The organism is Campylobacter sp. RM16189, from assembly GCF_012978815.1.
Taxonomy (GTDB): domain Bacteria; phylum Campylobacterota; class Campylobacteria; order Campylobacterales; family Campylobacteraceae; genus Campylobacter_A.
Genome location: NZ_LIWR01000003.1, coordinates 1 through 57,671 on the forward strand (window position 1 = coordinate 1; position 57,671 = coordinate 57,671).

Annotated in this window: 55 protein-coding genes and 6 tRNA genes (1 of these 61 running past the window's edge); 41 read left to right on the forward strand and 20 right to left on the reverse strand. The window is 36.6% G+C overall.

The window, feature by feature from the left end:
* Positions 1-26 precede the first annotated feature (26 nt).
* The 10 genes from CDOM16189_RS10005 to CDOM16189_RS02225 form a co-directional block, all read right to left on the reverse strand.
* Positions 27-1,103, reverse strand: a complete 1,077-nt coding sequence (locus tag CDOM16189_RS10005; protein ID WP_169974476.1) for a diguanylate cyclase — start codon at positions 1,101-1,103, stop codon at positions 27-29.
* Positions 1,104-1,271: 168 nt separating this feature from the next.
* The gene (locus CDOM16189_RS02185) at positions 1,272-2,390 is read right to left on the reverse strand and encodes a M20/M25/M40 family metallo-hydrolase (RefSeq protein WP_169974474.1); all 1,119 of its coding nucleotides are present in this window, start codon (positions 2,388-2,390) and stop codon (positions 1,272-1,274) included.
* Positions 2,391-2,401: 11 nt separating this feature from the next.
* Positions 2,402-2,866 carry a YjiG family protein gene (locus CDOM16189_RS02190; RefSeq protein WP_169940683.1) on the reverse strand — a complete coding sequence of 155 codons (465 nt, stop codon included), beginning with the start codon at positions 2,864-2,866 and terminating at the stop codon, positions 2,402-2,404.
* Positions 2,863-3,501: a nucleoside recognition domain-containing protein gene (locus CDOM16189_RS02195; RefSeq protein WP_169974472.1), complete on the reverse strand. Its 639-nt coding sequence runs from the start codon at positions 3,499-3,501 to the stop codon at positions 2,863-2,865. The genes CDOM16189_RS02190 and CDOM16189_RS02195 overlap by 4 nt, the downstream gene beginning before the upstream one ends.
* 246 nt (positions 3,502-3,747) lie before the next feature.
* Complete coding sequence (locus tag CDOM16189_RS02200) at positions 3,748-5,499, reverse strand: gluzincin family metallopeptidase (protein ID WP_170000709.1); 1,752 nt, start codon at positions 5,497-5,499, stop codon at positions 3,748-3,750.
* A gap of 9 nt (positions 5,500-5,508) precedes the next feature.
* Entirely contained in the window at positions 5,509-6,897 is a 1,389-nt protein-coding gene (dcuC, locus tag CDOM16189_RS02205; protein ID WP_169974468.1) for a C4-dicarboxylate transporter DcuC, read from the reverse strand.
* A complete protein-coding gene (locus tag CDOM16189_RS02210; protein ID WP_169974466.1) occupies positions 6,870-7,019 on the reverse strand; it encodes a hypothetical protein in 150 nt (49 codons plus the stop codon). Before CDOM16189_RS02210 ends, dcuC begins: the two co-directional genes overlap by 28 nt.
* Positions 7,020-7,400: 381 nt before the next feature.
* Positions 7,401-7,946, reverse strand: coding sequence for an SCO family protein (locus CDOM16189_RS02215; RefSeq protein ID WP_169974464.1), 546 nt, complete (start codon positions 7,944-7,946; stop codon positions 7,401-7,403).
* A gap of 9 nt (positions 7,947-7,955) precedes the next feature.
* Positions 7,956-8,423 carry a hypothetical protein gene (locus tag CDOM16189_RS02220; RefSeq protein ID WP_169974462.1) on the reverse strand — a complete coding sequence of 156 codons (468 nt, stop codon included), beginning with the start codon at positions 8,421-8,423 and terminating at the stop codon, positions 7,956-7,958.
* A gap of 1 nt (position 8,424) precedes the next feature.
* Positions 8,425-8,874 carry a copper chaperone PCu(A)C gene (locus CDOM16189_RS02225; RefSeq protein ID WP_169974460.1) on the reverse strand — a complete coding sequence of 150 codons (450 nt, stop codon included), beginning with the start codon at positions 8,872-8,874 and terminating at the stop codon, positions 8,425-8,427.
* Positions 8,875-8,995: 121 nt separating this feature from the next.
* Here CDOM16189_RS02225 and CDOM16189_RS02230 point away from each other — a divergent pair, with 121 nt between their 5' ends.
* The 9 genes from CDOM16189_RS02230 (at position 8,996) to CDOM16189_RS02270 (ending at position 18,050) form a co-directional block, all read left to right on the forward strand.
* The gene (locus CDOM16189_RS02230; protein ID WP_249321482.1) at positions 8,996-9,901 is read left to right on the forward strand and encodes a L,D-transpeptidase family protein; all 906 of its coding nucleotides are present in this window, start codon (positions 8,996-8,998) and stop codon (positions 9,899-9,901) included.
* Between the two features lies 1 nt (position 9,902).
* On the forward strand, positions 9,903-10,145 hold the full coding sequence (cmeU, locus tag CDOM16189_RS02235; protein WP_170000710.1) for a CmeU family protein: 243 nt from the start codon (positions 9,903-9,905) through the stop codon (positions 10,143-10,145).
* Positions 10,138-11,148 carry an alanine racemase gene (locus CDOM16189_RS02240; protein ID WP_169974456.1) on the forward strand — a complete coding sequence of 337 codons (1,011 nt, stop codon included), beginning with the start codon at positions 10,138-10,140 and terminating at the stop codon, positions 11,146-11,148. Before cmeU ends, CDOM16189_RS02240 begins: the two co-directional genes overlap by 8 nt.
* 96 nt (positions 11,149-11,244) lie before the next feature.
* Entirely contained in the window at positions 11,245-11,943 is a 699-nt protein-coding gene (locus CDOM16189_RS02245; protein ID WP_169974454.1) for a response regulator transcription factor, read from the forward strand.
* On the forward strand, positions 11,931-13,100 hold the full coding sequence (locus tag CDOM16189_RS02250) for a PAS domain-containing sensor histidine kinase (protein ID WP_169974453.1): 1,170 nt from the start codon (positions 11,931-11,933) through the stop codon (positions 13,098-13,100). Before CDOM16189_RS02245 ends, CDOM16189_RS02250 begins: the two co-directional genes overlap by 13 nt.
* Positions 13,101-13,208: 108 nt before the next feature.
* On the forward strand, positions 13,209-14,594 hold the full coding sequence (locus CDOM16189_RS02255) for a hypothetical protein (RefSeq protein ID WP_169974451.1): 1,386 nt from the start codon (positions 13,209-13,211) through the stop codon (positions 14,592-14,594).
* A gap of 10 nt (positions 14,595-14,604) precedes the next feature.
* Positions 14,605-15,759 carry an MBL fold metallo-hydrolase gene (locus CDOM16189_RS02260; RefSeq protein ID WP_169974449.1) on the forward strand — a complete coding sequence of 385 codons (1,155 nt, stop codon included), beginning with the start codon at positions 14,605-14,607 and terminating at the stop codon, positions 15,757-15,759.
* Positions 15,734-17,524 (forward strand): CobW family GTP-binding protein, encoded by a 1,791-nt coding sequence (locus CDOM16189_RS02265; RefSeq protein ID WP_169974447.1) that lies wholly within the window; start codon positions 15,734-15,736, stop codon positions 17,522-17,524. The genes CDOM16189_RS02260 and CDOM16189_RS02265 overlap by 26 nt, the downstream gene beginning before the upstream one ends.
* 103 nt (positions 17,525-17,627) lie before the next feature.
* Entirely contained in the window at positions 17,628-18,050 is a 423-nt protein-coding gene (locus tag CDOM16189_RS02270) for a hypothetical protein (protein WP_169974445.1), read from the forward strand.
* Positions 18,051-18,075: 25 nt separating this feature from the next.
* Here CDOM16189_RS02270 and htpX read toward each other — a convergent pair whose 3' ends face one another.
* From htpX to ribA, 5 genes are read right to left on the reverse strand one after another with little or no spacing between them, the layout of a single operon-like run.
* Positions 18,076-18,927, reverse strand: coding sequence for a zinc metalloprotease HtpX (htpX, locus tag CDOM16189_RS02275; RefSeq protein ID WP_169974443.1), 852 nt, complete (start codon positions 18,925-18,927; stop codon positions 18,076-18,078).
* Entirely contained in the window at positions 18,914-19,288 is a 375-nt protein-coding gene (locus CDOM16189_RS02280; RefSeq protein WP_169974440.1) for a hypothetical protein, read from the reverse strand. Before CDOM16189_RS02280 ends, htpX begins: the two co-directional genes overlap by 14 nt.
* Positions 19,285-19,494, reverse strand: coding sequence for a PP0621 family protein (locus CDOM16189_RS02285; protein WP_169974438.1), 210 nt, complete (start codon positions 19,492-19,494; stop codon positions 19,285-19,287). Before CDOM16189_RS02285 ends, CDOM16189_RS02280 begins: the two co-directional genes overlap by 4 nt.
* Positions 19,487-20,035 (reverse strand): 16S rRNA (guanine(527)-N(7))-methyltransferase RsmG, encoded by a 549-nt coding sequence (gene rsmG / locus CDOM16189_RS02290; protein ID WP_169974436.1) that lies wholly within the window; start codon positions 20,033-20,035, stop codon positions 19,487-19,489. Before rsmG ends, CDOM16189_RS02285 begins: the two co-directional genes overlap by 8 nt.
* Complete coding sequence (gene ribA, locus CDOM16189_RS02295; protein WP_169974434.1) at positions 20,025-20,597, reverse strand: GTP cyclohydrolase II; 573 nt, start codon at positions 20,595-20,597, stop codon at positions 20,025-20,027. Before ribA ends, rsmG begins: the two co-directional genes overlap by 11 nt.
* A gap of 64 nt (positions 20,598-20,661) precedes the next feature.
* Here ribA and hemB point away from each other — a divergent pair, with 64 nt between their 5' ends.
* The 31 genes from hemB to CDOM16189_RS02450 all read left to right on the forward strand — a co-directional run bounded on the left by hemB (position 20,662) and on the right by CDOM16189_RS02450 (position 52,365).
* Positions 20,662-21,639 (forward strand): porphobilinogen synthase, encoded by a 978-nt coding sequence (gene hemB, locus CDOM16189_RS02300; protein ID WP_169974432.1) that lies wholly within the window; start codon positions 20,662-20,664, stop codon positions 21,637-21,639.
* Positions 21,640-22,560, forward strand: a complete 921-nt coding sequence (gene argF, locus CDOM16189_RS02305; protein WP_169974430.1) for an ornithine carbamoyltransferase — start codon at positions 21,640-21,642, stop codon at positions 22,558-22,560.
* Positions 22,560-23,057, forward strand: coding sequence for a DUF2603 domain-containing protein (locus CDOM16189_RS02310; protein WP_169974428.1), 498 nt, complete (start codon positions 22,560-22,562; stop codon positions 23,055-23,057). The genes argF and CDOM16189_RS02310 overlap by 1 nt, the downstream gene beginning before the upstream one ends.
* The gene (gene hemN / locus CDOM16189_RS02315) at positions 23,050-24,411 is read left to right on the forward strand and encodes an oxygen-independent coproporphyrinogen III oxidase (RefSeq protein ID WP_169974426.1); all 1,362 of its coding nucleotides are present in this window, start codon (positions 23,050-23,052) and stop codon (positions 24,409-24,411) included. Before CDOM16189_RS02310 ends, hemN begins: the two co-directional genes overlap by 8 nt.
* Positions 24,411-25,661: a (Fe-S)-binding protein gene (locus CDOM16189_RS02320; RefSeq protein WP_169974424.1), complete on the forward strand. Its 1,251-nt coding sequence runs from the start codon at positions 24,411-24,413 to the stop codon at positions 25,659-25,661. The genes hemN and CDOM16189_RS02320 overlap by 1 nt, the downstream gene beginning before the upstream one ends.
* 124 nt (positions 25,662-25,785) lie before the next feature.
* On the forward strand, positions 25,786-27,576 hold the full coding sequence (locus CDOM16189_RS02325; RefSeq protein WP_169974422.1) for a TolC family protein: 1,791 nt from the start codon (positions 25,786-25,788) through the stop codon (positions 27,574-27,576).
* Positions 27,577-27,632: 56 nt separating this feature from the next.
* Positions 27,633-28,253, forward strand: a complete 621-nt coding sequence (locus CDOM16189_RS02330) for a transglutaminase-like cysteine peptidase (protein WP_169974497.1) — start codon at positions 27,633-27,635, stop codon at positions 28,251-28,253.
* Positions 28,253-30,184 (forward strand): bifunctional diguanylate cyclase/phosphodiesterase, encoded by a 1,932-nt coding sequence (locus tag CDOM16189_RS02335; RefSeq protein WP_169974419.1) that lies wholly within the window; start codon positions 28,253-28,255, stop codon positions 30,182-30,184. Before CDOM16189_RS02330 ends, CDOM16189_RS02335 begins: the two co-directional genes overlap by 1 nt.
* A gap of 5 nt (positions 30,185-30,189) precedes the next feature.
* Positions 30,190-32,322, forward strand: a complete 2,133-nt coding sequence (locus tag CDOM16189_RS02340) for a type I secretion system permease/ATPase (RefSeq protein ID WP_169974417.1) — start codon at positions 30,190-30,192, stop codon at positions 32,320-32,322.
* Between the two features lie 8 nt (positions 32,323-32,330).
* Entirely contained in the window at positions 32,331-33,749 is a 1,419-nt protein-coding gene (locus tag CDOM16189_RS02345) for an HlyD family type I secretion periplasmic adaptor subunit (protein ID WP_169974415.1), read from the forward strand.
* Positions 33,749-34,405: a DUF5416 family protein gene (locus CDOM16189_RS02350; RefSeq protein ID WP_170000711.1), complete on the forward strand. Its 657-nt coding sequence runs from the start codon at positions 33,749-33,751 to the stop codon at positions 34,403-34,405. The genes CDOM16189_RS02345 and CDOM16189_RS02350 overlap by 1 nt, the downstream gene beginning before the upstream one ends.
* Before the next feature lie 12 nt (positions 34,406-34,417).
* Entirely contained in the window at positions 34,418-35,029 is a 612-nt protein-coding gene (locus tag CDOM16189_RS10010; protein ID WP_169974411.1) for a LuxR C-terminal-related transcriptional regulator, read from the forward strand.
* A gap of 82 nt (positions 35,030-35,111) precedes the next feature.
* Positions 35,112-35,187, forward strand: a tRNA-Thr gene (locus CDOM16189_RS02360).
* A 56-nt stretch (positions 35,188-35,243) separates the two neighbouring features.
* A tRNA-Tyr gene (locus CDOM16189_RS02365) sits at positions 35,244-35,328 on the forward strand.
* Between the two features lie 8 nt (positions 35,329-35,336).
* Positions 35,337-35,413: transfer RNA gene (locus tag CDOM16189_RS02370), tRNA-Gly, on the forward strand.
* A gap of 134 nt (positions 35,414-35,547) precedes the next feature.
* Positions 35,548-35,622: transfer RNA gene (locus CDOM16189_RS02375), tRNA-Thr, on the forward strand.
* A gap of 90 nt (positions 35,623-35,712) precedes the next feature.
* Positions 35,713-36,912, forward strand: a complete 1,200-nt coding sequence (gene tuf, locus CDOM16189_RS02380; protein ID WP_169974409.1) for an elongation factor Tu — start codon at positions 35,713-35,715, stop codon at positions 36,910-36,912.
* 57 nt (positions 36,913-36,969) lie between these two features.
* The gene (gene rpmG / locus CDOM16189_RS02385) at positions 36,970-37,143 is read left to right on the forward strand and encodes a 50S ribosomal protein L33 (RefSeq protein WP_169974407.1); all 174 of its coding nucleotides are present in this window, start codon (positions 36,970-36,972) and stop codon (positions 37,141-37,143) included.
* A gap of 18 nt (positions 37,144-37,161) precedes the next feature.
* Positions 37,162-37,237: transfer RNA gene (locus tag CDOM16189_RS02390), tRNA-Trp, on the forward strand.
* A gap of 13 nt (positions 37,238-37,250) precedes the next feature.
* The gene (gene secE / locus CDOM16189_RS02395; protein WP_169974405.1) at positions 37,251-37,430 is read left to right on the forward strand and encodes a preprotein translocase subunit SecE; all 180 of its coding nucleotides are present in this window, start codon (positions 37,251-37,253) and stop codon (positions 37,428-37,430) included.
* A gap of 15 nt (positions 37,431-37,445) precedes the next feature.
* The gene (nusG, locus tag CDOM16189_RS02400) at positions 37,446-37,976 is read left to right on the forward strand and encodes a transcription termination/antitermination protein NusG (protein ID WP_169974403.1); all 531 of its coding nucleotides are present in this window, start codon (positions 37,446-37,448) and stop codon (positions 37,974-37,976) included.
* 10 nt (positions 37,977-37,986) lie between these two features.
* The gene (rplK, locus tag CDOM16189_RS02405) at positions 37,987-38,412 is read left to right on the forward strand and encodes a 50S ribosomal protein L11 (RefSeq protein WP_169974400.1); all 426 of its coding nucleotides are present in this window, start codon (positions 37,987-37,989) and stop codon (positions 38,410-38,412) included.
* Between the two features lie 61 nt (positions 38,413-38,473).
* Entirely contained in the window at positions 38,474-39,178 is a 705-nt protein-coding gene (rplA, locus tag CDOM16189_RS02410; protein WP_169974399.1) for a 50S ribosomal protein L1, read from the forward strand.
* A 104-nt stretch (positions 39,179-39,282) separates the two neighbouring features.
* Positions 39,283-39,765 carry a 50S ribosomal protein L10 gene (gene rplJ / locus CDOM16189_RS02415; RefSeq protein ID WP_169974397.1) on the forward strand — a complete coding sequence of 161 codons (483 nt, stop codon included), beginning with the start codon at positions 39,283-39,285 and terminating at the stop codon, positions 39,763-39,765.
* 19 nt (positions 39,766-39,784) lie between these two features.
* Positions 39,785-40,159 carry a 50S ribosomal protein L7/L12 gene (gene rplL / locus CDOM16189_RS02420; protein WP_169974395.1) on the forward strand — a complete coding sequence of 125 codons (375 nt, stop codon included), beginning with the start codon at positions 39,785-39,787 and terminating at the stop codon, positions 40,157-40,159.
* A 117-nt stretch (positions 40,160-40,276) separates the two neighbouring features.
* Entirely contained in the window at positions 40,277-44,416 is a 4,140-nt protein-coding gene (gene rpoB, locus CDOM16189_RS02425) for a DNA-directed RNA polymerase subunit beta (RefSeq protein WP_169974394.1), read from the forward strand.
* A complete protein-coding gene (rpoC, locus tag CDOM16189_RS02430; protein WP_169974392.1) occupies positions 44,409-48,917 on the forward strand; it encodes a DNA-directed RNA polymerase subunit beta' in 4,509 nt (1,502 codons plus the stop codon). The genes rpoB and rpoC overlap by 8 nt, the downstream gene beginning before the upstream one ends.
* Positions 48,918-49,115: 198 nt before the next feature.
* Positions 49,116-49,523, forward strand: a complete 408-nt coding sequence (rpsL, locus tag CDOM16189_RS02435; RefSeq protein WP_169974390.1) for a 30S ribosomal protein S12 — start codon at positions 49,116-49,118, stop codon at positions 49,521-49,523.
* Positions 49,524-49,599: 76 nt separating this feature from the next.
* A complete protein-coding gene (rpsG, locus tag CDOM16189_RS02440; RefSeq protein ID WP_169974388.1) occupies positions 49,600-50,070 on the forward strand; it encodes a 30S ribosomal protein S7 in 471 nt (156 codons plus the stop codon).
* A 12-nt stretch (positions 50,071-50,082) separates the two neighbouring features.
* Positions 50,083-52,161 (forward strand): elongation factor G, encoded by a 2,079-nt coding sequence (fusA, locus tag CDOM16189_RS02445; protein ID WP_169974386.1) that lies wholly within the window; start codon positions 50,083-50,085, stop codon positions 52,159-52,161.
* A gap of 127 nt (positions 52,162-52,288) precedes the next feature.
* Positions 52,289-52,365 (forward strand) — tRNA-Arg (locus CDOM16189_RS02450).
* Positions 52,366-52,371: 6 nt separating this feature from the next.
* Here CDOM16189_RS02450 and CDOM16189_RS02455 read toward each other — a convergent pair.
* Genes CDOM16189_RS02455 through CDOM16189_RS02470 form a run of 4 tightly spaced genes read right to left on the reverse strand, consistent with a single transcriptional unit; the run spans position 52,372 to position 56,253 of the window.
* Positions 52,372-52,728, reverse strand: coding sequence for a lipoprotein (locus tag CDOM16189_RS02455; RefSeq protein WP_169974385.1), 357 nt, complete (start codon positions 52,726-52,728; stop codon positions 52,372-52,374).
* A gap of 52 nt (positions 52,729-52,780) precedes the next feature.
* Positions 52,781-53,698 carry an ABC transporter ATP-binding protein gene (locus CDOM16189_RS02460; protein WP_349304321.1) on the reverse strand — a complete coding sequence of 306 codons (918 nt, stop codon included), beginning with the start codon at positions 53,696-53,698 and terminating at the stop codon, positions 52,781-52,783.
* Between the two features lie 5 nt (positions 53,699-53,703).
* Entirely contained in the window at positions 53,704-55,251 is a 1,548-nt protein-coding gene (locus CDOM16189_RS02465) for an ABC transporter permease subunit (RefSeq protein ID WP_169974381.1), read from the reverse strand.
* Positions 55,252-56,253, reverse strand: a complete 1,002-nt coding sequence (locus CDOM16189_RS02470) for a Fe(3+) ABC transporter substrate-binding protein (RefSeq protein WP_169974379.1) — start codon at positions 56,251-56,253, stop codon at positions 55,252-55,254.
* Between the two features lie 186 nt (positions 56,254-56,439).
* On the opposite strand from CDOM16189_RS02470, the gene CDOM16189_RS02475 reads away from it, so the two are divergent.
* Positions 56,440-56,817: a rhodanese-like domain-containing protein gene (locus CDOM16189_RS02475; RefSeq protein ID WP_169974377.1), complete on the forward strand. Its 378-nt coding sequence runs from the start codon at positions 56,440-56,442 to the stop codon at positions 56,815-56,817.
* A gap of 7 nt (positions 56,818-56,824) precedes the next feature.
* On the opposite strand, the gene CDOM16189_RS02480 is transcribed toward CDOM16189_RS02475, so the two are convergent.
* On the reverse strand, positions 56,825-57,671 hold the 3' portion of the coding sequence (locus tag CDOM16189_RS02480) for a CinA family protein (protein ID WP_170000712.1). It continues 248 nt past the right edge of the window; 847 of the gene's 1,095 nt are visible here — the last part of the coding sequence; the start codon falls outside the window, past its right edge; its stop codon occupies positions 56,825-56,827.

Here is a 57,671-nt window from a genome sequence, read left to right on the forward strand (position 1 = left end):
CCTAGTTGCTATTATCAAAGTATTAATTATTTTATTACAACTTGATTTCTTCCGTTTTTCTTACCTATGTACATTTGTTTATCGGCTGCATGGATCATATTTGGTATATTGCTAAAATTAGCAGAGCAAACACCACCAAAAGTAATAGTTACAGAAAATTTTATATCATTATATTCTATAATTTTCTCTTCCACTTTTTTTCGAATACGATTTAAAATTTTTTCGACTTTATTTTTATTTAGTTTCTCACCAACTCTATCACTTTGAAGAAGGATCAAAAATTCTTCTCCTCCCCAGCGAGAAACTATATCGTTGCTTCTGCATTCATTTTTTAATATTGCAGAAATTTCAGCTAAAGCTACATCTCCGCATTTGTGCCCATAAGTATCATTTACGACTTTAAAATGATCAATATCTCCAAAAATCAAGTAAAAATTACCACTGTCCTTTTTAAGCGACATATCTATCTTGTTTAAAATGTCATTCATTTGACGTCTGGTTATAAGTCCAGTCAGTTCGTCTATGTTGGCAATATTTTCCATCTCATGAATTTCTTTTTGCAGGAAAATTACTTCCATCGCCTTTGAAATTTGAAGTACTCGTTCTATAAAAAATATAAGCATAAATGCGACAATTATATTAAATCTTGTTAGAAAATCATCGATTGAATTTATTTGAAATATTGAAATTTTTAGATTAGTTGAAAAATATAGATATATGTATATTATTGATTGAATAATTCCTAAAGCATAAAATATACCGCGTTTTTTAAATGGAACTGTTATAGAAAGAAAGATAAATGGAACAAACCATGCTTGAAAGCCTGCGGACCAGCCAAGATTTATAGTAGCAATTGTTAAAAATATAGTTGCTTCTGTGCAGCAAGCGAGCAGGGCTATCTTCTGATGTTTGTGTAAAAATTTTAAAGCCCCGCCAAAAACAGCTATGCTTATTATATTATAAAACATCATTAGTTTGTTTCCGCTATATATAAAAATAAACTCAAATGTTACATGTATAACAAAACCTGCAAGAATTAACCAGAAATAAAATGAAGCTTTTATATATTGTGATAAATCTTTAATTTCACTGTAACTTTTCACTAAATAGTTCCAAAAATAAATTTAAACTTCTTTTATTTTATATATAGCATATTAAAACATTACTAATTATATTATACATATTGTATTATTAATTATTAATTATTTTTGCAGGATATAAGAAATTTAGTAAAAGAGCGTTTAGTTTTAGCTCTTTTACTAAAAGTTAGATTAGACTATCTTTTTGATGACGTCTAGGATTAGATTGCACTTTGGTACGATTGAGTTTACGACTAGATATTCGCTCTTTGAGTGCATGTTGCCGCCTGTGGGTCCAAGTCCGTCTATAGTAGGACAACCCGCTGAAGATGCGATGTTTCCGTCGCTTAATCCGCCCGCATCGACCCAGCTTACTTTGACTCCGCTTTCTTTTGCAACTTCGTCAAACACTGCTTTGATCTTTGGCAAATTTACCTCATCTATCATAGGACCTTCGTCGTTTGTTAAGGTTATTTTATGCGTTACGCCTTGCACAAAAGGCTTGCTTAGAATTTCATCCAGCTTTTGCTTACAAAACTCAACCGAAGAGGCGAATTTATATCTCATCTCAAAATTTACCGAAGCAAAATCAGGCACTACGTTTTGCGCCGTTCCGCCGTTTGTCATTATGGCGTTAAAGGTGTGTCCCGCGCTAAAGTCGGTTAATTTAGAAAGCTCAACTATGAAATTTGCCGCCTCAACTACCGCCGAGCGACCCCGCTCAGGATGATTTCCTGCGTGCGCCGAGACTCCGTGAAACTCAACCGTGTAGGCAAGCATACCCTTTCTGGTTGCGACCATCGAGCCGTCTTCTCTGGCAGGCTCCATCACAAGGCAGTATTTTGACTTCTTGGCATACTCTCTTATCTGATCTTTCGTGAAATTTGAACCCGTTTCTTCGTGGGAATTTAAAAATACCGCCACATTGAGTTTGCTTAGATCAAGATCCTTTATGACGTATAAAGATAGCAAAGCGCCCGCCTTATCGTCTATCACGCCAAGTGCGTTTATCTTGCCGTCATTTTCTTTAAAAGGTACATCTTTACCCCAGCCAACAGGGAAAACCGTATCCATATGCCCCACAAAAAGTATGTCGAAATTTTGCGCTTCAGGATCGTTTGATATCAGCAAGCAATCGGCTACTTTGTCGCTGTTAAGCTTGATTATCTTATGCTTTAACTCTAGCGAATTTGCTTTATCTATGAACCATTTTGCGACCGAATTTACGCCCTCTATATGCGAAGTAGGGCTTTCTATCTGCGTTAGCTGTTTAAGTTCATCTAAAAATTGAGCCAACTCCTCTTGTTTCATCATGACTCCTTTTAGACGATGATGCTCATTACAAACATCGCAAGATAGGCGTTCAGGATACAAATTCCAAAAAGCACCGCATAGTGTCTGCCCGGAATTCCAAGCACGCCCAAAACTCTACCCATATACTGCACGGTTGAGCCTACAAGCGCCATTCCTGGAAGCAATACGGCTATGTCGCCTGCGGTTAACGTGCCTGCTTGAACCAAGGCTACAAGCACGCCCGCCGAGCCTCCCCAGCTTAAAAATGCAGCCATAAATACGGCTATGGACTCACCAGGAAGCCCAAGCGGCACCATGATGAAGCCAAGATAGTTTCCTATGATTTTAAGTGCGCCTGATACGTTTAGGATGTAGATTATCACAAACGCCATCAAAACGTTTGGGATAGTGTTGTGGATAGCGATATCCCAGCCTTTTCTTGCACCTTCTACGAATACGTCAGTTAGTAGTTTGTTATTTGTTTTATCACTCATACTTCAACCTCGTCATCTTTTACGAATTTTTTGACATAAAGTCTCATTAAATTTGCACCAAAAACTTTAAAAACAAAGATTATACCCAGGCAAAGCGCGATAGAAGCAGGCGCTAAAGCCCCGTTTTTATCCGGTATCACAAGTAACGGCGCAAAAGATGCTAAGAAATTCGTAATCATAGCTCCCGCGCTAAATTGAAACGCCGCAAATATCAAAAGCTCCTTGTGTGTCATCTTGCCCTCTTGACGCAAAAATTTCGCCGTAGAGCTACCGGCATCAGTACTTTGAGTGCTTGCCATAAGCGATATCGAGCAAGCTCCGGGGATCCCTATCATAGGCTTTAAGATAGGAGTAAGCCAAGCCGAAGCCGCATATAAAGCGTAGTATCTTTCAAATATCGCAACAAATCCAAGTGCAAGCATAACGCTAGGAACGAGGCTTAATGCAAATAAAAATCCGCCTTTTGCGCTAGTTCCGCCCGCAGTCTTAAACCACTCGGGGAATTGACCCGTGAGCTTGCTGAAGTCAAAAATTCCGCCTGCAATATCTTTGGTAAAGCCGCCAAAGAAAACTATAGCCGCTATCAAAGCAACGGTGCCGATAATCAGCTTTTTCGTATCTCTTGTCTCTTGCATTAAGCCTCCTTGGTATATAAGTAAATGTAGTAAAAATATACATTTAAAAGACTTAATAAAGAGTTAAAAATGGCTTTAAATAATAAAAATATTTTTTAAATTGATATTTTAAGATTGAATTTAAAAGATTGGTTGGTCGGCTCAAATTTTCAAGCAAATTTGGCTTAAAATTTGTAGAGTTAAAGTGGTAAAGTCAAATTTACCACTTATGATTTCTTATGCTTAATATCTATCCTAAATTTGAGTTTATTTTTTGCTAAGCGCCTTAAATTCCTCTACATAACCAAGCGCGCCATCGATACACTCAATCCAAAATTCATTTTTTTTGATATCTTTTTTAAAGTGCTTTTTGATGATATCATCTACACTCATTGAGCCTGTATCTCTTAAAAACGCTTTGTAAATTTCAAAGAAATTTGGCTCTTTAGCCCTAAATTTTGCTATCAAAAACTGCGATAATAGATATCCTACCGTGTAAGGGTAGTTGTAGATGTATTGATCGATTTTGTAAAAATGCAGCTTAAAGTATGGCAAAAACTCTTCCGTGTCTTGCGTGCTACCGGCATACCATTTTTGCCAAGCGTTTTTCATCATCTCGTTTGTCTCTTTTGGCGTTACTAAGCCGCTGCTTCTAGCCTTGATAAATTCGGTCTCAAAGCTATATCTGACAGGAATGTGAAGCATGAAATTTGCTGCTGATTTAAGCTCTTGCCAAAGGATATTAAAGAGCGAATTTTTATCCGCATTTTTCTTAAGATACTCTCTTAAAACGGCTTCGTTAAAAGTGCTTGCAACCTCGGCTAGGCTCATTGGAAATTCAGTCCGGATGCTTGGCATATCGCGCATTATCCAGTAGTGCCACGCATGCCCCAGCTCGTGAGCTTGCTGTATCATGTGCGCCTCGGTGCCCATGTAGGTAGAAAATACTCTAGCCTGCTTAAGCTCGTTAAATCTCGTATAAAAGGCACCTGCGGCTTTGTTCTCTCTTGTGCTTGCCTCTATCCAGCGGTTTTTAAGCATAAGATCTATAAAGCCGGAAATTTCCTCGCTAACTTCGCTTAGGGCTGATTTTATCGTGGATATCGCTTGATGATACGGAATTTGCGCTTTAGTAGAAAATGGTGAAGGCGCAAGCAGATCGCACGCACTCATGCGCTCTTTACCAAGATATGGCGCTCTTAAAGTTACCGCCTCTCTTATCTTGCTAACTCGCTTTTTAAGTGCCGAGTGCATCGCATTTATCGCTTCATGGCTGATTTTATTTTGCTCAAAACTCGGCAAAAAAATATCGCATTTCGCCTCTTTAAATTTAGCTTGCCTAAAGCCGTGCAGCATATTTAAGGCATCCACATAAATCGGCGCGTGCTTTTCGTAGTGTTTGCTAAGCTCATTAAAGATATTTTTGCGAAGCACGCTATCTGGTGAGCCCTTTAAAATGCCTCCGCACTTTGCAAAGCTATAGTTTTTTACTTCGCCAAAGCTATCTTGTGCCTTGATGTCGATGAGGTTGTTTAAATGCGTAAAAATCGCATATATCGGAGTAAAGCTACTCTGCTCAAGCTCGGCAAAAATTTCTTTATTTTTTAAATTTTTACTCCAGCTGTTTTTTTGCTCTTCGTAGTAAAATTTCCAGTGCGAAAGTCCAAATTTTTCCCACTCTTCATCGCTTAATTTGCTAAATTTAGCTACCATCTCTTGCTTTATCATCTCAAGTTTTGAAATTTCGCTTTGAATTTCTGACTTTATCGCGATAGCTTGTTCGTCTTTGGTGTTTTCGCTCATTTTGCAGCGACAAAACGCCTTTAAAGAAGATAGCTTGTCAAAGCCTTCCTCGTAAAGCCCTGCAAGATCTTTAACTAAAAATTCCTTTGAATAAATCAGGCTCAAAGCCTTGTTTATTATATCCTTTGCGCTTTTTAGCGAGCGAGTAAAATTCTCATGCTCAAAACCGACATAAGCATCATCAAATCTCCATTGCGGCAGGGTTTGCTCCTCCATCATCACTCCTTAAAGCACAAGTAAAAATACAAATATATGATGACTGATAAGTCCCAGTATGGCAGGAACCGAGCAGCGTTTTACCAGACTTAGCGGGTTGCATTTTAGCATTCCTGCTATGGCTACCACCACTCCTGCAACAGGCGATAGCGGACGCGCGATGGTTGAGGCTTGATGCATAGGAAGAACAAGCATCACCGAGCTTACGTTTAGTTTGGTTGCGATCTGCGGTGCAAGCTCGACAAGCGGATAAAAGCTGGCACCGTTTGAGCCCGCGATGATGGCGACCACAGTCGTGATAAGCACAAACACGACCGACATACCAAAGCCTCCCAGTCCAAGCGTATTTGCAAGGCTTACGATACTATCAAGCATGCCTAATGACTTAAAGCCTTGAGCAAAGACTCCTGCTGCTATGATGAGGGCGACCACTCCGCTTAAACTGCGTCCCATGGCTTGCAAAAAGACCTTCAGTCCCTCCGCTAACGGCTCAAATTTGAATCCATGCCTGATCGTCTCAAAGCACATCGCGATGATGACTGAGAGCAGGATGATGGCTGAGATGTTTAGTTTGATTGATTTGAGGCAGTATTCGGAAAAAACAACCACCAAAATCATCGGTAAAAACGGCAAAATCGCATAAATTTTAGGTGCACTCGCAGTAGGAGGCTTTGTAGCTTCGTCAAATTCTATGCTCTCTCCCACGTGCTCGCTGCATACCCAGCCCTCTTTTTTGTCCAAGTATCTATTCCAAAAAACTAGCGCTATGCCGATAACGATAGAGGTTGGAAGCGCGGCTGGAATTTTGTATAAAAAGACATAATCAAGCAGCGAAAGCGAAGTGGCTTTAGCCGAAGCGGCGGTTGAAGCGCCTATGAGCACCATCGAAGCGGCACCTGACATGCAGCAGATAGAGCCTACTGTGAGTTTGTTTAATCCAAGCGAGATAAGGATAGGCCCAAGAAGCGCAAGGCAGAGCACGCCAAGTCCGGCGGCACTCGTGATAACCATGCTTATGAGCTTTGCTATGGCAAATGCGACAAATATCATAAAATAGGGGCTTTTTATCTTTGCAAGCCGTCCTGTGGTAAGCGAGACGAAAGCACTGTTTGCTCCGATATGCGTCATGTAAGTGACAAAACCGACCATAAACATGATAAGAAGCCCAAGATCAGCCATGCGGTCTGAAAACATATAGCGGATGTACTCTACGATGTCTAGGTACTCGTTGCCCGTAGGCGTGGCCTTTTTAGGCATAAATTTGCCTGTTTGAAGAACGATAGAGCAAATAAGCATAAATACACCCGATAAAAACAGCGTAAGCGGTGCGTATTTACCCTTGATAATCGCCCAACCGACGATAAATAGCACTACTGAACCGATGATAACGCCAAGCATTTGATCTCCTTTTTGTGTGAATTTGTTTTAAGTTTTGAATTGTAAAAACAGTGAATATTTTTTAAATTTATGTAGTCGGATAAAGATATGCCTGATATGGCTTTTAGTATCTCAAATCTCATTGTCTTTCTTATTTTTTAATTCTATATATATTATTTAATAGTTATTAATATAGAATTTTTAATATTGAAATTTTATCTTGCTTTTGTTTTAAATTTAATTAAATTTAAAAAGCTAAAATTAATATACTATATAAAAATTCTTTATTATAAGAAATTTGATTGTTCTATACTTTTTAAAATACTTTAAAAAGATAATAAAGGCTAATGGTATTTTTAACGACAATAGTAAATTTATTAGAATTTATAACTTGATTTTGTATAATCATAAGACTAAATATAAAGGATTTGTATTTTGACATCAATTATCTTGGCTACTTTTCTTATCGTTTTGACGATCGGCCTCATCTATGTTATCGCGTATGAAATGCACGATGAGGATTATTAGTTTTTTACCAGCTCTTTGATACTATCTCTTATATTTTCTATCGTTAAATTTGAAACTTCACTTACTAACTTACCTTTTTTATCAAGCAGATATATAGACGAGCTGTGAGCTACGGAGTAGTCCATGGCTGATTTTTCAAGCCTTATCTTTTTGTATTTAGCTCCGTAAGTTGCGGTAACTTTTTTTAGATCATCCACTACAAGACCGTAGGAGTTGGGATAGAAGTATTTGGCGTATTCATCCATCGCTTGTGGCGTGTCGCGCTCGGGATCAAGCGTGATAAAAAGCACTACGATATCATCTCTTTTAAGCTCGCCAAGTACGCTGCTAACAAGCCCAAGCGTAGCAGGACAGACATCGGGACAGGAGCCAAAGCCAAAGTAGATGATTTTATATTTACCGTCAAAGCTTTTTAGAGTTATATCGCCGTTAACGCTCTTGGCACTGAAGTTATAAACTCCTCCGTTTGCGTATTTGATGCCCAAAAATACCCCTGCGGAGATGATCATTATAAACACGACGATCGAAGAAAAAAGCTTCATTTTGGCTCCTTATTGTTTTAAGTCAAAGTCTATATAAAGCCCTGTTTTTTTGCCGCCGTCAAGCACTTCAAACCTATATCTCATCAGGCTTATGACGCAAGCGCTTAGCACTACATCGGCTTTGTATTCGTTATCTCTTTTTTCAAGCTTGGCTTTTATCACGCCCATTTCCATATTTACACCGTGAATTTCTAGGCTTGGCTCTTTGAAATTTAGCTCATTAAGCCCCTCTATCCACATGGAGACAGGCTGCATCACATAAACAGGTCTTGGTGAGAGGCTAAAATTTACGGTTTTGCCTTTAAATTTAACAGGGCATGAAAAATTTGCGTTCATATCGCACTCAAGCGGAGTTAAATTTGTATCAACCTCTGTAAATTCGCTCTCTTGGCTTGATGACTTCTCGCTAAACACATAAAATCCGCCCGCGATAAAGGCTACGGCAAAGATAAGTGCGGCTATGATCTGTTTATTCATCTTAGTGCTTATGCATACTTTCTTTTTTCATGACCGGCTTAGCGACCACGTCTTTAAGCTCGACTTTTGAGCCGTTATCAAACTCAAGCGTTACGTCTATCTTATCGCCTTCTTTAACCGGAGCAAATATATTCATAAACATCACGTGAAGTCCGCCCGGTTTTAGGTTCACTTCGCTTTTAGCGGGAATTTCTATATTATCAACCTGAATCATCTGCATCATGCCCTCTGCGTGCTTATGAGTGTGCAGCTCGGCTGTTTTTGAGATATTTGAGCTGGCTGCTATAAGCTTTACGGCTTTATCGGTATTATTTTTGATATCCATAAATGCAGCGCTATTTTTCACGTGCGGAGGAGTGGCTTTTGCAAAAGCGTTTGAAACCTCAATGTCTGCTGCATTTGCCGCGCAAAAAGCCGCGACTAAAGCCAAGGCTGATAACGTTTTTTTCATGTGTTTCCTTTTCTCAAAAATTTATTAACAAATATGAAATTATATCAGAAAATATATTTTTTCAAATTTAAACTCGCTGTGCTATAATTGGGCTTTTTATTATGACTTGATAGGGTTTTGTTTGAAAAAATTATTTATATATTGCATGTTAGCTGCTTTTGCCTTCGCAAACACTGAAAATTTAAAAGAGATTAGCTACTGGAAGGATAAATTTGTCGGCAAGGACTTGAAATTTGGCTACTATGAAGCAAAAACTACGATAATAACTGTAAATAAATACACCAAAGATATGCGGACATTTTTTTACGAAGATGGCGTTTTGGCTGAAAAATTTACTCAAAATGTAATAACGGGCAAAAAAGGCGATAAGCAAAAAGAGGGCGATTTGAAAACCCCTGTTGGCTTATATGACATAACTAGCCGCTTTACTCCGCCTGATCGCTACTACGGACCGCTTGCATTTGAGCTTTCTTATCCGAATTTGCTTGATAAAATTTCTAAAAAAACGGGCAGTGGCATTTGGATACATGGTTTTCCGATGGATGGTAGGCGCGATAATGAAGTTAGAACCAGAGGCTGCGTAGCGATGGATAACGATAGGCTTTTGAAATTTGGCAAGGTTATAGAAGATAACGGTTTGGTGCTTATAGACGAGATGCATGACACGCTTGCAAATGACGATGATATCGCTTTTGTGATGGCTTTTGTGTTTAAGTGGAAAAGTGCTTGGAGAAAAAACGACATAGATAAGTATCTGAAATTTTATTCTAAGGATTTTGTGCGGTTTGATGGGATGAACTTTGGCGAATTTGTCAAATTTAAAAAGAGAATTTTTGCCAAAAACGAGCAAAAAGAGATAAAATTCTCAAATTTTGCAGTCACCCCATATCCAAATGAGCAAAATTTAAAAATTTATAGAGTCGTTTTTCATGAGGATTACAGCGCTCCTTCGCATAAATTTAGCGGAAAAAAGGAGCTTTATGTAAGGCTTGAAAACGGCAAAGTAAAGATCATAACGGAGAGGTAAAATGCAAGAAAAAAGTGAAATTGTAAAGTCTAAGATAGAAGCGATCTTAAAGGCTCGTGGCGAGTTTTTCGCCGAGCTTGATAAACAGGTGCCAAAGATAGAAGGCACTGACGTATTTGATTTTAGCAAGTGCGAAAATGGCGATTTAAAGGCGATTTATGCGAAATTTTACGCTTATGATTACGGTGTGCGCAAGCTTTTGCCAGATGTATATGAAGCTTACGGCGTGAAATTTAATGTCTGAAATTTTATTAAATCGCGCCGCATATCTAAATAACCTTTCTAAAATTTGCTCCAAAGCCGGCGGCAAAGAGCGCGTTATACTCGTTCTTAAAGACAATGCCTACGGACACGGTGCAAAATTTATAGCAAAAGAGGCTAGTAAATTTGGGATCAAATTTACAGCGGTTAAAGATGAACGCGAAGCTAATGAGTTAGATGGTTTTTTTGATCAAATTTTAATACTTTCTCATTTGCCAAATGGAAATGAGAGCGATAGATTTATTTATGGGGTTAATGAGCTTTCGAATTTGCAAGCGTTTAAAAGTGGCACTAAAATTCATTTGGCTATAGATACTTTGATGCACAGAAATGGCATAATACTTGATGAAATCGAGGTTGCTTGCAGGATAGCTAAGCAAAATTCGCTTAAGATTTTAGGCGCATATACGCATTTTCGTTCTGCAGATGAGCTAAATAGTGATTATTTTGTGCAAAGAGAGAATTTTAAAATTGCAAAAGAAAAAATTCTAAAATATAGCGGACTAAATCAAGATGATCTGATTTTTCATTCGCATAATTCTGCCGGTCTTGAGAGGTTTAAAGAGCTTAAAAACGAGTATGTGAGAATCGGAATAGCTCAATATGGGTATGCTCAGTTTGATGATAGTTTAAATCTTGAGAGAGTAATGGAGCTTTGGGCCAATAGAATTAGCAGAAGGGAGCTCAAAAAGGGTCAATGCGTAGGATATGGAGCTAAATTTTGCGCAGATCGGAATATGGTAGTGGCAACTTATGATTTAGGCTATGCGGACGGACTTTTAAGGTATGATGGAGAAGGAGAGCTAATCTTGCCAAATGGCAAAAAAATGCTTGGCAAGATGTCTATGGATAGCTTTAGCTGTGAAGACTCAGGAGATAAGATTTGTGTATTTGAGGATGCAAGAGAATTTGCCAAGTTTTTTAACACCATAGAGTATGATGTATTGTCCAAACTATCGCCAAATTTAAAAAGAAGATGGGTTTAGATATATAATATAGAATATAATACTACTTTTTATAAAAAACTTTAATATCATAAATTGGTTATAATTGTCGGTTAAAAAGATAATCAAGAGGTTTATATGGATATAGAACATATTAAAACTAAAACCTACCCTATGACAGCCTTGTATGTAGAGGATGACGATGAAGTAAGAACTCAGACTGCTAAAATTTTAAAACTATTTTTTAATAGTGTAGTAGAGTGTAATAATAGCTATGATGGTCTAAAAGAGTTTAAAAAGCATAGTCCTGATATAGTTTTTACCGATATAAATATGTCTGGTATAAACGGTCTTGAGATGCTTGATACTATTAAAAATATCAATCCTGCTACAAAAAGCATCATATTTTCAGCGTATGACGATACTGCATATTTTACTAAGGCCATCGAAATAGGTGTGGATGGGTATATTTTAAAGCCTTTTTTGATATCAGATCTGCTTAATGTTTTAGAAAAGATAATTAATTCCGATGATATGAAGCAAAAAAATTTAATTTGCTTAGACAACGGATTTGTATGGGATAGTGAGGGATTAAATTTGTTAAAAGATAATAGATCGATTAGACTTACCAAAAATGAAATTGAACTTCTTAAAATGCTTTTAAGCTGTAAAGAAAGAGTTGCAGCAAGCGAGGATATAGAAAATAGACTATTTAATGATGATATTTGCGATAATAAGCGTATAAGAAATATCATATCTCGCTTTAATAAAAAAGTGGATTATCAACTGATAGAGAATATATACTCTCAAGGATATAAGATAAGATGCCAATACTAGACATAGAGCAAAATTATGAGAGATTGGATAAGATATTTTTTAATTCTGGGGTTGGAATTTTTATAGTAGATAAGAATAGGAATATCTTAGAGTGCAATGAGACGTTTTGTAGAATTTTTGGATATGAATATAACGAGATAATAGGTAAGTCTGCAAGAGTAGTGCATGTAAGCGAGAAAAAATATCTTCATTTTGCGGAAATCGGTTTTAATAAAGTTAGAAAAAATCAGGCCTTATATCTAAACTATGAATTCAGACATAAGAGCGGAAAGACAATATGGCTTAGAATTTCAGGAGACTCTATAACTAGCAAAAAAGAAGTTTTGTGGATAGTGGTTGATATTACGGAGCAAGTTTTGGTTGAGAAAAAACTAAAAGAGAGTAAATTAAAGATAAAGCGCCTTAATAAGACACTAAATTGCGAAGTTGAAAATCAACTAAGGGTCATTAGGCAGCAAGATGAGCAGCTGCAATATCAATCGAGGTTAGTTCAGATGGGAGAGATGCTAAATATGATAGCTCATCAATGGAGACAGCCACTATCTGCTATTTCCGCGACTACGTCTTTTTTATCCGCGAGTTTGATGCTTGATAGTTTTAAAAAAGATGAGTTTTTGGGCGAGATTGGAAAGATAGAGGAGTATGCCAAGCATCTATCAAATACTATCGATGATTTTAGAAATTTTTTTAAACCTACAAAAGCGAAAGAGACTACTACTCTAGAAGAGCTTTCAAACATGGCAATAAATATGGTAAAAGCTATTTTGTATACGCATAAAATTAAAATCTATACAAATTATAAGTGCGATAAACCGATAATGACGTATAAAAACGAAGTGGCGCAAGTTATTTTAAATCTTATTAAAAATTCTCAAGATGCGCTTCTGGAAAGAAAGATAGAAAACCCTATAATTGAGATTACAACATGCCGAGATAAAGATTTTTTTTGCCTTGGTATAAAGGATAATGCAGGAGGTGTGAACGAAGAGATAATAGATAAAATTTTTGATCTCTATTTTTCTACTAAAAACGATAAAAACGGCACCGGACTTGGCCTATATATGTCAAGAATTATTGTAGAAGATCACTGCAAAGGAAAGCTTGAAGTGCAAAATTTAAAAAATGGAGCACTTTTTACAATAAAACTTCCCAAATAGAAACTCTTTTGAGACAATCTTAAAATTTACATCTACATCATAAGACAAATCCAATACACTCTTTTCCTATAATGCTTTATGTAAAGAAATCACATTAGGAGGTGAGTAATGAGCGATTCTGTAGATAGACTTTACTTGGAAGAGCGTAGGCTTGTTAGAAGATACGGTCCGGTAAAATCCGTGCTTTTAAATAGTTTGTTCATCTTTGTGATCTTTTACGTATCATGGTGGATATTTCAAGATCCAAGAGGACTAATGAGGATGTATACCCCTTATGTAGGGTATATGTGGTGCAGATGGCTACTTGTTGTTATGATATGGGTTGCCTATCTGTTTGATTTTTGGCCTTTTAAAAAGGAGTGGCTATATAAGGCAAATCCTATCAAAAAGGGAATAATTTTTACGATAATCGTATTTTTTACCTTTTTTGTATTTTTAAAAGTATTTTTCGAATTTATTATGGGTGAGCTTGCAATATCCTATTTTAGCCCAAGACGTCTTGCGGAACTTGGTATAACTGATTTTTACGCATTAGAGTATGCGGCTCAAGCGATATTGATGTTTGCCGCTATTGCATCTTGGATTGGACCATCTTGGGTTGTGGCATCGGAAAACTCGCCATGGGAGAGGCTAAAGCAGCCTGTAAAAGGTTTTAGTGTATTTGTTTTGACCTTTTTGATGAGTTTTATAGTATATTTTGTATTTTTCCACTCTCAGATGGGAATTTTATTTGATCCTTGGCAAAAATACACCTCTATTACTCCTCCATGGTGGCACAATTTTGCCGATACGGTGCATGGAAATTTTAATATCGCATGGATTATGTGTTGTACCGTTATGGTGTGGGTATATGAGACTATTTGGGAGAGATATCCTTTTAATCTAATTAGAACTGATTGGATGAGAAGAACGGCGGCTTTTATAGGCATTATCGCTATGGCATTTTGTATAGCTTTTTTCTTTTATTACCTTCAAGAGTTAATTTGGGGCGAGCATATTAGGGGTGACAGAAGGCTTTATGCGCCTGATTGGAGATGGCTACATGTGGGTGAGATAGCGATATTCTGGCTAGTTCCGGTGCTGTTTTTAAAATTTTATTGCAATAATGGAGTTAATCAGTTTTCAAAGCCCGTAAATATCTTATTGAGAACAATGATTACGATAGTTGCGGCAGTGATACTTTATTATGTATACTATCAAATTTCACACTTTCTTTTAGGAACTCAAAAAGGATTTTCGCATCCGCAACAATTCCCGATGATTCCTATGATATGGTTTATTAATGTGATGCTGATAAACTACTGGTTTATGGATGGATGGCCGGGATGGAAGCTTGATGGAAAACGCGAAGAAGAAAAAGAGCATCTTGATGACTTTGGCAATAAAAATGCGCTTCTGGGCATGCTAATAGGCGTAATTATAGGTGCGATAATATACTTTATAGTGGTATTTTTAGCGCCTACTGTGGGCAATATGCTTACTATATTTAAATAAAGGATATTCTATGACAAATGAAGCTAGAAGAGATTTTATAAAAGGCGGTGCAGCAGGTATTGGGCTGGGAGCGCTTGCGTCTATGGGTATATTTTCATACTCTCCGGCAAGAGCTCTTTTTATGCCTGATGAGGTAAGAAAGATGAAGGATTTTGGTGCGATAAAAAGTGTAGAGGTTACAAATATATCTGAAACCAGCTGGTTTGATAACTCCGCTTTGATGGGAGATATAAAGGGTGCCGGAGGGCTTTTAGTAGATCAATATCTCTTTAACTGGCCTCCTTTTGGTAATGGCAAAGGGCTTGCAAAAGGAAGCTATAAAGAGGGAATGGAAAAGATTAAGCATCTATTGCCTGATAAGGTAGATGAGGCTTGGGAGGTTACTAAAGCCCTATCTGTTAATCCTGATAATGCGGGCGGATACGCAGCATTAATCGAGATAGAGCGACTAAATGGCGAAAAGAAAAAATACTTGCTAGATTGTGGCTGGTCATATAAATGGATGCATGAATGTTTTAAAAGAGAGGGTATAGACAAGATGCTCTCATCCGGAGAGATTGATACTCTCATCCTATCTCATGAGCACTTTGACCACTTCTGGGGGTTGCCTGTAGTATTGAAATACAAGCCTGATATTAAAATTATTATCCATGAGGGATTTTATCCAGAAGGCAGACAATATATCAAAGATTCAGGCCACAAGGGCGAACTTGTAGTGTTTAAAAAAGGAAGAAACGAGATAGAGCCTGGAGTTTGTACGTTTTGTTATGATTGTCCTATCATTAGCCGTGTATTTGGTGAGCAGTCAATCTTCGTAAATGTTCAAGATAAAGGCCTTGTAAGTATCACCGGATGTTGCCATCAGGGTATTATTACATTCTCCGATTCTGCGTATAAAGAGCTAAAATATGACAATGATCAGATGTATGGGATTTACGGCGGACTTCATATATCTCCTTTTGACGACTGGGATCCAAAGTATGATGACTTGGTTATCGGACTTAAAAAATGGGATTATCAGGTCATGGCTTGCAACCACTGCACAGGGCTTTTGACTGTTCAGAAATTTGCAAGAGAAGGTTATCCTATAGTAAGAGGAACGGCCAGATTTAGAACCAAGACAACTGATTATCTAGGCAATGGAGACAAGGTTAAATTTGGATAGCGAAATGGACTTAAAGGATATATGCCCGATTAAATTTAATTACGAGTTTGATGATTATAGGATGCTTATGAGAAGCATCCTAATAAAATCTTTGTATGATAGTCAGATTAAAGCGTTAAGCCGTTATAAAGGTATGCATAAAAGCAACTATTTTAACGAGTGCTGGACTATGAAATTTGGCTTTTCTGAAGGGGTTTATGGGCTTATATTATCAGAAGTAAAAAATGGTGAGGCAATTTTTGTGCTCTACTATTTTTCTTCTTGCTCTGAGAATCTTTTAGATAATAACTCTCTTTTTGAGGCTATGGTTGCCTCAAAAGAGGGTTATGCAGAGAAAATTAGAAATTTCTCCTCTTATAAAGAGCTTTTTAATAATTTTATTATCGCTAAAATTTATGTTAAAGTTGAAAATGAGGGAATATTTTTATCTTTAAGGACTAAATTAAAAGATAGAATATACTCAAAAGATGGGGTTGTTATAGACGGCAAACAGGTTATAAAAGAGGGTGAAATAGATAAAAATTTCCCATCTTTTAGGGCCTCTCTTGCTTTCGTAAATTTTATGCATTTAGCAATATCTGGGATATATGAGCCAGATTTTAACTCACTTAAAATATATAAAAAAGATGGCGAGGCTATATGCTATAGTAACTCTTTGGAATTAAATACCAAAAAAGATATATTTTCTAGTGAAATTCATATAAATATGCTTTATGGAAAATCTGATAAAAACTATCTTTTTGATGAGAGCGGATTTAAAATTTTAAAAAATAACTCTTATATGTATAAATTTTTAATAAATTTAAAAAAAGAGAGCAAAAATTTAGCGCTATCGACTCAAAAAGATAGGGCGAATTTTTTTATAATCACCGGCTTTCTTGGCTCTGGAAAGACTAAATTCCTTCAAAATTTCATAGAGCATGAAACGGCTCAAAATAGATTTACCGGAGTTATTCAAAACGAAATTGGCAAGATCGGGCTTGATGGACAACTAGTTGATGCCAATTATGCGACCATTGAGATAGATGAAGGATGCGTGTGCTGCTCTATGGCTGGACAGATAAAGATGGCAGTAGCTAAACTAAATGAAAAAAATCCCGATACCATACTACTTGAAACAACCGGAGTAGCGAATCCTTTTAACCTGTTAAGCGAGTTAAACGAGATAAAAGATATTGTAAATTTATGCTCTATCGTTACAGTAGTGGACGGAGCTAATTTTTTAAGAGAGTATAAGAGGTCAAAGATAGTGCTGGAGCAGGTTAAAGCCGCTGATGTAATATTGCTAAACAAGATAGATCTTATAACTTCTGGCGAAAAAGATAAAATTTTGCAAATTTTAACTAAAAACAATAGATGCGCAGAGATTTTTGAAACTATAAATTCTGAATTAAATCCCAATTTTCTACTCTACAACCAAAGCCAAACATCATATATAGCCTCTTTGATGATTGAAGGTAAAATACACGCCACTCATTTAAATGAGGGCATAGTTTCTTTTAAAAAAGATTTAAGAGAGTATATAGATAAAGAAAGATTTATAAATTATATTAAACAGCTTCCGGAAAATTTTTTAAGAATAAAGGGTGTGGTCTCTTTTGAAAATGATGAGGCTCAATATGTGTTTCAATTTGTAAATGGTAAATTTGACATAACTATTTTTGATAGAGAGAAGAGATGCGATAATTTTTTAGTATTTATTGGAAGAGAGATAGAGGAGGATTTCTATTTTCCTAAAGAATTTTATAAAATTTCTTACTATTAGTCTTTTTAAATTTAAAAAGTATTACAAAATAACAGAAAATTAATTAAATTTTTTAAATTTTAAGGTTAAAATACCATGATTATTTTAACTTAAGGAATTTAAAATGAGAAAATTTTTAGGTTCAGTATTCTGTGCAATCTCTTTAATGGCAATGCCTCAAGATGCCGAGCATACTCCAGAACAGATAGCAAAAAACATAGAGATTGAAATTTCAGCCCATCTACCTAAAAAAATAGATGAGCATATAACATTTAAAAACATTAAAGCATTCGGAAGCAAAATAACATACAGCTACGAGATTCACGATACCGCAAGCGTTAAATTTTCTCAATTTTCATGGCAAAAGATCGATGATATGAAAAAAACATATCACGAAAGAGTGTTGAAATCAGCATGCGAAAAAGAGGATACAAGAGCCATACTAAATACCGGTGTTGTTATGGAGTATAGATACACTCTTGATAGTGGCAAATTCTTCTTTCAATTTAGCCTAAGCAAGGATGAGTGCGAGAAATCAGGTCTGTAAATAAATTTAGTAGAGAATTTCTCTACTAAATTGTATTTTTTAGTTCTTCAAGTCTAGCTATGCGATCCTCTGTTCTTGGATGTGTTCTAAATAATGTATTAATCGTATTTTTCACACTTCCAAATGGATTTATTATAAACATATGAGCGCTTTGAGGATCCGCATTTCTCATCATATAGTTTTTTGCGTAGTTATCAAGCTTTCTTAGTGCACTTGCCAGCCACTCCGGGCGACCTGTAAGTAGTGCCGCGCCTTTATCTGCTTTATACTCCCTTTCTCTTGAAATAGCCATCTGTATTACGGTAGCGGCTATTGGAATAATTACTGCTAGTAGGATCATTAAAACCCCATTTGAGCGGTTTTGACTACTGCTATTTCCGGCAACGGCGCCAAATTTGGCAAAATTTGCAAGTATTGCGATGGCTCCCGCAATTACTGCAGCTATTGAGCCTGTTAGTATATCATAGTGGCGCACATGACAAAGCTCATGGGCCAGCACCCCTTCTATCTCATCTTTATTTAGTAGATTTAAAAGTCCTTCAGTTACGGCAACGGCGGCATTTTTTGGGTTTCTGCCTGTTGCGAAAGCGTTTGGAACTTGCTCTGGTATTATATAAACCTTTGGCATAGGTAGATTGGCTTTTTTTGTTAGACGAGCAACTATTTCAAATAGCCCTTTAGCATCGTTTTCATGCACTTCAATCGCCTTGTAATGTCTTAACACTAACTTGTCGCTAAAAAAATATGAGAAGAAATTCATCCCCAGAGCGATTAAAAAGGCCATAATCATGCCTTCTTGACCGCCAATCATTCCGCCTACGGCTATAAAAAGTAGCATCAACCCTGTCATTAAAAATACGGTTTTAAAAATCTCCATCTTTGATCCCTTGTTTGAAAATCGCCGCATCTACACCCAGTTCACAAAGCTCTTTAATTTCGGCTTGACTCTCTATGATAACGCAAATTTGAGAGTCAAAAAGATAGTTTTGTGCGATTTTAGCGGCCTCTTTGGCAAGCTCTTTTGGAGTGATTATATATTTTGCTCCGCAAGCGTTTGCTATTACGACCTGCACTATATCATCTGTTTTTAAACTAAAATTCGCACCAATTTTAATAGCTTTAGCTATCATGGTCTCTTGATAACTAAATAAATTTTGTCTATTGCCCCTTATATCGCTCTCTTTTTTACAATAAAATAGCGGTTCATACGGCACAAGAGAGTGCCCTATAATTTTCATTTATAATCCCTCACACAATCTTTGCATATATATTTTGTACTACTTAAAATAGCCTCTTTGGCTTCTACGAATGTGCCGCATTTGCTACACTCTACAAAGTTTTCTATCTCTTTTACATCCTTCTTTTTTGTATGTTTTTTTCTACTTTTGAAAAAAACTATATAAATTACAATTAAAACCACTATAAAAACTAAAATTTTAGCCACGATATCCACCTATTAATACGTAATTTCTATTTTTAAAGTTATAAATTTTTGCATCTATGCCCGATATTTCATCTTTTGCTCCGCTGCCTTTGTATAGCAAAATTTGTGTCTTTTCATCATGAAAACCTTTACAAATTTTTAAAAGATCCTTTGTTTTCATGAGAGCTCTAGAGGTAATAAGATCGGCTATAAAAGGCGAAGAGAGTTCAATTTTTTCGCTCTTTACGTTTAAATTTTCTAAATTCATCTCAGCCTTTACATAGCTTAAAAATGATGATTTTTTTAAATTTGGCTCAAATAGAGTCCAGCTGCAATCTTTTAAAATAAAGGCTAAAAATATAGCCGGAAATCCTGCTCCGCTACCTACATCTATCGCAGTTTTTGGATAATATTCTAGAAATTCCAAAGGCCTTATACTATCATCCACTATTTCACTTATGTTTTTATAATTTGTTAGATTATGCACTCTGTTAAATTTTCTTAAAATTTCGCTAAATTTCTCTACTTTTTCATTAAAATCTGAGGGCTTATCAATTTTCATCAAGCATATGTCCCATTTGCTCTTTTTTTATCTTTAGATACTCCTCGTTAAATTTATTCGCGTGTATTATGATAGGTACGCGTGCTACGACTTCCACGCATTTTAAGCCCATTAGCTTTTGAGGATTATTTGTAAGCAAATTTATCTTGGCTATTCCAAAATCTTTTAGGATAAAATCAACTATCTCATAAGTCCTCTCATCAGCCTTAAATCCCAGCTGGTGATTTGCTTCGATAGTATCAAGCCCCTTGTCTTGCAAATTATATGCGTTTACTTTGTTTAAAAGACCAATATTTCGCCCTTCTTGACGTAGATAGATGACCATGCCAGTATGCTCTTCGATATATTTTAAGCTCGCTTCAAGCTGATCGCGACAATCGCATTTCAAGCTTCCTATCGCATCACCAGTTAGACATTCTGAGTGAATTCTTACATTAACTACATCGCCAAAAGGCTTTTTAAATATCACCAAATGCTCTTTTTCACCTTCTTTAAAAGCTTTTATCTCAAACATCCCGAAACGTGACGGCAAATTTGCCACGTTAGATAACTTTATATTCATAAATTTTTAACTCCTAATATGCTACACTTATAAGTTAGCATTGTATCAAAGTAAAAGGAAAAATATGTTTAAACGCTTTAGAAGACTAAGGATAAACCCTTATATTAGGGATTTGGTACGCGAAAATCAGTTGAGTGTAAATGATTTTATCTATCCTCTTTTTGTAGTTGAAGGAAAAGGGATAAAAAAAGACACAAGTTCGATGCCTAGTGTATTTCAGATGAGTTTGGATGAAATTTTAAAAGAGTGTTCGGAAGTTGTAAATTTAGGCATAAAATCGATTATTTTATTTGGAATCCCAAGTGTAAAAGATAGCATAGGAAGTGATGCTTTATCAGATGACGGCATCATTGCAACCTCTCTTAGAGCGATAAAGGATAAATTTCCAAATTTAGTCGTAGTCACTGATCTTTGTTTTTGCGAATATACCGATCACGGACACTGCGGAATTTTAGATCACGTTCATGAAACTATAGATAACGACGCTACACTTGAAATCTCAGCAAAACAAGCGATAATACATGCTAAAAATGGAGCCGATATCATAGCTCCAAGTGGCATGATGGACGGTATCATTACAACTCTTCGCAGTGCGCTTGATGAGAGTGGATTTGAAAATTTGCCTATCATGGCGTACTCGACCAAATTTGCTTCTGCTTATTATGGACCGTTTCGCGATGTAGCCGAGAGCACTCCAAGCTTTGGCGATAGAAGAAGCTATCAAATGGATCCTGCAAATCGTTTGGAAGCTATAAACGAGAGTTTAGAGGATGAGGTGCAGGGTGCTGATATTTTGATGGTAAAACCGGCGCTTGCATATCTTGATATTATAAGAGAGTTAAGAAATTCGACAATGCTTCCTGTATGCGCTTATAACGTTAGTGGCGAGTATGCACTATTAAAAGCAGGTGCTAAAGCCGGAGTGATTGACTATGATCGTGTGATGATGGAAACTCTTGTAGGATTTAAAAGAGCTGGGGCAAATCTTATCATAAGTTACCATGCGAAGGAAGCTGCTGAAATTTTAAGAAAAGAGAGATAAATGAGACATTTTTTGACACTTAATGATTTTAGCAAGGATGAAATTTTAAATATCATTAAGTTGGCTCGCGAGATAAAAAAAGAGGCTAAGCAAAAAGATTATAAGCCATATCTTAAAGAGCAGACACTAGCCATGATATTTGAAAAAAGCTCCACTAGGACTAGGGTAAGCTTTGAAGTAGGGATGCATCAACTTGGAGGCAAGGCTTTGTTTTTAAGCTCAAATGACCTTCAAATAGGAAGAGGTGAGCCTATAAAGGATACTGCAAGGGTCATAAGCAGAATGGTTGATATGGCTATGCTTAGAGTAAATCGTCACGAGACACTGGAGGAATTTGCCAAATTTAGCCTTGTGCCTGTTATAAACGGACTTAGCGATAAATTTCATCCTGTTCAACTAATGGCTGATTATTTGACAATGCTTGAGTTTGCAAGCGGAGATAAGATAGCTTATGTCGGCGATGGAAACAATATGGCTCACTCTTGGCTGATGCTTGCTAGCAAGCTAGGGCTTGAGCTTTGTATAGCCACTCCAAATGGATATGAGGTCGATGGGCAAATTTTAAAGCAAGCGTTTAAAAATGCAGAAATTTCTGGAGCCAAAATTTATATTACAAATGATATTAAAGAAGCCGTGTCAAATGTCGATGTAGTTACGACAGATACGTGGGTTTCAATGGGTCAAGAGGCGGAAAAAGAGAAGCGCTTAAGAGATTTTGATGGATATTGTGTGGATGAGAATTTGATGAAGTTAGCCAAAAAAGATTCGATTTTCCTTCATTGTCTTCCTGCTTATAGGGGGTATGAAATAAGTGAGGCAGTATTTGAAGCGCATGCGGATGAAATTTTTGTTGAAGCCGAAAATAGACTACATGCGCAAAAGGGTGTTATGGTCTGGCTTGACAAAAACAAAGGAAATTAATGAGCGAAAAGAAAAATTTGCAAGATACTTATAAAAAAATAGATGAGATAAGCGATGAGCTCGGTATAAAAGATGACGAAAAGACTATTTTTGAAATAGTTCCCACAAGCGATCCAAATCAGATGAGCCTAAGCCTAAAAAGCGGTTCTTGGGGCGGTGTTGAACCCTGGTTTGGGATAGATGAAAATCAAAATTTACATACGATGGTCTCTATAAAATCACTTTCTGAGCTTATATCGGCTTACCGTAGAGTGCAAAAGGAAAATTTCGAGCTTAAGCTTGAAAAAACCATTTGGCAAAATATACCTGTAGATTTCAGCGATGTATGGGTTGTAGCCATGGATGAAATTCGTAAAATTGCGCTTAGAGAGCATGGCAAGAAAAATATAAATGTAAATTTAGAAAATTTAGTAAAAAATATAAAAAAAGAGCATCCTAATTTGTTTATAGAGATGGAGGATTTAATGGAAAGTAGAGGGCATAAGGCAAATGATTGATTTTGATGCATATGTGAAATATTCACGTCCAGGACCAAGGTATACAAGCTATCCTACTGCGCCTGAATTTAGTGCAAAATTTAGCTATGAAGATTATTTAAATGAGCTTAAAAATCGTGATTTCTCACGCCCGCTTTCGATTTACGTTCACTTGCCGTTTTGTAGAAGTGCCTGTTATTTTTGTGGCTGTAACGTAATTTATACAAGCAAAGAGGATAAAAAAGAGCGATATATCGAGTATCTTAAAAAAGAGCTTGATATTTTGGCATCAAATTTAGATACTAAAGCTGAAGTCTTGCAGATGCATTTTGGAGGTGGAACTCCTACTTTTTATAACGCAGAGCAGCTTGATAGGATAATTTGTGCGATAAAAGCTAAATTTCCAAATTTTTCAAAGTTTGCAGAGGTTAGCTGCGAGATAGATCCTAGATTTTTAACCGAGGAGCAGCTTGATGTGCTAATCTCTCACGGATTTAATCGCATTAGCTACGGTGTACAAGATTTTGATGAAAAAGTGCAGAAAGAAATCCACCGAATTCAGCCTTATGATATCACTCAAGATGCCATAGATATGGCACGCACAAAAGGCATAAATTCTATTAATATGGATTTGATTTACGGACTTCCTTATCAGAGCTTAGAAAGCTTTAAAGAGACTTTAAATAAGGCTTTAACGCTTAGTCCGGACCGTCTCGCGGTATTTAATTATGCGCATGTTCCATGGATTAAAAAATCCATGCGTAAATTTGATGAGGCTACTCTTCCAAGTCCAAAGGTAAAGCTTGAAATTTTAAAATATACGGCTGAATTTTTTGTAAAGAATGGCTATAAAATGATCGGCATGGATCACTTTGCAAAGCCTGATGATGAGCTTTTTGTAGCTCTTGCAAATGGAACTCTTCATAGAAATTTCCAAGGCTATACGACTAAAGGAGGAGCCGATCTGATAGGAATAGGCGTTACAAGCATAGGCGAAGGAAGACGCCACTATGCGCAAAATCATAAGGATATGGATGAGTATGAAAAATCGCTTGATAATGGTATTTTGCCATATTCAAAAGGAATTTATTTAAGTGATGATGATCTACTTAGAAAGGCTGTGATAATGAGCCTTATGAGTAATTTTGCCCTTGATATTAAAGCTATAGAATCGGAATTTAATGTAAATTTCTTTGAATATTTTAAAGATGATTTGGCGGAGCTGAAGGGACTTAGTGAATTTGTATCCGTAACTCCTGAAAAAATAACCGTAAATGAAACAGGAACGCTTATAATTCGTAACATAGCCATGTGTTTTGATGCCTATTTAAAGAAAATTCCTGAAAATTTAAGACGTTTTTCAAAGACTGTATGATGTATAAATTTAGTGAAATCGCAGATAAGTGCGTAAAGTGTGGTAAGTGTATTCAGGTGTGTACTATACACAACGTAAATAGCGATGAGGTTACATCTCCACGCGGATTTTTGGATCTGCTTGGAGCTTATGAAAGAGGCGAGCTTGAGCTTGATAAAAACGCTAAAAATATCTTTGAAAGCTGTTTTTTATGCACTAATTGCGTTGATGTTTGCCCAAATTCGCTTAGGGTTGATACGGCTATAGAAAATGTGCGCAGAAATTTAGCGCAGAAATTTGGCATAGCTTGGTATAAAAAGATGTTTTTCTGGCTACTTAGACATCGCTTTATTATGGATATCTGTGCTAGGCTTGGATATGTATTTCAAAGTTGTGCGTTTAAGATAAAAGAGGGCACAATGACTCCTAGGTTTAGCCTTCCTATAGTAAAAAAAGAGAGATTGTTTCCGACTGCTAAAGGAAAGAGCTTTTTAAACTCTCATCCTGAATTTATAGATAACGGCGGTGAAAAAACAATAGGAATATTTATAGGATGTATGGGAAACTATGCGTATACGAGCATCGGTGAGAGTTTGTTAAAGATAGCAAAAGAGTTAAAGCTTAATGTTCATATGATGAAAAAACAGGCCTGTTGCGGTGCACCGGCTTATTTTACAGGCGATTTTGATACGGTTGATTTTTTAGCTAAAAGAAATATTGAGTATTTTGAGAGTTTAAGCGATAAGCTCGATGCTATAATTATCCCAGAAGCAACTTGTTCTGCGATGGTTAAAGTTGATTACGAACATTTTTTCCATAATGATGAGTATTGGAGAGATAGAGCTAAAAAAATTAGCGAAAAAATTTTTCTAGCTACTGAATATCTTGAAAAATATACGAATTTGGCCGAAATTTTAGCTTTAAAGGGCAAAAAACTAGAGTCAATTACCTATCATGACGCCTGTCACGCAAGAAAAATGCAAGGAGTTTATAAAGAGCCCCGTAAACTTTTGGCGCAAAATTACGATATAGTAGAAATGAGTGATCCAAATGAGTGTTGTGGGTTTGGCGGAGTAACAATGCAGGCTGAAAAATATCACCTGAGTCGTTCGGCCGGGCAGAGGAAGGCCGCAATGGTAGATGCCGTGAATGTAAAATTTGTAAGTGCTGAATGTAGTGCATGCAAGATGCAAATTTCAAATGCACTTCACATACATGGATCAAATGTAAAATTTGAAAATCCTATAGATTTGATAGCGGCAAATTTATGAAATTTACAATCAAATTAAAAATTTAATTGATAGATTATTACGATGATATATTAAATTTTGTTTTTTTGTAGTATAATAATTGGGCTATTGCGAGATTAAAGAATTTATTGAAAGGATGTTTATTATGAAAAACATAGTTGTTATTAGCATGTTAGCTGCTACAAGTATATTATTCGCACAAGATATGTCTTATAGAATATATATGAGTACTGTTAGTGAAGCTATGGGCGAAAAGCAGATAAATAGAGCTTTAAAAAAAGTAAGAAGTGAAATTTCGAGTGACTCTAGACTTGATGCTGATATTTATTTAGACAAAGGATATAGGGTTTTGTATGTAGATACTGCACCGGTTTCTAAAGAAGAGGCCAGTGAGATACTTTCTCAAATTAAGAAAATTCCTGGCTATGAAGGCTCTTTGATGAAGAGAAAAACTGAGCAGAGTGCTAGCTCGTTGGTTGTAAAAAATGTCTCTAAAGATGTTGTATCAAAAGAAGTAAAAATGGATACTTCTGGAGAGAAAGAGAGCATTATCGCTCATAATATTGTTGAGAAAAAAGTTGAGGAGCCAGTTTTTAAAAACGATAATAATTTAAATAGCTTAACGAATGTGGATAAACAAAATGTTGCTATTAATGAAGTTATAACTTTAAGTCAGGCTATAAAAACTATTTTAGAAGAAAATCCTGGATTTAAAGAGACTGAATTTGCATATATGCAAGTAGGCAAGGATTTAAATATTGCAAATAATGCTTACTATCCTACCCTTGATCTGTATGGAACTTATGGATACGCAAAAGAAAAAACTGATGACGGAAGAGTTGTTCAGACAGGTAAGGGCAAAAAGGCTACGGCCGGAGTAACTTTTGTAGAAAATATATATAATGGCGGAGCCGATAGGAATAGGATTATTTCTCAAAGTCATAGACTTGATGCTGCTGCATATAGCGTAGTTCAAAGGGCGGACAGACTGTCCTTGCAACTAGTTAACTCATATCTTGAAGTTATTAAAAATAAAGAATTGCTTAATATTTCAAAAGCTAATGTAAAAACCCATGAAGAAATTTATGCTCAGATAAAAGATAGAACAGATTCCGGATTTGCTAGAGGATCTGAAGAGAGACAAGCCGGTTCTCGTCTAACATTAGCACAAGCTAACTTGGTGGCTCAAGAGAATAACTATTATGATGCTTTAAGCACATTTGAAAAGCTCTATGGAAAAAGAGTTGAGGCTGAAAATTTAACTCTACCTAATTTTGATTTACCGCTTCCAATTGCTGAATATGTGGTATATGAAAAGGCTATGAGATGTAATCCTACCGTTCTTTTAGAAATGTCTAATATCAAGATGAATGAATCTGTGGTAAATGAAAAAAAGGCTCCTTTTAGACCTAGACTTGATTTTGAGGCATCTGCAGCTTATGAGAGAAATGATGTATTTTATGATGATTATAAAAAAGAGCAATATGACGCATTGTTAAGATTAAAATATAACCTTTATAATAAAAATATAGATAAACTTGAAAAAGAAAAAAGCAAGCTGGCTGTTACAGAGTCTATGCATAGCATGGAAAATGTCAAAAGAGATCTATCTGAGAGCTTGAAATTTTCATGGCAAACATATATTTTGAATCAAAAAAAGATGGAGTATCTTGAAAGACACGTTGCGTATTCTAAAGATACTCTTGACTCATATAGAGATGAATTTAGAATAGGCAGAAGAGATCTAATTAATTTACTTGACGCAGAGAGCGAGTATAATAATGCTCTTACAGAGATAATTAATACTAAAAATGCACTTTTATATTCTAAATATAGACTTCTTGATAATATGGGTATGCTTACTGATAGCTTTGAACCAGGATTTTCAAAGAGGTATATTCAAGGCGCTTGCAGTATAGATAGCGACCTTAAATAAGTACTGAAATGATCGCCCGTATAAATACGGACAAAACTATACTTATGGCACTCTTTATGAGTGCCTTTTTTTTATTTTTTCTTTTTGCAGAAAATGAATTTATAAAAGCTTCCACATATGAAAAAATTGCTAAAATTTATGGCGAGAATGCTAAAAAAAGAGTAATAGGATTAAATAAGCTAATGGTGAGTTTGCAAAACTCTAGTGAGCAAGAGAAGCTTTTGAAGGTCAATGACTATTTTAATCTTCTTACCTGGAAGGAAGACCAAGATGTGTGGGGAAAGAAAGACTATTGGGCTACCAGAATGGAATTTTTGGGTAAGGGCGCAGGAGATTGTGAGGATTTCGTAACTGCTAAATATTTTACATTAAAGCAACTTGGCATATCTACCGAAAAGCTCTATTTTACATACGTAAAAGCCGTTGAATACAATCAAGCTCATATGGTTTTATCATATTATGACACTCCAAAATCAATACCGCTTATCTTAGATAATATAAATCCCAAAATAAGAGTTGCTACACAGAGAAAAGATCTTGTTCCTGTCTATAGTTTTAACGGTGATTCCTTGTTTTTGTCTAAGCAGGAGGGTTTGGGGCAAGCAATTCCAGGGGGAAATAAAAAACAAAATCCAAAATGGTTAAATTTGGTGGATAGAATGAAAGAGGATGGATAATGACACTTTTTAAACAGATTATGATTGCAATTATGTCTTTTGGATTGGCTATATTTATAGCTGTTGGTATATTAAATTTCACCACTATAAATAATTACATATCATCACAGCTTAGTGCAAATGCAAGACATACAGCAAATTCGCTTGGTCTTGCGATTAAAACAGTGGCCGATTTAAACGATGTTTCAACTATAGAAGCCATGGTTAATTCAATGTTTGATAGCGGTTATTACTCTATGATAAAACTTGTAGATGTTGATGGCAACTCTCTTGTTGAAAATACTCAAGAGACTGTGGTAGAAGGTGTTCCAAGCTGGTTTGTTAAGAATATAAAATTAAGCGCCCCTATAGAGAGTAGTGAAATTATGGACGGATGGTCGAAATTTGGCACTCTTTATGTTCAAAGCAATACTGGCATAGCATACTATGAGTTATATACTATATTAAAAAATGTATTTTATATACTAACTGTTATATCTATAATAGCTCTTTTTGTAAGTTATTTTGGAATAAAATTTATTTTTATACCTCTTAAGAAAGTTCAGATTCAAGCTGAGGCTATTTTAGGAAACCGATTTATAATTCAGGATAAAATTCCATTTACTGTTGATGTTAGGCGTATAGTTTTGGCAATGAATAGTATGGTAGGTAAGGTTAAAGATATTTTTGAACAGAGTGCGAAAACTCTTAGTAAATACGAGGATTTACTTTATAAAGATGATCAGACGGGACTGTTTAATAGAAGGTATTTTCAGAATAAATTTGATGATTATCTATCAAGCGAAGAGTATTCGAGTGGCTCAGTTATGATGGTGTCTTGTAAGGAATTGGATAAACTTAAAAAAGATTTAGGTTTTGAAAAGTGGAATAATTTAGTCGTCTCTATAGCAAATTCTATCAGTAGTCATACATCTGGCATGCTATGTTCAAGGCTTAATGATAACGATTTTATAGTCATAGCACCGAGTGTTACATCATCAAGATTATTCCATATCGGAGAAAACACTCTCTTGCAGATAAAAGAGATATTTGAAAAAATTGACTTGAAAAACGACGATTGTTTTGTTAATAGTTCCGTAGTAGAGTATTCTTATGATAGTAAGTTAAAAAATATAATGATTATATCCGATATAACCATATTAAGAGCCAAGGAGATTGGAAACTTTAAAATCAAAGTTTACGATGAGGGTTCTGAAATATTACTTGGTAAAGAACAATATAGGCAACTTATAATAGACTCTATTGAAAACAATATGTTTAAATTTGCAGGACAAAAAGTAGTTTCTGTTATAAAAGAGATTGAGCATCATGAGCTATTTTTAAGGCTTGTTGATAAAGACGGTAGGTGGCAGATGGCAAGTTATTTTATGCCTATGGTAAATGAGTTAAATTTTGCAGCAAAGATAGATTTGTATGTTTTAAATAAAGTTGTAAATATGTTTAAAGAAAAAACATTGCCACAAGGTGCCATATCTATAAATTTAGGAAAAGAAGTATTAACATCTACTTATTATTTTTCAGAAATTGAAGCAGCATTTAGACAAATTAGACAAAACGCAACCGGCAAAGTTTATATAGAGATACCAAATAAAGATGAGCTGGATACTTCTATACTTATCAATTTACATAGAAAACTTCTTGAATTCGGCATAGGCCTTGGATTCGACCATTTTGGATTTGATGCTAAAAGTATAGAGAGAATTAGAGAAATTACTCCTGATTATGTTAAAATTCCAGCCAGAGACTTGATAGATTTCTTTGGTGAGAGTAGTTCCGAACAAAAGCACTCTTTTGATACAATGATGAGGAGTAAAGATATTAATATCATAGCCATAAGCGTAGAGAGCAAGAAGCAAAAAGAGAAGCTGGAGTCCCTTGGTATTGTTTCAATGCAAGGAATGTTTATAGAAGAGACAAAAAATATTGGATAATAAAAATGCAAGAAAAAGTTAAAAACGATGAGCTTTTGGATTGTTTAGTAATTTTTACTAAGCTTCACAATAATCCATATACGGCAGATGCTTTAATTACTGGATTGCCCGTAAATGAAAATGAAAGCGTAGAGCTTTTTTCGTTAAACGGTTCAAAATCTCTTTTTACAAGAGCCGCTAAAAGAGCAGGATTTATATCTACTCTTGCCAATAAGGAAATAGACGAAATTTCCCCTCTTGTGCTACCATGCATTTTGATTTTAAGAGGCAAAAAAGCTTGTATTTTAGAGAGTTTTGAAGACAAGAATCATGCTAAAATCATAACTCCAGATATGCCAAACGGCTCGAATATAGTAGAGATAAGCAAGCTTAAAGAAGAGTATCTTGGCTATACTTATCTTCTAAAGCGTGAATTTATACCAGAAGAAAGCAATAATTATCTTATAGATAGTAAGTCTGAACATTGGTTTTGGGGCACTTTAAAGCGTTCTAAAAAAATTTATATAGATGTATTAATCGCCAGTATTGTTGTAAATTTATTTGTTTTAGCAAGTCCGCTTTTTACTATGAATGTATATGATAGAGTTGTTCCAAATAATGCTGTAGAGACTTTATGGGTACTAGCTCTAGGAGTAGGTTTTGTGTATATAGTGGATCTATTCTTAAAATTTACTAGAACTTATTTTCTTGATATTGCTGGTAAAAAGAGCGATATTATTATGAGCTCTTTGCTCTTTGAGAGAGTTATGGATATCAAGCTATCTGTTAAACCAAAATCGGTAGGTTCGTTTGCCAATAATCTTAGAGAATTTGATACTGTTAGAAACTTTTTTACATCCAGTACTTTAGTTGTTTTGGTTGATCTTCCGTTCTCTATTCTGTTTCTTTTGGTTATATATTTCTTGTCTGGAGCAATGGTTCTTGTTCCTATGGTTTTTATAGTACTTATTATAATATATACTTTTTTGATAAAAGATCCTCTTCAAAATAGTATTAAGAGTACTTTTGAGGCAAGCGCAAAGAAAAATGGAATACTTATCGAGACTCTAAATGGACTCGAAACAATTAAGACAATGGGCGCTACCGGTCATGCTCAATGGAATTGGGAAGAGGCTACAGGAGAGATAGCCAATAAGAGTATAAAATCAAAGCTTATATCTGCCTCCATTGGTACTGTAACCTCTTTTTTGGTACAGTTAAATACTGTAGCGGTAGTAGTGCTTGGCGTTTATATGATACAGGATATGAAGCTTACTATGGGTGGCCTTATAGCAGCTGTTATGTTATCATCTCGCGCGATAGCTCCTATGGGGCAAGTGGCTTCGCTATTAGCTAATTTCGAGCAGACCAAAACAGCATATGAAAGTTTAAAAAATATCATGAATTTGCCTGTTGAGCGACCTGATGGCAAAAAATTTATTAGAAGAAATACTTTTGATGGTAAGATTGAGTTTAAAAATGTTAGTTTTTCTTATCCCGAGAGTACAAAAAGTTCTCTTGACAGAGTAAATTTTGTAATTAATCCTGGAGAAAAAGTAGGAATTATAGGTAAAAATGGTTCCGGAAAAACTACTATACAAAAGCTAATTCTTGGGCTTTACTCTCCAACAGACGGCTCCGTGCTTATAGACGGAATTGATATAAATCAGATAGATCCTGCCGATTTGCGCCGAAATATTGGATATGTACCTCAAGATGTAATGCTTTTTAAAGGAACTGTTAGGGCAAATATAGTTTATAAGGCTCCTCATGTCGATGATATGCAGATAATAAAAGCAGCAAAAATAAGTGGAGTCGATGAATATGTGGACTCGCATCCTCTTGGATTTGATATGCCTGTGTTTGAAAGAGGCGAGGGTATTAGTGGTGGTCAACGTCAAGCTATAGCAGTGGCAAGAGCTTTTTTGCTTGATAGCCCGATTATACTTCTCGATGAGCCTACAAATTCTCTTGATAGTAGTGTTGAGGCTAAACTTAAAAATAACCTTAAATACAATACTAAAAATAAAACTATGATACTAATAACACACAAAACATCACTTCTTGATCTTGTCGATAGATTAATAGTAGTGGATGGCGGTAAAATTTTACTTGACGGAACAAAAGAAGATGTGTTGGCAAAGCTTAGCGGGAAGTAGGTAGTATTATGAGCAAAGAGTTAAAAGAAAACTTAAAACGCCAAGAGGATATTGGTAAAAATTTAAATGATTCCGTGGATAATATTAAAAGGATTATCCAATCAAAAGAATATGATGCTTACGATTTAAGGTTTATGTCCAGCTTGTCTGAGGCGGTACTAGCAAAGGCTCCATCAACTTCAAGAAAAATTTTATATATTATTTTTATAACCGTTGCTTTTCTTGTAGGCTGGGCATCATTTGCCGAGATTGATGAGATTACAAGAGGCACTGGCAAGATCATTCCATCGGGCAAAAACCAGATAGTGCAAAATTTAGAAGGCGGTATTATAGAAGAAATTTTTGTCCACATGGGAGATGAGGTTAAGAAAGGTCAAATTTTGATAAAAATAGACAATAAAACCTTTTCGAGTAGCTATGGAGAGTCAAAGTTAAGACTTGATGAGCTTCAAGCAAAATATTTAAGGCTTGATGCCGAAGCTAATGACAAGGAATTTGACTACAATACAACAATGGATGATCAGATGAGGCAATCTGTTGCTTTTGAAAAGAGTCTTTTTGAAACTAATAAGGCTAGATTAAGAGAGCAGGTTAATATATTTGAAGAGCAGATTAAACAGCGACAAAGCGAGCTTAGAGAGCTTAGAAATAAAATTTCTCAGACCCAAAATAGTTATAATCTAATGCTTAAAGAGAAGCAGATAACTGAACCTCTTTTTAGAAAAGGGCTTGTAAGTGAGGTTGAATATTTGCAGCTTCAAAGAAGAGTGAACGATTTACAAGGCGATCTAAATGCGGCTACCTTATCTGTTCCTAGAATAGAATCAACAATAAAAGAGGTTGAAAATAAAGTAACGGAGGCGAGGCTTGCTTTTAAAAATAATGCAAAAAGAGAGCTTAATGAAGTTTCTGCTGAAATTTCAAGACTAAACGAGAGTCAGATTAATTTAAGTGACAAAGTTGAAAGGACTCTTGTAAGATCTCCGGTTGATGGAATTGTTAGTAAGCTAATGGTGAATACTGTTTCTGGTGTTATAAAGCCTGGTATGGACATAGCGGAAATTGTACCCAATGAAGACACCTTGATAGCCGAAGTTAAAGTAAGACCAGCTGATGTTGCATTTTTAAGACCTGGACTTGAATCTATCGTAAAGCTTACAGCTTATGATTTTTCTATATATGGAGGTCTTAAGGGGCAGGTAACTCAGATAAGCGCTGACACCGAGACAAATGAAAAAAGTGGAGAAAGCTACTATCTAGTTAGAATAGAGACACAAAAAAACTATCTTGGAAGTGAAGAAAAACCGCTTCGTATCAAAGTGGGTATGGTGGCTAGTGCGGATATTATAACAGGTAAAAAGACTGTGCTTGATTATCTATTAAAACCTATTCTAAAAGCCAAACAAAATGCTTTAAGAGAGAGATGATGCTAGAACAATCCGCTTTTTTAATAGAAGAGAGCGATAGTATATCTGGCGTTACCCATAAAACTACAGCCGATAAGGCTATTTATAGTGGTAAATTTAGCGAATATATAGTAACAAAATCCAAGCTTATAAAAGAGAGCTTGGTTGTAACAGATATGTTAAACGATAGAGATGGAGTTGATATTATAAATTCATCGATAAAAGAGCTGATCTTTAGTGATTGTGTTAAAAAATTTAGTGAAATTTGCTCAAATTTTATTGAGCTTAAAGAAGTTCAAGAATCAAATTTAGATAATCAATTCAAATTTTCGATTGCAGAAGAAGATAGTAAAAATTTTATATACAGATTTAAAGAGGCTATAGACATGCCTTTTGATAGCGTGAGAAGTATAAAGATTTTTATAAATGGTTATAATGAAATTTCAGAAAGTATAAATTTTGATTTGGATCTTTTGAGGGATGAAAGCCAGTATAAATATAAGATTACAAGTAATACTATTGAAATTATAATATTGACCAATTTGACTGCAAGTTTGACAAAGGAGTTTTTAAAAACTTTTACTTATAAAAAGATGAATTCAAATTGTAGCGAGATAAAAGAGATTTATATAATTATTAATGATATTTTAATTTATAAGACAGAGATTGAAATTTAAAAAAGAGTTTAAGTGAAAATTCTATTATACACTTCAAGCAATACGCTTGCTAACGAGCTGAAGAGTAAATTAAAAGAGCATGAAATTTCTCTTATTTCATCAAATTCTAGAATTTTAGAAAAGATAATAGAGGGCGAATTTGACCTCGTATTGTTTGATGCATATAGCAATTCCAAAGAGACAATTCACGATATCTTAGCCATTAATCCAGATACAAAGATATTGGTTTTATCTCGTGATCCAAATTTTACCGAAGGCAGGGGGTATCTTGTTCTTGGCGTAAAAGGCTATGCCAACGCCCATATGCAAGAAGTGCACATTAATGATGCTATAAACAGCATAGTAGATGGAAATATTTGGCTATATCCTGAATTTATTCAAAGCATGATAGTTGTAATGACCAAAGAGAGCCCTGCTGTAAAAAGTACCGATGTGCTTGAAAAACTAACCGTAAAAGAGAGAGACATAGCAAATTTTATATATAATGGTCTTACTAACCAAGAGATAGCTGATGTTTCAAATATTACCCTAAGAACTGTGAAGGCTCATATCTCCTCAATTTTTGAAAAGACAGGCGTAAAAGATAGAGTAAATTTAGTGCTTTTAATGAGAAGTAACCAATAATTTAAATTTAAGGTCTGTATTTTTATAAAAACCTTGACTTTAAAAAAAAATTGAGCTATAATTCAGGCTTCACAAATCAGATGCTGGTGTAGCTCAGTTGGTAGAGCAACTGCCTTGTAAGCAGTAGGTCGGCGGTTCAAATCCGTTCACCAGCTCCATTTTTGTAACAGTGTTTGACCAGAAATACCAAGTGCATTTATTAATGTTAAAATAGGGTGAGATACTCAAGCGGCCAACGAGGGCAGACTGTAAATCTGCTGACTATGTCTTCCGTGGTTCGAATCCACGTCTCACCACCATGCTACGTGCGGGAGTAGCTCAGTTGGCTAGAGCATCAGCCTTCCAAGCTGAGGGTCGCGGGTTCGAGTCCCGTTTCCCGCTCCATGAGAATTTGGAACTAAACTGGGAGCTGTAAATATTTTTATACATTAATATTACAGACTACAAGTTTATTTTCATATAGTTGTTTATAATTGTTTTAGGTTTTAATTTTTATCTAGTGCCAAGCGTTTTGTAACGCTCATATGGCTCAGAGGTAGAGCACTTCCTTGGTAAGGAAGAGGTCGCGGGTTCAAGTCCCGCTATGAGCTCCACGAGTTTTTAATACTAAAGATAATAAAAAGCACCAAAACAATTATAAATTTTTTAGTTTTAAAGTCATAAATATCACTACGGAGGAAGAGATGGCAAAAGAGAAATTTTCACGTAACAAGCCACACGTAAATATAGGTACTATTGGTCACGTTGACCATGGTAAAACAACTTTGACAGCTGCGATTTCTGCTGTTCTTTCAAGAAAAGGTCTTGCTGAGCTTAAAGATTATGATAATATCGATAATGCTCCAGAAGAGAAAGAGCGCGGTATTACTATTGCAACTTCACACATTGAGTATGAGACAGAAAATCGCCACTATGCTCACGTAGACTGCCCAGGCCACGCCGACTATGTTAAAAACATGATTACAGGTGCTGCACAAATGGACGGTGCGATTCTAGTTGTTTCTGCGGCGGACGGCCCAATGCCACAAACAAGAGAGCACATTCTTCTATCGCGCCAAGTTGGTGTTCCATATATTGTTGTTTTCATGAACAAAGCTGATATGGTTGATGACGCTGAGCTTCTTGAGCTAGTTGAAATGGAAATCAGAGAGCTTTTAAACGAATATAACTTCCCTGGTGATGACACTCCTATTATAGCCGGTTCTGCTCTTCAGGCTCTTAACGAGGCTAAAGCAGGCACAGAGGGTGAGTGGTCAGCAAAAGTTATGGAGCTTATGGCTGCAGTTGATAGCTATATCCCAACTCCAACTCGTGCAACAGATAAAGACTTCTTAATGCCAATCGAGGACGTGTTCTCAATTTCTGGTCGTGGAACAGTTGTTACAGGTAGAATTGAAAAAGGTCTTGTAAAAGTTGGTGACACAATCGAGATTGTTGGTATCAGAGATACTCAAACAACAACGGTTACCGGTGTTGAGATGTTTAGAAAAGAGATGGATCAAGGTGAAGCTGGAGACAACGTTGGTGTCCTTCTAAGAGGTACTAAAAAAGAAGACGTTGAGCGTGGTATGGTTCTATGCAAGCCAAAATCAATCACTCCACATACAAAATTTGAGGGTGAAGTTTATATCCTTACAAAAGAGGAAGGTGGTCGCCATACTCCATTCTTTAATAACTATAGACCACAATTTTATGTAAGAACAACTGACGTTACAGGCTCTATAGCTCTTCCTGAAGGAACAGAGATGGTTATGCCTGGTGACAACCTAAAAATTACAGTTGAGCTTATAGCACCTGTTGCTCTTGAAGAGGGAACACGTTTTGCGATCCGTGAGGGTGGTAGAACAGTTGGCTCTGGTGTTGTTTCTAAAATATTAGCATAATTTAATATTTTTTATTTTTAGCGGAGATTTTCATCTCCGCTTTTTAGAAGGAAATTTATGGCAAAAAATAATAGTAGAGTAAAAGTAGGTCTTAAATGTTCTGAGTCTGGTGATATAAATTACACTACGACAAAAAATAGCAAGACAACTACTGAAAAGCTAGAGATTAAAAAATATTGTCCAAGATTAAAAAAACATACAGTTCATAAAGAAGTAAAGTTAAAGAGCTAAATAAAAGGCTAACGCATTAGGGCAATAGCTCCAACGGTAGAGCGCTGGATTCCAAATCCAATGGTTGGGGGTTCGAATCCCTCTTGCCCTGCCATCAAAGGTTGAAAATGGAAAAACTAATAAACTATTTTAAGCTCTCTCGAGCAGAGATAATGAAGGTTATTTATCCTACGAAAGAGCAAGTTAGAAATGCATTTATAACAGTTTTTGCTGTTGTGGCTGTTATTTCACTTTTTCTAGCAATTGTTGATGTAGTAATGTCTTACTCTCTTTCAAAGTTAATTTAAATTAAGGTATAAGCAATGGCACATAAATGGTATGCGATTCAAACTTATGCCGGCAGTGAGATGAGCGTTAAGAGAGCTATTGAAAATTTAGTCAAAGATCACAACATTGAAGAACAATTAAAAGAGGTTGTTGTCCCGACTGAAGACGTTATAGAGATTAAAAACGGCAAGAAAAAAATAAACGAGAGAAGTCTTTATCCTGGATATGCTTTTGCACATCTTGATCTAGATACCGCTCTTTGGCACAAGATCCAGTCTTTACCAAAAGTTGGAAGATTTATAGGTGAGTCTAAAAAGCCTACACCATTAAGCGATAAAGATATAAATTTGATTTTGGAAAAAGTCCAAAAGCGTGGAGCGCCTAAACCTAAAATTTCATTTGAAAATGGTGAAAGCGTTCGAATTACAGATGGACCTTTTGCAAATTTTACCGGTATAGTAGAAGAATACGATATGATACATGGAAAATTAAGGTTAAATGTTTCTATTTTTGGCAGAAGCACACCGGTTGAAATTTTATATTCACAAGTTGAGAAGATAGTATAAGGAGAGGTTTATGGCTAAAAAAGTTATAGGCGAAATTAAATTACAAATTGCAGCAGCTAAAGCAAACCCAAGCCCACCGGTTGGTCCTGCTCTTGGTCAGCAAGGTGTAAACATTATGGAATTTTGTAAAGCATTTAACGAAAGAACTAAGGATATGGCAGGTTATAATATCCCTGTTGTTATCACTGTTTATGCTGACAGAAGTTTTACATTTATTACAAAACAACCACCTGCAACAGATTTGATCAAAAAAGCAGCTGGAATATCAAAAGGTGCGGACAATCCGCTAAAGAATAAAGTAGGAAAGCTTACTAAAGCTCAAGTACTTGAAATCGTTGAGAGAAAAATCGTCGATTTAAATACAAACGACAAAGAGCAAGCCGCTAAAATAATAGCAGGTTCAGCTCGCTCTATGGGAATTGAAGTAATCGACTAATCCTTAAACCGCCGAGGATTTAAAATTTATGGCGGAAGCACTTTTAAATGCGGAGAAATTAATGTCAAAAAAAACTACAAAAAGATTTAGCGAACTACTTAAAAAAGTTGAAGTAAACAAAATTTATGCGCTAGATGAAGCAATAGATACCGTTAAAACTCTTGCTTCTGCAAAATTCGATGAAACAGTTGAAATAGCACTTAAGCTTAATGTTGATCCAAGACACGCTGATCAGATGGTAAGAGGATCGGTTGTTCTTCCTGCTGGAACAGGTAAGACTGTTCGCGTAGCTGTTATCGCAAAAGACGCTAAAGCCGATGAAGCTAAAGCAGCCGGTGCAGATATCGTTGGAAGCGACGATCTTATCGAAGATATCCAAAAAGGCGTTATGAATTTTGATGTTTTAATAGCTACACCAAATTTAATGGGTCTAGTTGGTAAAGTTGGTAGAATTTTAGGACCAAAAGGTCTTATGCCAAACCCAAAAACAGGCACAGTTACAATGGATGTTGCACAAGCTGTTAATAACGCAAAGAGCGGTCAAGTAAATTTCCGTGTAGATAAACAAGGAAATATCCATGCCGGTCTTGGTAAAGTAAGTTTTTCAAAAGAGCAGCTAAATGATAACATCTCAACTTTCATTAAAGCTATAAACAAACATAAACCGGCAGCTGCAAAAGGAAGATATATCAAAAATGCAGCGCTATCACTAACTATGAGTCCGTCTATATCGCTTGAGACTCAAGAGTTGATAGATTTACGTTAATTAAATTTTAATAAATTTATATCTTAGATTGGAGATAGCCGAGGTCAGTAGACTTAATTGGACGACCCGCTCTGCTTGAAATCACCGGTCGGAAAGGAGAATGAATGACAAGAAGCGAAAAATCTGAAATAATAGCAAAACTTGAAGCTGAATTTAAAGATAATGAAGCGATTATAGTATGTGATTACCGCGGACTTAGCGTTAAGAAACTTGAAGTATTAAGAAATGCCGCAAGAGAGCAAAACGTAAAAGTTCAAGTTGTAAAAAATACTCTTGCAAATATTGCACTTAAGAATGCAGATAAAGACGGCATGACTCTTAAAGATACAAATATATTCATTTGGGGTGACCAACTTTTGGCTACTAAAGTTGCAGCTAAATTTGAAGAGACTAACAGTGAGTTGTTTAAGATCAAAACAGCGCACATTGATGGCGAAGTTGCTAGTGTTGAGAAAGTTAAAGCACTATCTAAAATGCCAAGTCGTGATGAGCTTATTGCAATGTTATTGCAAGTTTGGAATGCGCCTATCCAAAATTTCACAATTGGATTAAATGCGCTTAAAGAGAAAAAAGAACAATCAGCATAAAAATTAGGAGAATTTAAAAATGGCAATTACTAAAGAAGATGTACTAGAATTTATCTCTAATCTTTCAGTATTAGAGCTAAGCGAATTAGTAAAAGAATTTGAAGAGAAATTTGGCGTAAGCGCAGCTCCGGTAATGGTAGCAGGCGCAGCAGGTGGCGCAGCAGCGGCAGAAGTTGAAGAGAAAACTGAATTCAACGTTGTATTGCTTGACGGCGGTGAGAAAAAGATCAACGTTATTAAAGTTGTTCGCGCTCTTACAGGTCTTGGTCTTAAAGAGGCTAAAGATGCAGTTGAGCAAACACCTTCGGTTCTTAAAGAGGGAATCGGTAAGGCTGAAGCTGAAGCAGCTAAAAAAGAACTTGAAGAGGCTGGCGCTAAAGTCGAGCTTAAATAATATTTATTATTTTGTTATTTTTGGAAGGAAGCTCTCGGGCTTCCTTAATTAAATTTTAGATGCCACAAATTTGCGGCTCAATACTTTTCTTTCAAACTTATACCACGAGGTAGATGCATGTTAAACAGCTTATACTCAGGAAATCGTCTTAGAGTTGATTTTTCAAATGTCGCTAAAGAGATAGATGTTCCTAACCTATTACAATTACAAAAAAAGAGTTTTGATTATTTTCTAAATTTGGGCGAAAATCAAGGCGAAAGCGGTATCGAAAAAGTTTTTAAATCAATATTTCCCATACATGATCCGCAAAATAGACTTTCGCTTGAATATGTAAGTTCAGAGATCGGCAAGCCTAAATACACTATTAGAGAGTGTATGGAAAGAGGTCTTACTTACTCTGTAAATTTAAAGATGAAAATTCGACTTATAGTTCATGAAAAAGATGAGAAAACCGGTGAGAAGATCGGTGTAAAAGATATAAAAGAACAAGAAATTTTTATACGTGAAATTCCTCTTATGACAGATAGAATTTCATTTATTATAAACGGCGTCGAAAGAGTTGTTGTAAACCAGCTCCATAGAAGCCCGGGCGTTATATTTAAAGAAGAGGAGAGCCCGACTGTCGTAAATAAGCTAATTTACACAGCCCAGATTATTCCCGACCGCGGTTCTTGGCTATACTTTGAATATGACACAAAAGACGTTTTATACGTTCGTATCAATAAACGCAGAAAAGTTCCTGTAACCATACTATTTAGAGCGCTTGGATATAAAAAACAAGATATTATAAAACTATTTTATCCTATCCAGACTTTAACTATTAAAAACAATAAATTTTTGACTGAATTTAACCCTGAAGATTATGTTGGCAGAATAGAATATGATATAAAAGATGAAGACGGAAATGTACTTCACGAAGCAGGTAAAAGGCTAACAAAGAAAAAAGCAGACAAGATCATAAGCGATGGTATAAAGTGGGTTGAGTATCCGACTGAAATTTTGGTTAATAGATTTTTAGCTTCTCCTGTGATCGATAAAGAGAGTGGGGAAGTTATATTAGATACTCTTGTGCAGCTTGATGAGAATAAATTGGTTAAAATTTTAGCCGAGCAAGACACTATAGAGATAGCAAACGACCTTGCGGCAGGCGTTGATGATGCGATTATAAACTCATTTATCGCAGATAGCGAGACTCTAAAACTTCTTAAGCAAACTGAAAATGTTGAAGATGAAAACGACCTTGCGGCAATTAGAATTTACAAAGTTATGCGCCCCGGTGAGCCTGTCGTAAAAGATGCTGCAAAGACATTTGTAAACGATCTTTTCTTCAACCCTGAAAGGTATGACTTAACTCAAGTTGGTCGTATGAAGATGAACCACAAGCTTGGACTCGATGTTCCTGAATATGTAACCGTTCTAACAAATGAAGATATTATAAAAACAGCAAAATATCTTATAAAGGTTAAAAACGGACAAGGTCATATAGACGATAGAGATCACCTTGGAAACAGACGTATCCGCTCTATCGGCGAGCTTTTGGCTAACGAGCTTCACCTCGGCTTTGTTAAGATGCAAAAGGCTATCCGTGACAAATTTACAAGCTTAAGTAGTAGCATTGAAGAAATTATGCCTTATGATCTTGTAAATCCAAAGATGATTACTACGACTATAACTGAATTTTTCACAGGCGGACAGTTAAGCCAGTTTATGGATCAGACAAATCCGCTAAGCGAAGTTACACATAAGCGCCGTCTATCGGCACTTGGTGAGGGAGGACTCGTAAAAGAGCGCGCAGGATTTGAGGTGCGTGACGTTCACCCTACACACTACGGCAGAATTTGTCCCGTAGAGACTCCGGAAGGTCAAAACATCGGTCTTATAAACACACTTTCAACTTATGCGAAAGTAAATAACCTTGGTTTTGTTGAAGCACCTTATAAAAAAGTTGTTGACGGCAAAGTAACCGATGAGATCGTTTATCTAACGGCAACTCAAGAGGAAAATATAGTAATAGCCCCGGCTTCGACTCTTATAGATGATAACGGCTATATAGTTGAAGATCTGATCGAAGCTAGACAAGACGGAGAGATGATACTTGCTAAACGCGAGGATGTCAAACTTATCGACCTTTGTTCGGGCATGATAGCAGGTGTTGCGGCTTCTCTTATTCCATTCTTGGAACATGACGACGCCAACCGTGCGCTTATGGGATCAAACATGCAGCGTCAAGCAGTGCCGCTTCTTCGCTCGTCTGCTCCTATCGTGGGAACGGGAATGGAAAGAATCGTAGCGCGCGATGCTTGGGAAGCTATCAAAGCAAGACGTTCAGGTGTTGTCGAAAAAGTAGATAATAAAAATATATTTATTTTGGGTGAAGATGAAGCAGGACCTTATATAGATCACTACTTTATGGAGAAAAATTTAAGAACCAACCAAAACACCACATTTTCTCAGCATCCGATAGTCAAAAAGGGCGATGTGGTTGAAGCAGGACAAGTGATAGCTGATGGACCTAGTATGGAAAGAGGCGAGCTTGCTATAGGTAAAAACGCACTTATAGCATTTATGCCTTGGAACGGATATAACTACGAAGACGCGATCGTAATTAGTGAAAAGATGATACGTGAAGATGCATTTACGAGTGTTCATATCTATGAAAAAGAGATAGAAGCTCGTGAGCTAAAAGACGGAGTAGAGGAGATAACAAAAGATATTCCCAATATTAAAGAGGAAGATCTGATACACCTTGACGAAAACGGAATCATTAAGATCGGAACTCATGTAAAGCCTGGCATGATACTAGTTGGAAAAGTATCTCCAAAAGGCGAGGTTAAACCAACTCCTGAAGAGAGACTTTTAAGAGCGATCTTTGGCGAAAAAGCGGGGCATGTCGTAAATAAATCATTATATGCAACAGCTTCTATGGAAGGTGTCGTTGTAGATGTGAAAATCTTTACAAAAAAAGGCTATGAGAAAGACAATAGAACAAATAAGGCCTATGAGGAAGAGAAGTTAAATTTGGAAAAAGAGCATCATGATAGACTTTTGATGATGGATAGAGAGGAGATGCTAAAAGTAACTTCTTTATTATCTAGAAACGCTCTTTCTGATAGTTTAACTATCGGTAAAAAAGAGTATAAAAAAGGAAGCAGGATAGATAAGGCAGATCTTGAAAATATCAACCGCTTTACACTAAATACTATTGTAAAAAGCTTTGCAAGAGATGTTCAGAAGAAATATGACGAGCTTAAAAACTACTTCCAAAACGAGAAGAAAAAGTTAAAAGAAGAGCATGACGCCAAGATAGAAATTTTAGAAAAAGATGATATCTTGCCAAGCGGAGTTGTCAAACTTGTGAAGGTATATATAGCTACAAAACGCAAACTTAAAGTAGGCGATAAGATGGCTGGACGTCACGGCAACAAAGGTATCGTTTCAAACATCGTTCCTGAAGTTGATATGCCATACCTTCCTAGCGGGCAGCCTGTCGATATCGTATTAAATCCACTGGGTGTTCCGAGCCGTATGAATATAGGACAAATTTTAGAAAGCCATCTCGGACTTGTAGGTTATCGCTTGGGTGAGCAGATAAATGAAATTTTTGAAGAGAAAAAAGGTGAGTGGATCAAGACCCTTCGTGCCAAAATGATTGAGATAGCCGATGTTTCTAAATTTACCGATGCTAAAAAAGCCATATCTAGTATAAGTGACGAAGATCTAATAGAATACGCAAGAGATTGGGCAAGTGGTGTTAAATTCGCAACTCCTATCTTTGAGGGCGTTAGAGTTGAAGAATTTGCTAAGCTATTTGAGATGGCAAAAGTCGATATGGACGGTAAAACCGAGCTTTATGATGGACGCACAGGCTCAAAAATAAAGGAGAGAGTAAACGTAGGCTGCATGTATATGCTTAAGCTTCACCACCTTGTCGATGAGAAAGTTCACGCAAGAAGTACCGGACCATACAGCCTTGTTACGCAGCAACCTGTCGGTGGTAAGGCGCTATTTGGCGGTCAAAGATTTGGTGAGATGGAGGTTTGGGCGCTTGAAGCTTATGGAGCCGCTCACACTCTAAGAGAGATGCTAACGGTAAAATCAGACGATGTTGAAGGTCGTTTAATGGCATATAAGGCACTAACAAGAGGCGAAAATGTACCAGAAACAGGAATTCCTGAGACGTTTTTCGTATTAACAAACGAACTTAAATCCCTTGCACTTGATGTTGAGATATACGATGAGGAAGATAACAATGAGTGAATTAAAACCGATTGAGATAAAAGAAGAGCACCGCCCTCGTGATTTTGAAGCTTTTCAGCTTCGCTTGGCAAGTCCCGAGAAGATCAAATCATGGAGTTATGGCGAGGTTAAAAAGCCTGAAACTATCAACTATAGAACTCTAAAGCCTGAACGTGATGGTCTGTTTTGCGCCAAAATTTTTGGTCCGATCCGTGACTATGAGTGCCTTTGCGGTAAGTATAAAAAAATGCGCTATAAAGGCGTTAAATGCGAGAAGTGCGGCGTTGAAGTAACCAGCTCAAAAGTTCGTCGCTCACGCATGGGACACATCGAGCTTGTAACTCCTGTGGCGCATATCTGGTATGTAAATTCACTTCCAAGCCGTATAGGAACGCTTCTTGGTATCAAGATGAAGGATTTAGAGCGCGTACTTTACTATGAGGCATATATAGTTGAGGCCGTAGGAGATGCATTTTATGATAACGAGAATAGCAAAAAAGTAGAAATTTATGACGTTTTAAATGACGAGCAGTATCAATCTCTTGCTCAACGTTTCGAGGATAGCGGATTTAGAGCTAGAATGGGTGGAGAGGTTATTAGGGATATGCTTGCAAGTTTAGATCTGATAGAGCTTTTAAATACTCTAAAAGATGAGGTGAGCGCTACAAATTCAGAGGCGAAGAAAAAAACTATCGTAAAGAGACTAAAGGTAGTTGAGGCGTTTTTAAATTCAGGCAACCGCCCTGAGTGGATGATGATTACAAATTTACCTGTGCTTCCGCCTGATTTACGCCCGCTTGTTAGCCTTGACGGAGGGAAATTTGCCGTTTCTGACGTGAACGATCTTTACCGCCGTGTTATAAATAGAAATGCACGTCTAAAGAGACTTATGGAGCTTGATGCGCCTGAAATCATTATAAGAAACGAAAAGAGAATGCTTCAAGAGGCGGTTGATGCCCTTTTTGATAACGGAAGAAGAGCAAATGCCGTAAAAGGTGCAAACAAGCGCCCGCTTAAATCACTTTCTGAGATTATCAAAGGTAAGCAAGGTCGCTTTAGACAAAATTTGCTTGGTAAGCGTGTTGACTTTTCAGGTCGTTCTGTTATCGTTGTAGGCCCAAAGCTTAGAATGGATCAGTGCGGACTTCCAAAGAGAATGGCTCTTGAGCTATTTAAGCCGCACCTTTTAGCCCGTCTTGAAGAAAAGGGCTATGCAACGACCGTTAAGCAAGCCAAGAAGATGATAGAAGATAAGACGAACGAAGTTTGGGAGTGTTTAGAAGAGGTTGTTAAAGATCATCCTGTTATGCTAAACCGTGCTCCGACACTACATAAGCTCTCTATCCAAGCATTTCACCCTGTACTAGTTGAGGGCAAAGCGATACAGCTTCATCCGCTAGTTTGTGCTGCGTTTAACGCGGACTTCGACGGTGATCAAATGGCTGTTCACGTGCCACTCTCGCAAGAAGCTATCGCAGAGTGTAAAATTTTGATGCTTAGCTCGATGAACATCTTGCTTCCTGCAAGCGGTAAGGCTATAACAGTTCCAAGTCAGGATATGGTTTTAGGAATTTACTATCTAAGCTTAGAAAAGAGCGACACCAAGGGAGCAAATAAAATTTTTGCAAGTGTTGATGAGGTTATGATTGCTGAAGAGGCGCACTGCCTTGAGGTTCACTCAAAGATCAAAACTATGATCGACGGTAAGACGCTATTTACGACTGCCGGACGTTTGATCATCCGCTCGATATTGCCTGATTTTGTTCCTGAAAATATGTGGAACAGAGTCCTTAAGAAAAAAGATATAGCAAATTTGGTTGATTATGTTTATAAAGTAGGCGGACTTGAGATAACGGCAGGATTTTTAGATAAGCTTAAAAATTTAGGCTTCCGCTACGCTACAAAAGCGGGAATTTCTATCTCTATAGCCGATATAATCGTTCCTGAAGGAAAACAAAAGCATATAGATAGTGCTAAGAAAAAAGTTCGCGAAATTCAAAACCAATACGGCGCAGGTCTTTTAACGGATTCAGAAAGATACAACAAGATAGTCGATATCTGGACCGATACAAATAATGTAGTTGCAGGCGAGATGATGAAGCTCATCCAAAACGATAAGGGCGGATTTAACTCGATTTATATGATGGCGGACTCAGGAGCCAGAGGTTCTGCTGCACAAATTCGTCAGCTTGCCGGTATGCGTGGTCTTATGGCTAAGCCTGACGGCTCTATTATCGAGACGCCTATTACCTCAAATTTCCGCGAAGGGCTAAACGTACTTGAGTACTTTATCTCAACTCACGGCGCCAGAAAAGGACTTGCCGATACCGCGCTTAAAACGGCAAATGCGGGATACCTGACTAGAAAGCTAATTGACGTTGCGCAAAACGTAAAGGTTACGATTGAAGATTGCGGTACTCACGAAGGCGTTGAGATCACTGAAATCACCGAAAATGGTGAGCTTATAGAAAGCCTTGAGGAAAGAGTGCTTGGAAGAGTGCTTGCAGATGACGTTATAGATCCGATAGCAAATGAAATTTTATTTGCGGAAGGCACTTTAATAGATGAGGAGAAGGCAAAAGCCATAATTGAAGCCGGAATAAAATCTGTTAATATCAGGACTCCTATTACTTGCAAAGCCGCAAAAGGAGTATGTGCTAAGTGTTATGGCCTTAACCTTGGAGAAGGCAAGCTGGTAAAACCTGGAGAGGCTGTAGGTATCATCTCTGCTCAATCAATTGGCGAGCCTGGAACTCAGCTTACTCTTAGAACATTCCACATCGGCGGGACCGCTTCTACCGAGCAACAAGATCGCCAGGTTATAGCGCAAAAAGAAGGCTTTATAAGATATTATAACCTTAATACTTATGAAAATAACGGCAAGAGAATTGTAGCTAATCGTCGTAACGCAGCTGTTTTATTGGTAGAGCCAAAGATAAAGGCTCCGTTTGATGGCAAGATCGAGATAGAAATAGCTCACGAAGATGTAAATATTACCATAAAAGGTAAGAAAGAGGAGGCTAAATATACTCTTAGAAGAAACGACCTTGCTAAACCAAACGAGCTAGCTGGAGTTAGTGGTAAGGTAGAGGGTAAAATTTATATACCTTATGAGCATGGAGACAAGATTGAAGAGAATGAGAGTATAGCCGAAATCATTAAAGAGGGATGGAACGTACCTAATCGTATCCCTTTTGCAAGTGAAATCAAGATGGCTGACGGTGATCCAGTAGCTAGAAAGATAGTTTCTGGTGCAAAAGGAGTATTGAAATTTTATATTCTAAAGGGCGACTATTTAGATCGTATTAGAAATATCAAAAAGGGTCACATTGTAACTGAAAAAGGTATATTTGTCGTAGTTGCCGATGAGGATGATAGAGAGGCTGTGCGTCACTATATACCAAGAAATTCGGTTATTAAAGTCAACGATAGCGATATAGTAAGCTTAAAAGATCTTATAGCTGAACCCGTAAATGAAGAGCAGTTAATAGTAGCTGAGTGGGATCCATACTCTACGCCTGTTATTGCAGAAGAAGCTGGAGTCGTAGCTTATGAGGATATAGAGCCTAACTATAGTGCTTCTGAGCAATATGATGAGGCCACAGGACAGACTCGTCTTGTAATAAATGAGTACCTGCCTTCAGGTATTAAGCCTACTATCGTAATAAGCACTAAAGATGGCAGAATTATTCGCTATCAACTTGAGCCAAAGACTGCGATATTTGTAAATGATGGTGCAAGTGTAGAGCAGGCTGATATCTTGGCTAGAACGCCAAAAGCTGTAGCAAAATCAAAGGATATTACAGGAGGTCTTCCTAGGGTATCTGAGCTGTTTGAGGCAAGAAGACCTAAAAATACAGCTATCATTGCAGAGATTGACGGTGTAGTAAGATTTGATAAACCGCTTCGTTCTAAAGAGAGAATTATTATCGAGGCGGAGGATGGAACTACATCTGAATACTTGATAGATAAGACTCGTCAAATTCAAGTAAGAAGCGGAGAGTTTATCCACGCTGGCGAGAAGCTGACAGATGGACTTATATCAAGCCACGATGTCTTAAGAATTTTAGGTGAAAAAGCGCTTCACTACTATCTGATAAGCGAAATTCAACAAGTTTATCGCTCTCAAGGCGTTGCGATAGCTGATAAGCATATTGAGATTATAGTTTCTCAGATGCTAAGACAGGTTAAGATAATAGATAGTGGAGATACTAACTTTATAGTTGGTGATATGATCTCTCGTATAAGATTCAAAGAAGAAAACGAGAGAATAATGCGTATGGGAGGCAATCCTGCTATAGCTGAGCCAATCTTGCTAGGTGTAACTAGGGCTGCTATAGGAAGCGATAGTGTTATCTCTGCTGCATCTTTCCAAGAGACAACTAAGGTCTTAACAGAGGCTAGCATAGCTGCTAAGATAGATCATCTTGAAGATCTTAAAGAAAACGTTATTTTAGGACGTATGATACCTGTTGGAACAGGTCTTTATCAAGATAGAAAGATAAAGCTAAAACAAAATTAAATAATTTTTTGCCCTGCCAAAATTTAGCAGGGCAATTTATAAAATTTGAGCTTAGATTTAAAATTTATCTTGCTCAAACTACGAATTCAAGAGTTTTAAAACCAACCTATAAGCTAAGAATTTAGAAATTTACCTTAAATTAAGCCATTTTTAAATAAAATTAAGTCTTTTTAATAAATTTAGTCGAAAGGAATTACTGTGCCAACCATAAATCAATTGGTCAGAAAAGAGCGCAAGAAAGTGATTGTAAAATCAAAATCTCCGGCGCTAAAAGAGTGTCCTCAAAGAAGAGGCGTTTGTACGAGAGTTTACACAACAACTCCGAAAAAACCAAACTCCGCTTTGAGGAAAGTTGCCAAGGTTAGATTAACCAGTGGCTTTGAAGTTATTAGCTATATCGGTGGTGAGGGTCACAACCTGCAAGAACACAGCATAGTGCTAGTTCGCGGCGGTAGGGTTAAAGACTTACCTGGTGTTAAATATCACATAGTTCGCGGTGCGCTTGATACTGCGGGTGTTGCAAAAAGAACAGTTTCACGTTCTAAATACGGTGCTAAACGCCCTAAACCTGGCCAAGCAGCAGCTGCGGCGGGAAAAAAGAAATAAGAAATTAGGTTCGCAGACGCGCTTTTAATTTAGTTGCGTTTGAGTAAAATTTATAAAAATTTGAAGGAATAATCAAATGAGAAGAAGAAAAGCCCCTGTAAGGGAAGTTTTACCTGATCCGATATATGGAAACAAAGTAATCACTAAATTTATTAATTCGCTTATGTATGATGGTAAAAAAAGCGTAGCAACCGAGATTATGTATGGTGCCATTAAAGCTATCGAGAAAAAAAGTGGCGACATAAAGGGTATAGACATATTTAACGATGCTATAGAAAATGTAAAGCCTGTTATGGAAGTTAAATCACGCCGCGTTGGTGGTGCCACATATCAAGTTCCTGTTGAGGTTCGTCCTGTGCGCCAACAAGCTCTTGCTATCCGCTGGATAATCAGCTACGCAAGAAAAAGAAGCGAAAGAACTATGATAGACAAGCTAGCTAACGAACTATTTGATGCGGCAAACTCAAAAGGTGCATCTTTTAAGAAGAAAGAAGATACTTACAAAATGGCAGAGGCTAACAAAGCGTTTGCTCACTATCGCTGGTAATAAGGAAAATTTATGTCAAACAGAAAAACCCCATTACATATGGTTAGAAACATCGGTATCGCAGCTCATATTGACGCTGGAAAGACTACTACGAGTGAGAGAATTCTATTCTTTACCGGTATGAGTCATAAACTAGGCGAGGTTCACGATGGTGCTGCTACGATGGACTGGATGGAACAAGAGAAGGAGCGTGGTATTACTATTACCTCTGCTGCTACAACTTGCTTCTGGAAAGATCATCAAATTAACCTTATTGATACTCCGGGCCACGTTGACTTTACTATTGAAGTTGAGCGTTCTATGCGTGTTCTTGACGGCGCTGTTGCTGTATTTTGTTCGGTTGGTGGTGTTCAGCCTCAGTCTGAAACAGTTTGGAGACAGGCCAACAAATACCGCGTTCCAAGAATGGTTTATGTAAATAAAATGGACAGGATTGGCGCAAATTTCTACAACGTAGAGAGCCAAATTAAAAACCGCCTAAAAGCAAATCCAGTGCCTATTCAAATTCCAATCGGTGCTGAAGACACATTTAAAGGTGTAGTTGATCTAGTAACTATGAAAGCTTTGGTTTGGGAAGATGACAGCAAACCGACTACATTCGTAGAGAAAGAAATTCCAGCCGATTTACTAGAAAAAGCGGAAGAGTACCGCGCGAAAATGGTTGAGGCTGCGGCTGAAACCGATGATGCGCTTATGGAGAAATACCTTAGTGGCGAGGAGCTTAGCGTTGAGGAGATTAAACAAGGTATAAAAGCCGGTTGTCTTTCAATGTCAATTATCCCTATGGTTTGCGGAACATCATTTAAAAATAAAGGTGTTCAACCACTTCTTGATGCTGTCGTTGATTATCTTCCGGCTCCAGATGAGGTTGAGGCGATCAGAGGCGAGTATGAAGACGGCACAGAGGTAAAAGTTGAGTCAGCCGATGATGGCGAATTTGCCGGTCTTGCATTTAAGATCATGACAGACCCGTTTGTCGGTCAGCTAACTTTCGTTCGTGTTTATCGTGGTAGTCTAGAGAGCGGTAGCTATGCTTACAACTCAGCTAAAGGCAAAAAGGAAAGAATCGGTCGTCTTTTAAAGATGCATTCAAATAAAAGAGAAGAGATCACAGTTCTTCACGCCGGCGAAATCGGCGCTGTTGTTGGCTTGAAAGAGACTCTAACAGGTGATACATTATCAAGCGAAAAAGACAAGGTGATCCTTGAGAGAATGGACTTCCCTGAGCCTGTTATCTCTGTTGCGGTTGAGCCAAAAACAAAAGCCGACCAAGAGAAAATGGCACTTGCGCTTCAAAAGCTTGCACAAGAAGATCCGAGCTTTAGAGTTAGCACAGATGAAGAGAGTGGTCAAACTATTATCTCTGGTATGGGTGAGCTTCACCTTGAGATTATCGTTGATCGTATGCTTCGCGAATTTAAAGTTGATGCAGAGGTTGGACAACCTCAAGTTGCATACCGCGAAACTATCCGCAAAACAGTTGAGCAAGAGTACAAATATGCTAAGCAATCAGGTGGACGCGGTCAATATGGACACGTATTCCTACGCCTTGAGCCACTTGAGCCAGGCACCGGATTTGAGTTCGTTAATGACATCAAAGGCGGTGTTGTACCTAAAGAGTATATCCCGGCTGTTGAAAAAGGTTGTAAAGAGGCGCTTCAAAACGGTGTTCTTGCAGGATATCCTGTAGAAGACGTTAAAGTTACGCTATTTGACGGTAGTTACCATGAAGTGGATAGCTCTGAAATGGCGTTTAAACTTGCTGCTTCAATGGGCTTTAAAGAGGGTGCTAGAAAAGCAGGTGCGGTTATACTTGAGCCTATGATGAAGGTTGAGGTTGAAACTCCTGAAGAGTATATGGGTGATGTTATCGGCGATCTTAACAAGCGCCGCGGACAAGTTAGCTCAATGGATGAAAGAAGTGGCAACAAGATCGTTACAGCATTCTGCCCACTTGCTATGATGTTTGGTTACTCAACAGACCTAAGAAGCCAGACTCAAGGTCGTGCGACATATTCTATGGAATTCGATCACTACGAAGAAGTTCCTAAAAACGTATCTGAAGAGATCATCAAAAAGAGAAATGGCTAAAATTTAGGGCGAGATTTCCTCGCCCTTTTTAAATTTATTTAAATTAATAAGCTTGCAAACATATTTTATAAAATTTACTTGGTTTATTTGAATATTTATCAAGAATAGTATTTGTTTTTTACCTTTTGTCCTCATAGCTCAGCTGGATAGAGCGCAAAATTCCTAATTTTGAGGCCGTGAGTTCGAATCTCGCTGAGGACACCATCTTGATTATATTTTAAAAATCTCTTCTAATTTTTGTTTTTCTTTTGTGCTGTTTTCCTCTAGCATGTTATTTAAAATATCTTTAGTGTCTTTTCTTATCTCATCTATAGTGCTCTCTACTTTATCTTTGATCTCTTCAGCGCTTTTTATAGCCTTATCGGTAACCGTATCTATAATGTCTTGTGTGCTTCCTTTTGTTTCTGAGGTTTTATCAATGACATCTTTTGCAGCGTTAGAGCCTTTTTCTATGATTTTATTGGCAGCATCTTTCGCGGAATCAACTATCTCTTTAGCTTGCTTGCCGTCAGAGCATCCAGATAAAAGTAGAGTTAAAAGTATTACGAAGATTGAAATTTTATTCATAAAATAGCCTTTTGTTTTATTCTGTATATTTTATGAGAATTTAGTTAATATTTTAGTTTAAATCAAAGCCAAATTTATCACTTATTTCAATATTTGAGTTTATGATGCTTTTAAATTTTACATTCATAAATTCTAATTCAAGCTCATAAAATGCACCTAAAAATCGGCAACTTAATACATTTGCTTCAAATTTATTGCCGCTTATAATTTGTTCCGGTCTAAACATATATCTCTTATTCTTCAGCCACTGTTTAAATTCATCTGGAAGCACTTCTATATTGTATCCTGCCACAGAATTCATTTCGCCTAAAAATTTTGCCACCTCGAAACTACTTGGATTAAAATAGAGCTCTTTAGGTGTGCCAATATCTAAAATAATACCATTTTTAATAAGTGCAATTCTATCGCTTAGCATAAAGGCATCTTCTTTATCGTGAGTTACCATTATTGCGCTTAGACCGTTTTGTTTAATCAACTGTTTCAATTCAGATCTTAAAGTATGGCGGAGATTGTGATCTAGATTTGCAAACGGCTCATCAAGTAATAAAAGCTTTTCTTTGTTTGCCACTGCTCTTGCAAATGCCACGCGTTGAGCCTGTCCTCCTGAAATTTGATCGCACATTTTATTTTTTAGCTCTTTTATTTTAAATTTCTCAAGCAGACTCTCTATCTCTATATCACGTTCGTTTTTAGGCATTTTTGAAAGAGCGAATTCGATATTTTTATTTACATTTAAGTGCGGAAATAGAGCGTAGTTTTGAAACATCATGGCCACACCACAACCTTTTTTAAGTTCTATATCTCCGCTATCTTTTGTCTCAAGTCCGGCTATAATTCTTAAAAGAGTGCTTTTACCGCATCCGCTTTCACCCAAAATACTTAAAATTTCACCTTCTTTTAGTGTCAAATTTATATGTTTCAAAACATCTATGTTGTTAAATTTCTTGTTTAAATTTCTAATATTTAAAATTTCCATTACGCTTTTTTCCTAGATATTATTTCAAGCCAAATTACTGCCACTAAAGATAGCAAAACTATTAGTAAAGATGGCAATGCTGCCGCATATAATCTCTCGTCTGTGGCATAGAAAAAAGCTCTAATACTAAGAGTTTCAAAGCCAAGCGGACGAAGTATCAGGCTTAATGGCAGCTCTTTTACAATGTCTATAAAAACTACAATCAACGAAAGAAAGAAAAAGTGTTTTAATAGGGGAAAATGCACTTTAAAAAAAAGTGTGAATTTAGATCTATTAAGAAGTAGGCTTGCGTCATCTATATTTTTTGGAATCTTAGCGTAACCACTCTCTACGGCGTATACAGAAGTCGCTAAAAATCTTACAATATAGCCAAAGATCAATACGACAAACGAGGCTGATAAAAATTGAGTGCCAAAATTTCTATCTATATATCCGAATACTATCATCACGCATAGGCCTATGCTTGCACCTGGGAGTGCATAGCCAAGAGAGGTAGTTTTTAGTAAGAATGTATTTAGCTTATTGTTTTTGATAATTCTTGTTGAAAATACTAGAAAGAAGCTAATAAAAGTTATTAAAATTGCACTTATGATAGCCATTAGAAGCGAATTTCCAGCCATGGTTATAAATTCTAGCTTGAAATCTTGAATCGTCATTATGCTCCAATAAACAAGCCAGATAACAGGAAATAAAAATGCCAAACAAAAAATTACAAAGCACCACAAGAAAGCTAAAGTTTTCCCGATAGTGTTAAGCTCGCTTTTGGCTGTTGTCTTTGCGATATTGTGTGTATTAAAGCTATAGCCTTTCGAATTTTTATTGATATGCTCAAATATCATTATGATAAATACTAAAACCATTAGCATTGCAGCCAAAATAGATGCGGAGTATGAGTCTCCTAAATCGAACCATAGTTTAAATATCCCTGCGCTAAATGTTGCCACTCCGTAATAAGCCACAGTTCCGTAATCACTTAAAGTTTCCATTAAAACTAACATTGCTCCGCCTATAATGGCCGGTCTAGAGAGCATCACGGCTACTCTAAATATTTTAAACTGAGACAGTTTATAAATTTTACATACGTCAAAAAGCACTTTCGACTGAGTTTTAAAGGAAGTTTTTGCGAACATATAGATATATGGATAAAGCGATAAAGAAAGCACAAAAATGGCTCCGTAAATATTCATAAAATCAAGCCTAAAGCCGAAAATTTTATGAAAATAGCCTTGAAACTCCATTATTCCGACATAACAAAAGCTAAATATGTAAGCTGGTATGGCAAGCGGAAGCATTAGGGCATATTCAAAGAAATTTACAAAAGGAAATCGGTAGTTAGCTACTATCCATGCCGAAATAACGGCTATTGTGGCACTTAGAGCCAAGACCCCGAAAGCTACTAAAAAAGTGCCTTGAATATACCTTAAAAATAGATATTTAAAAAAATGCTCTAAATTGGAGTAGTCTCCAAAAGCTATCTCGAAAAAAATGCTAATAATAGGGACTAGGATGATGAGGGCGACCGTAATCGCCCAAAATTTGATATTCACTTATTTCCAGCCAGCCATATCAAATATTTTTACGGCCTCGCTTATTTTTTCTACAGATTTATAAAGTGGAGTTGAGTCCTCTTTGAATTTTCCAAACGCTTTGATTGTATCGCTCGGTTCTACTGCTGTATTTACAGGATATTCGTAGTTAATGCCTGCAAGTATCTTTTGAGCCTCAGGACTTACCATAAACTCCATAAATTTGATAGCATTCTCTTTGTTTTTAGAAGCTTTTGTAAGCGCTATACCGCTTATATTTACGTGTGTTCCGCGGTTATCTTGATTAGGGAAGATTACTCCTAAAATTTTAGCTACCTCTACATCTTCAGGCTTTGGAGAATTTAGCATAAGTCCGATGTAGTAAGTATTCATTACCGCCACTTGACCCTCTCCTGCAAATATTGCTTTAGCTTGGTCTCTATCGCCGCCTTTTGGATCACGAGCTAAGTTGGCTAGAGTGCCTTTAGCCCATTTGCTAGCCGCGTCTACACCTTCGCTCTCTATAATTGAAGCCAGAAGAGATGTGTTATATCCTGCTGTAGCACTTCTAATTAGAAGTTTGCCTTTTAGCTCAGGTTTGGTTAGGTCTTGATAGTTTTTAATTATACTTGGATCAAAATTTCTCTTGTCATAAGCTATTATTCTAGCTCTTTTTGAGATAGCAAACCAATATCCCTCTGAGTCTCTATATTGAACTGGAACGATTTTTTCTAGAGTTTGAGATTTTACAGATTGCAATACGCCTTTTTTCTTAGCTGTGTAGAAATTTCCGGCATCTGCAGTGATAAAAAGGTCTGCTACAGAGCTATCGCCCTCTACCTCAAGCTTTTTAATAAGCTCTCCACCCTTTGCCTGAGTTGCATTTACTTTAATTCCAGTTTTTTCTTCGAATAACTTATAAAGTTGTGTGTCAGCGTCATAGTGGCGAGCAGAATATATGTTTATTTCAGCAGCAAGTGCAAAACCTGCTAGCAAACTTAAAGCTAGTATGCTTTTTTTCATGTCTATCCTTTTTAATGGTATTGAAACTCAAAATATTAGCATTTATTTCTTATAATAATATTAAGTATTGTAAATGCAGCTTATACCGAGGTAAAAGAGTGAGATTATAATATAGGCATTTGTTAAAAATTTTTTAACAAAAAAGTGATAATATTTCCTCAATCTTTAAAAATAAAAGGCAAAAAATTGAAAAAATTTCTACTTATATCAATGGCTGCATCCGCTGCTTTTTCTCAGTTTCAAAATGTAAATGTAACGCCTCAAAATATTAATGATTACGAGCAGATTGTAGACATTAGAACAGAGCCTGAGTGGAGAGCTACGGGCATAGTAAAAGGTGCTAAAACAATAACCTTTGATCCTTACAATACTACTAAATTTATACAAGAGCTAAAGGATAACTTTGATATCTCAAAGCCTATAGCTTTGATTTGCAGAAGCGGCAACAGAAGCTTTCATGCAGCTAGAATGCTTGATTCTGGTGGGCTAAATATCATAAATTTAAATGGCGGAATGGGTGCTTTGATTAGACAAGGCTACGAGCCTGTTCCTTTTAATAAATAAAATTTATTCAAAAAAAGATTTCAGGAGCAATGCGTAATAAGCATGTATAGGCGTGCAGTGCGCTTTGTTCTCTTATGTAGTTTCTATCTCCTTTTAAATTTAGCCTATCGACTATGATCTTGCCGTTTTTGCTTAAGGCTCCTACAAATACAGTTCCTGCGGGTTTTTCTACGCTTCCGCCGTCAGGTCCCGCTATGCCGCTCACGGCCAATGCGAAATCAGCTCCGCTTGAGCGAATGACCCCACTTAGCATCTCATTTACGCATTGTTCGCTTACCGCTCCATAAGTTTCAATAGTATTCTTGCCAACTCCTAGCCATTCTGCTTTAATCTCGTTTGCATAAGTTATAAGCGAGCCGTCAAAAGCGGCTGAAACTCCTGCAAATTGACCAAATTTGGCTGCTATTAACCCAGCTGTACAAGACTCCGCAAAAGTAATTTTTAGATTTTTTCTAATGAGTGTTTTTGCGATATGTTCAACTAAATTTCTACTGGCGATAAATTTTTGAGAAAATAGATTTTTAACGCCGTTTATAAAGCTTTCTATCTGACCAAATTTATTAGCTTCCGCCCTTACGATAACTAAATTCTCTATGATTTGGGATATATAAATTTGTACTTCGTAAGTTTTAGCAATCGGTTCTAATAAAATTTTAGTACTTTCGCTATCGATATCAAATAGGTTAAAATAAGTAAAATTTATATTTGGTTTTATGTGAATTTGCCCTATTTCTTTAGTTGGAATAGCTTTTATAAGATTTACTTGAGTATTATTTAAATTTATTAAAAAGCTATCTTTCGTTATTGTTATAGCTTTGCTTGGCGCAAGTGTATTTTGCTCCTTTAGTTCTATT

Bases quoted from the DNA above. Each gene is read 5' to 3' on its own strand.
- CDOM16189_RS02185 (WP_169974474.1), bottom strand. From the start codon at position 2,390: ATGAAACAAGAGGAGTTGGCTCAATTTTTAGATGAACTTAAACAGCTA.
- CDOM16189_RS02190 (WP_169940683.1), bottom strand. From the start codon at position 2,866: ATGAGTGATAAAACAAATAACAAACTACTAACTGACGTATTCGTAGAA.
- CDOM16189_RS02195 (WP_169974472.1), bottom strand. From the start codon at position 3,501: ATGCAAGAGACAAGAGATACGAAAAAGCTGATTATCGGCACCGTTGCT.
- CDOM16189_RS02200 (WP_170000709.1), bottom strand. From the start codon at position 5,499: ATGGAGGAGCAAACCCTGCCGCAATGGAGATTTGATGATGCTTATGTC.
- dcuC (WP_169974468.1), bottom strand. From the start codon at position 6,897: ATGCTTGGCGTTATCATCGGTTCAGTAGTGCTATTTATCGTCGGTTGG.
- CDOM16189_RS02210 (WP_169974466.1), bottom strand. From the start codon at position 7,019: ATGAGATTTGAGATACTAAAAGCCATATCAGGCATATCTTTATCCGAC.
- CDOM16189_RS02215 (WP_169974464.1), bottom strand. From the start codon at position 7,946: ATGAAGCTTTTTTCTTCGATCGTCGTGTTTATAATGATCATCTCCGCA.
- CDOM16189_RS02220 (WP_169974462.1), bottom strand. From the start codon at position 8,423: ATGAATAAACAGATCATAGCCGCACTTATCTTTGCCGTAGCCTTTATC.
- CDOM16189_RS02225 (WP_169974460.1), bottom strand. From the start codon at position 8,874: ATGAAAAAAACGTTATCAGCCTTGGCTTTAGTCGCGGCTTTTTGCGCG.
- cmeU (WP_170000710.1), top strand. From the start codon at position 9,903: ATGCAAGAAAAAAGTGAAATTGTAAAGTCTAAGATAGAAGCGATCTTA.
- CDOM16189_RS02240 (WP_169974456.1), top strand. From the start codon at position 10,138: ATGTCTGAAATTTTATTAAATCGCGCCGCATATCTAAATAACCTTTCT.
- CDOM16189_RS02245 (WP_169974454.1), top strand. From the start codon at position 11,245: ATGGATATAGAACATATTAAAACTAAAACCTACCCTATGACAGCCTTG.
- CDOM16189_RS02250 (WP_169974453.1), top strand. From the start codon at position 11,931: ATGCCAATACTAGACATAGAGCAAAATTATGAGAGATTGGATAAGATA.
- CDOM16189_RS02255 (WP_169974451.1), top strand. From the start codon at position 13,209: ATGAGCGATTCTGTAGATAGACTTTACTTGGAAGAGCGTAGGCTTGTT.
- CDOM16189_RS02260 (WP_169974449.1), top strand. From the start codon at position 14,605: ATGACAAATGAAGCTAGAAGAGATTTTATAAAAGGCGGTGCAGCAGGT.
- CDOM16189_RS02265 (WP_169974447.1), top strand. From the start codon at position 15,734: ATGGAGACAAGGTTAAATTTGGATAGCGAAATGGACTTAAAGGATATA.
- CDOM16189_RS02270 (WP_169974445.1), top strand. From the start codon at position 17,628: ATGAGAAAATTTTTAGGTTCAGTATTCTGTGCAATCTCTTTAATGGCA.
- htpX (WP_169974443.1), bottom strand. From the start codon at position 18,927: ATGGAGATTTTTAAAACCGTATTTTTAATGACAGGGTTGATGCTACTT.
- CDOM16189_RS02280 (WP_169974440.1), bottom strand. From the start codon at position 19,288: ATGAAAATTATAGGGCACTCTCTTGTGCCGTATGAACCGCTATTTTAT.
- rsmG (WP_169974436.1), bottom strand. From the start codon at position 20,035: ATGAAAATTGATAAGCCCTCAGATTTTAATGAAAAAGTAGAGAAATTT.
- ribA (WP_169974434.1), bottom strand. From the start codon at position 20,597: ATGAATATAAAGTTATCTAACGTGGCAAATTTGCCGTCACGTTTCGGG.
- hemB (WP_169974432.1), top strand. From the start codon at position 20,662: ATGTTTAAACGCTTTAGAAGACTAAGGATAAACCCTTATATTAGGGAT.
- argF (WP_169974430.1), top strand. From the start codon at position 21,640: ATGAGACATTTTTTGACACTTAATGATTTTAGCAAGGATGAAATTTTA.
- CDOM16189_RS02310 (WP_169974428.1), top strand. From the start codon at position 22,560: ATGAGCGAAAAGAAAAATTTGCAAGATACTTATAAAAAAATAGATGAG.
- hemN (WP_169974426.1), top strand. From the start codon at position 23,050: ATGATTGATTTTGATGCATATGTGAAATATTCACGTCCAGGACCAAGG.
- CDOM16189_RS02320 (WP_169974424.1), top strand. From the start codon at position 24,411: ATGTATAAATTTAGTGAAATCGCAGATAAGTGCGTAAAGTGTGGTAAG.
- CDOM16189_RS02325 (WP_169974422.1), top strand. From the start codon at position 25,786: ATGAAAAACATAGTTGTTATTAGCATGTTAGCTGCTACAAGTATATTA.
- CDOM16189_RS02330 (WP_169974497.1), top strand. From the start codon at position 27,633: ATGAGTGCCTTTTTTTTATTTTTTCTTTTTGCAGAAAATGAATTTATA.
- CDOM16189_RS02335 (WP_169974419.1), top strand. From the start codon at position 28,253: ATGACACTTTTTAAACAGATTATGATTGCAATTATGTCTTTTGGATTG.
- CDOM16189_RS02340 (WP_169974417.1), top strand. From the start codon at position 30,190: ATGCAAGAAAAAGTTAAAAACGATGAGCTTTTGGATTGTTTAGTAATT.
- CDOM16189_RS02345 (WP_169974415.1), top strand. From the start codon at position 32,331: ATGAGCAAAGAGTTAAAAGAAAACTTAAAACGCCAAGAGGATATTGGT.
- CDOM16189_RS02350 (WP_170000711.1), top strand. From the start codon at position 33,749: ATGCTAGAACAATCCGCTTTTTTAATAGAAGAGAGCGATAGTATATCT.
- tuf (WP_169974409.1), top strand. From the start codon at position 35,713: ATGGCAAAAGAGAAATTTTCACGTAACAAGCCACACGTAAATATAGGT.
- rpmG (WP_169974407.1), top strand. From the start codon at position 36,970: ATGGCAAAAAATAATAGTAGAGTAAAAGTAGGTCTTAAATGTTCTGAG.
- secE (WP_169974405.1), top strand. From the start codon at position 37,251: ATGGAAAAACTAATAAACTATTTTAAGCTCTCTCGAGCAGAGATAATG.
- nusG (WP_169974403.1), top strand. From the start codon at position 37,446: ATGGCACATAAATGGTATGCGATTCAAACTTATGCCGGCAGTGAGATG.
- rplK (WP_169974400.1), top strand. From the start codon at position 37,987: ATGGCTAAAAAAGTTATAGGCGAAATTAAATTACAAATTGCAGCAGCT.
- rplA (WP_169974399.1), top strand. From the start codon at position 38,474: ATGTCAAAAAAAACTACAAAAAGATTTAGCGAACTACTTAAAAAAGTT.
- rplJ (WP_169974397.1), top strand. From the start codon at position 39,283: ATGACAAGAAGCGAAAAATCTGAAATAATAGCAAAACTTGAAGCTGAA.
- rplL (WP_169974395.1), top strand. From the start codon at position 39,785: ATGGCAATTACTAAAGAAGATGTACTAGAATTTATCTCTAATCTTTCA.
- rpoB (WP_169974394.1), top strand. From the start codon at position 40,277: ATGTTAAACAGCTTATACTCAGGAAATCGTCTTAGAGTTGATTTTTCA.
- rpoC (WP_169974392.1), top strand. From the start codon at position 44,409: ATGAGTGAATTAAAACCGATTGAGATAAAAGAAGAGCACCGCCCTCGT.
- rpsG (WP_169974388.1), top strand. From the start codon at position 49,600: ATGAGAAGAAGAAAAGCCCCTGTAAGGGAAGTTTTACCTGATCCGATA.
- fusA (WP_169974386.1), top strand. From the start codon at position 50,083: ATGTCAAACAGAAAAACCCCATTACATATGGTTAGAAACATCGGTATC.
- CDOM16189_RS02455 (WP_169974385.1), bottom strand. From the start codon at position 52,728: ATGAATAAAATTTCAATCTTCGTAATACTTTTAACTCTACTTTTATCT.
- CDOM16189_RS02470 (WP_169974379.1), bottom strand. From the start codon at position 56,253: ATGAAAAAAAGCATACTAGCTTTAAGTTTGCTAGCAGGTTTTGCACTT.